General features: G+C 44.8%; 51 protein-coding genes, 2 pseudogenes and 1 CRISPR repeat array (2 of these 54 only partly in view). Of the genes and pseudogenes, 38 read left to right on the top strand and 15 right to left on the bottom strand.

Going from position 1 to position 57,671, the window contains the following annotated elements; genetic code table 11:
- The 11 genes from moaA to ABIA61_RS08900 all read left to right on the top strand — a co-directional run.
- Positions 1-736, top strand: partial view of a GTP 3',8-cyclase MoaA gene (gene moaA / locus ABIA61_RS08950; RefSeq protein ID WP_283652617.1) — the 3' portion only. It extends 278 nt beyond the left edge of the window; only the last 736 of its 1,014 coding nucleotides appear in the window; its start codon lies off the left edge, out of view; its stop codon occupies positions 734-736.
- Positions 737-776: 40 nt separating this feature from the next.
- Complete coding sequence (gene fdhD / locus ABIA61_RS08945; protein WP_404521465.1) at positions 777-1,589, top strand: formate dehydrogenase accessory sulfurtransferase FdhD; 813 nt, start codon at positions 777-779, stop codon at positions 1,587-1,589.
- Positions 1,590-1,619: 30 nt separating this feature from the next.
- Positions 1,620-1,868: a MoaD/ThiS family protein gene (locus ABIA61_RS08940; RefSeq protein ID WP_404521467.1), complete on the top strand. Its 249-nt coding sequence runs from the start codon at positions 1,620-1,622 to the stop codon at positions 1,866-1,868.
- 56 nt (positions 1,869-1,924) lie between these two features.
- Positions 1,925-2,629, top strand: coding sequence for a molybdenum cofactor biosynthesis protein MoaE (locus ABIA61_RS08935; protein WP_404521469.1), 705 nt, complete (start codon positions 1,925-1,927; stop codon positions 2,627-2,629).
- A gap of 7 nt (positions 2,630-2,636) precedes the next feature.
- On the top strand, positions 2,637-3,716 hold the full coding sequence (locus ABIA61_RS08930) for a thiazole biosynthesis adenylyltransferase ThiF (protein ID WP_283656301.1): 1,080 nt from the start codon (positions 2,637-2,639) through the stop codon (positions 3,714-3,716).
- Positions 3,717-3,792: 76 nt separating this feature from the next.
- Entirely contained in the window at positions 3,793-4,599 is an 807-nt protein-coding gene (modA, locus tag ABIA61_RS08925) for a molybdate ABC transporter substrate-binding protein (RefSeq protein ID WP_283652614.1), read from the top strand.
- 27 nt (positions 4,600-4,626) lie between these two features.
- A complete protein-coding gene (modB, locus tag ABIA61_RS08920; protein ID WP_404521473.1) occupies positions 4,627-5,292 on the top strand; it encodes a molybdate ABC transporter permease subunit in 666 nt (221 codons plus the stop codon).
- Positions 5,293-5,693: 401 nt separating this feature from the next.
- Complete coding sequence (locus ABIA61_RS08915) at positions 5,694-7,226, top strand: right-handed parallel beta-helix repeat-containing protein (RefSeq protein ID WP_283652612.1); 1,533 nt, start codon at positions 5,694-5,696, stop codon at positions 7,224-7,226.
- A gap of 298 nt (positions 7,227-7,524) precedes the next feature.
- Positions 7,525-8,727 carry a macrolide family glycosyltransferase gene (locus ABIA61_RS08910; protein WP_404580586.1) on the top strand — a complete coding sequence of 401 codons (1,203 nt, stop codon included), beginning with the start codon at positions 7,525-7,527 and terminating at the stop codon, positions 8,725-8,727.
- A 237-nt stretch (positions 8,728-8,964) separates the two neighbouring features.
- On the top strand, positions 8,965-9,507 hold the full coding sequence (locus ABIA61_RS08905) for a GNAT family N-acetyltransferase (RefSeq protein ID WP_283652610.1): 543 nt from the start codon (positions 8,965-8,967) through the stop codon (positions 9,505-9,507).
- Positions 9,508-10,307: 800 nt separating this feature from the next.
- Complete coding sequence (locus ABIA61_RS08900) at positions 10,308-10,655, top strand: Na-translocating system protein MpsC family protein (RefSeq protein ID WP_044647337.1); 348 nt, start codon at positions 10,308-10,310, stop codon at positions 10,653-10,655.
- Positions 10,656-10,672: 17 nt separating this feature from the next.
- Here ABIA61_RS08900 and ABIA61_RS08895 read toward each other — a convergent pair whose 3' ends face one another.
- Entirely contained in the window at positions 10,673-11,101 is a 429-nt protein-coding gene (locus ABIA61_RS08895) for a DUF4395 domain-containing protein (RefSeq protein WP_404580585.1), read from the bottom strand.
- Between the two features lie 164 nt (positions 11,102-11,265).
- Here ABIA61_RS08895 and ABIA61_RS08890 point away from each other — a divergent pair, with 164 nt between their 5' ends.
- Entirely contained in the window at positions 11,266-11,946 is a 681-nt protein-coding gene (locus ABIA61_RS08890) for a hypothetical protein (protein ID WP_404580584.1), read from the top strand.
- A gap of 210 nt (positions 11,947-12,156) precedes the next feature.
- Here the strand turns inward: ABIA61_RS08890 and ABIA61_RS08885 are convergent, their stop codons facing one another.
- Complete coding sequence (locus ABIA61_RS08885; protein ID WP_404580583.1) at positions 12,157-12,873, bottom strand: hypothetical protein; 717 nt, start codon at positions 12,871-12,873, stop codon at positions 12,157-12,159.
- Positions 12,874-13,828: 955 nt separating this feature from the next.
- Here ABIA61_RS08885 and ABIA61_RS26635 point away from each other — a divergent pair.
- A complete protein-coding gene (locus ABIA61_RS26635) occupies positions 13,829-13,993 on the top strand; it encodes a hypothetical protein (RefSeq protein ID WP_483874939.1) in 165 nt (54 codons plus the stop codon).
- Between the two features lie 309 nt (positions 13,994-14,302).
- Here ABIA61_RS26635 and ABIA61_RS08880 read toward each other — a convergent pair whose 3' ends face one another.
- Positions 14,303-14,518 carry a helix-turn-helix domain-containing protein gene (locus tag ABIA61_RS08880; RefSeq protein WP_404580651.1) on the bottom strand — a complete coding sequence of 72 codons (216 nt, stop codon included), beginning with the start codon at positions 14,516-14,518 and terminating at the stop codon, positions 14,303-14,305.
- 172 nt (positions 14,519-14,690) lie between these two features.
- Between ABIA61_RS08880 and ABIA61_RS08875 the strand changes: the two genes are divergently transcribed.
- The 4 genes from ABIA61_RS08875 to ABIA61_RS08860 all read left to right on the top strand — a co-directional run bounded on the left by ABIA61_RS08875 (position 14,691) and on the right by ABIA61_RS08860 (position 16,096).
- Positions 14,691-14,897 carry a hypothetical protein gene (locus tag ABIA61_RS08875; RefSeq protein ID WP_404580582.1) on the top strand — a complete coding sequence of 69 codons (207 nt, stop codon included), beginning with the start codon at positions 14,691-14,693 and terminating at the stop codon, positions 14,895-14,897.
- An 84-nt stretch (positions 14,898-14,981) separates the two neighbouring features.
- Positions 14,982-15,341, top strand: coding sequence for a hypothetical protein (locus tag ABIA61_RS08870; protein WP_404580581.1), 360 nt, complete (start codon positions 14,982-14,984; stop codon positions 15,339-15,341).
- An 84-nt stretch (positions 15,342-15,425) separates the two neighbouring features.
- Positions 15,426-15,539, top strand: coding sequence for a putative holin-like toxin (locus ABIA61_RS08865; protein WP_223264084.1), 114 nt, complete (start codon positions 15,426-15,428; stop codon positions 15,537-15,539).
- Between the two features lie 281 nt (positions 15,540-15,820).
- Entirely contained in the window at positions 15,821-16,096 is a 276-nt protein-coding gene (locus ABIA61_RS08860; protein WP_404580580.1) for a hypothetical protein, read from the top strand.
- 37 nt (positions 16,097-16,133) lie between these two features.
- On the opposite strand, the gene ABIA61_RS08855 is transcribed toward ABIA61_RS08860, so the two are convergent.
- Complete coding sequence (locus tag ABIA61_RS08855) at positions 16,134-16,622, bottom strand: hypothetical protein (protein ID WP_404580579.1); 489 nt, start codon at positions 16,620-16,622, stop codon at positions 16,134-16,136.
- Between the two features lie 369 nt (positions 16,623-16,991).
- A CRISPR array of direct repeats spans positions 16,992-18,086; the repeat unit is 32 nt; unit sequence GTCGCACTCTATATGAGTGCGTGGATTGAAAT.
- A gap of 420 nt (positions 18,087-18,506) precedes the next feature.
- Here ABIA61_RS08855 and ABIA61_RS08850 point away from each other — a divergent pair.
- The 4 genes from ABIA61_RS08850 (at position 18,507) to ABIA61_RS08835 (ending at position 27,533) form a co-directional block, all read left to right on the top strand.
- Positions 18,507-19,979 carry a hypothetical protein gene (locus ABIA61_RS08850; RefSeq protein ID WP_404580578.1) on the top strand — a complete coding sequence of 491 codons (1,473 nt, stop codon included), beginning with the start codon at positions 18,507-18,509 and terminating at the stop codon, positions 19,977-19,979.
- Between the two features lie 223 nt (positions 19,980-20,202).
- The gene (locus tag ABIA61_RS08845) at positions 20,203-21,669 is read left to right on the top strand and encodes a peptidase associated/transthyretin-like domain-containing protein (RefSeq protein ID WP_283657172.1); all 1,467 of its coding nucleotides are present in this window, start codon (positions 20,203-20,205) and stop codon (positions 21,667-21,669) included.
- A gap of 146 nt (positions 21,670-21,815) precedes the next feature.
- On the top strand, positions 21,816-22,694 hold the full coding sequence (locus ABIA61_RS08840; protein ID WP_404580577.1) for a hypothetical protein: 879 nt from the start codon (positions 21,816-21,818) through the stop codon (positions 22,692-22,694).
- Between the two features lie 243 nt (positions 22,695-22,937).
- Complete coding sequence (locus ABIA61_RS08835) at positions 22,938-27,533, top strand: fibronectin type III domain-containing protein (protein ID WP_404580576.1); 4,596 nt, start codon at positions 22,938-22,940, stop codon at positions 27,531-27,533.
- A 79-nt stretch (positions 27,534-27,612) separates the two neighbouring features.
- On the opposite strand, the gene ABIA61_RS08830 is transcribed toward ABIA61_RS08835, so the two are convergent.
- A complete protein-coding gene (locus tag ABIA61_RS08830) occupies positions 27,613-28,122 on the bottom strand; it encodes a discoidin domain-containing protein (RefSeq protein WP_283652596.1) in 510 nt (169 codons plus the stop codon).
- Between the two features lie 426 nt (positions 28,123-28,548).
- Positions 28,549-28,680: pseudogene (locus ABIA61_RS08825) on the bottom strand (sigma factor-like helix-turn-helix DNA-binding protein); the annotation flags it as partial.
- A 284-nt stretch (positions 28,681-28,964) separates the two neighbouring features.
- On the opposite strand from ABIA61_RS08825, the gene ABIA61_RS08820 reads away from it, so the two are divergent.
- A complete protein-coding gene (locus tag ABIA61_RS08820; protein ID WP_283652595.1) occupies positions 28,965-29,594 on the top strand; it encodes a TetR/AcrR family transcriptional regulator in 630 nt (209 codons plus the stop codon).
- Positions 29,591-30,565 (top strand): alpha/beta hydrolase, encoded by a 975-nt coding sequence (locus ABIA61_RS08815; RefSeq protein ID WP_404580575.1) that lies wholly within the window; start codon positions 29,591-29,593, stop codon positions 30,563-30,565. The genes ABIA61_RS08820 and ABIA61_RS08815 overlap by 4 nt, the downstream gene beginning before the upstream one ends.
- Before the next feature lie 163 nt (positions 30,566-30,728).
- Here the strand turns inward: ABIA61_RS08815 and sigK are convergent, their stop codons facing one another.
- Complete coding sequence (sigK, locus tag ABIA61_RS08810; protein WP_014282571.1) at positions 30,729-31,430, bottom strand: RNA polymerase sporulation sigma factor SigK; 702 nt, start codon at positions 31,428-31,430, stop codon at positions 30,729-30,731.
- Between the two features lie 466 nt (positions 31,431-31,896).
- Between sigK and ABIA61_RS08805 the strand changes: the two genes are divergently transcribed.
- Positions 31,897-32,367: a 2-thiouracil desulfurase family protein gene (locus ABIA61_RS08805; RefSeq protein WP_404580573.1), complete on the top strand. Its 471-nt coding sequence runs from the start codon at positions 31,897-31,899 to the stop codon at positions 32,365-32,367.
- A 384-nt stretch (positions 32,368-32,751) separates the two neighbouring features.
- On the opposite strand, the gene ABIA61_RS08800 is transcribed toward ABIA61_RS08805, so the two are convergent.
- The 3 genes from ABIA61_RS08800 to ABIA61_RS08790 form a co-directional block, all read right to left on the bottom strand.
- Positions 32,752-33,087, bottom strand: coding sequence for an antibiotic biosynthesis monooxygenase (locus ABIA61_RS08800; RefSeq protein WP_404521488.1), 336 nt, complete (start codon positions 33,085-33,087; stop codon positions 32,752-32,754).
- Between the two features lie 54 nt (positions 33,088-33,141).
- Entirely contained in the window at positions 33,142-33,723 is a 582-nt protein-coding gene (locus ABIA61_RS08795) for a TetR/AcrR family transcriptional regulator (RefSeq protein ID WP_283652592.1), read from the bottom strand.
- A gap of 92 nt (positions 33,724-33,815) precedes the next feature.
- A complete protein-coding gene (locus ABIA61_RS08790; protein ID WP_404580572.1) occupies positions 33,816-34,826 on the bottom strand; it encodes a fumarylacetoacetate hydrolase family protein in 1,011 nt (336 codons plus the stop codon).
- 161 nt (positions 34,827-34,987) lie between these two features.
- On the opposite strand from ABIA61_RS08790, the gene ABIA61_RS08785 reads away from it, so the two are divergent.
- Complete coding sequence (locus ABIA61_RS08785; RefSeq protein WP_283652590.1) at positions 34,988-36,010, top strand: MBL fold metallo-hydrolase; 1,023 nt, start codon at positions 34,988-34,990, stop codon at positions 36,008-36,010.
- Positions 36,011-36,178: 168 nt separating this feature from the next.
- Here ABIA61_RS08785 and ABIA61_RS08780 read toward each other — a convergent pair.
- Together ABIA61_RS08780 and ABIA61_RS08775 are read right to left on the bottom strand one after the other, a co-directional pair.
- Positions 36,179-36,471, bottom strand: a pseudogene (locus ABIA61_RS08780) (transposase); the annotation flags it as partial.
- Positions 36,472-37,482: 1,011 nt separating this feature from the next.
- The gene (locus ABIA61_RS08775) at positions 37,483-38,232 is read right to left on the bottom strand and encodes a YdcF family protein (protein WP_283652589.1); all 750 of its coding nucleotides are present in this window, start codon (positions 38,230-38,232) and stop codon (positions 37,483-37,485) included.
- Positions 38,233-38,421: 189 nt separating this feature from the next.
- Here ABIA61_RS08775 and ABIA61_RS08770 point away from each other — a divergent pair, with 189 nt between their 5' ends.
- The 4 genes from ABIA61_RS08770 to ABIA61_RS08755 all read left to right on the top strand — a co-directional run bounded on the left by ABIA61_RS08770 (position 38,422) and on the right by ABIA61_RS08755 (position 43,315).
- Complete coding sequence (locus ABIA61_RS08770; RefSeq protein WP_283652588.1) at positions 38,422-39,309, top strand: DMT family transporter; 888 nt, start codon at positions 38,422-38,424, stop codon at positions 39,307-39,309.
- A gap of 341 nt (positions 39,310-39,650) precedes the next feature.
- Positions 39,651-40,646 (top strand): ABC transporter permease, encoded by a 996-nt coding sequence (locus ABIA61_RS08765; RefSeq protein ID WP_044645144.1) that lies wholly within the window; start codon positions 39,651-39,653, stop codon positions 40,644-40,646.
- A gap of 18 nt (positions 40,647-40,664) precedes the next feature.
- Positions 40,665-41,558 (top strand): carbohydrate ABC transporter permease, encoded by an 894-nt coding sequence (locus ABIA61_RS08760; protein ID WP_134913395.1) that lies wholly within the window; start codon positions 40,665-40,667, stop codon positions 41,556-41,558.
- Between the two features lie 215 nt (positions 41,559-41,773).
- Complete coding sequence (locus tag ABIA61_RS08755; RefSeq protein ID WP_404580571.1) at positions 41,774-43,315, top strand: extracellular solute-binding protein; 1,542 nt, start codon at positions 41,774-41,776, stop codon at positions 43,313-43,315.
- Positions 43,316-43,525: 210 nt separating this feature from the next.
- Here the strand turns inward: ABIA61_RS08755 and ABIA61_RS08750 are convergent, their stop codons facing one another.
- Both ABIA61_RS08750 and exlX read right to left on the bottom strand, forming a co-directional pair.
- The gene (locus tag ABIA61_RS08750; RefSeq protein WP_283652586.1) at positions 43,526-45,787 is read right to left on the bottom strand and encodes an AraC family transcriptional regulator; all 2,262 of its coding nucleotides are present in this window, start codon (positions 45,785-45,787) and stop codon (positions 43,526-43,528) included.
- A gap of 275 nt (positions 45,788-46,062) precedes the next feature.
- Positions 46,063-46,776 carry an expansin ExlX gene (gene exlX, locus ABIA61_RS08745; protein WP_283652585.1) on the bottom strand — a complete coding sequence of 238 codons (714 nt, stop codon included), beginning with the start codon at positions 46,774-46,776 and terminating at the stop codon, positions 46,063-46,065.
- Between the two features lie 280 nt (positions 46,777-47,056).
- Here exlX and ABIA61_RS08740 point away from each other — a divergent pair, with 280 nt between their 5' ends.
- Both ABIA61_RS08740 and ABIA61_RS08735 read left to right on the top strand, forming a co-directional pair.
- A complete protein-coding gene (locus ABIA61_RS08740; protein ID WP_283652584.1) occupies positions 47,057-48,208 on the top strand; it encodes an iron-containing alcohol dehydrogenase in 1,152 nt (383 codons plus the stop codon).
- Positions 48,209-48,365: 157 nt separating this feature from the next.
- The gene (locus tag ABIA61_RS08735) at positions 48,366-49,082 is read left to right on the top strand and encodes a metal-dependent hydrolase (RefSeq protein WP_283652583.1); all 717 of its coding nucleotides are present in this window, start codon (positions 48,366-48,368) and stop codon (positions 49,080-49,082) included.
- A gap of 99 nt (positions 49,083-49,181) precedes the next feature.
- Here ABIA61_RS08735 and ABIA61_RS08730 read toward each other — a convergent pair whose 3' ends face one another.
- The gene (locus ABIA61_RS08730; RefSeq protein WP_283652582.1) at positions 49,182-50,261 is read right to left on the bottom strand and encodes a M42 family metallopeptidase; all 1,080 of its coding nucleotides are present in this window, start codon (positions 50,259-50,261) and stop codon (positions 49,182-49,184) included.
- Between the two features lie 185 nt (positions 50,262-50,446).
- Between ABIA61_RS08730 and spoVAC the strand changes: the two genes are divergently transcribed.
- The 7 genes from spoVAC to ABIA61_RS08695 all read left to right on the top strand — a co-directional run.
- Complete coding sequence (gene spoVAC, locus ABIA61_RS08725; RefSeq protein ID WP_283656300.1) at positions 50,447-50,953, top strand: stage V sporulation protein AC; 507 nt, start codon at positions 50,447-50,449, stop codon at positions 50,951-50,953.
- Positions 50,950-51,972: a stage V sporulation protein AD gene (gene spoVAD, locus ABIA61_RS08720; protein ID WP_283652581.1), complete on the top strand. Its 1,023-nt coding sequence runs from the start codon at positions 50,950-50,952 to the stop codon at positions 51,970-51,972. The genes spoVAC and spoVAD overlap by 4 nt, the downstream gene beginning before the upstream one ends.
- Positions 51,969-52,319, top strand: coding sequence for a stage V sporulation protein AE (gene spoVAE, locus ABIA61_RS08715; RefSeq protein ID WP_014282555.1), 351 nt, complete (start codon positions 51,969-51,971; stop codon positions 52,317-52,319). Before spoVAD ends, spoVAE begins: the two co-directional genes overlap by 4 nt.
- Positions 52,320-52,557: 238 nt before the next feature.
- Complete coding sequence (locus ABIA61_RS08710; protein WP_283652580.1) at positions 52,558-53,517, top strand: AAA family ATPase; 960 nt, start codon at positions 52,558-52,560, stop codon at positions 53,515-53,517.
- Positions 53,518-53,520: 3 nt separating this feature from the next.
- Positions 53,521-54,768, top strand: a complete 1,248-nt coding sequence (locus tag ABIA61_RS08705) for a DUF58 domain-containing protein (RefSeq protein ID WP_283652579.1) — start codon at positions 53,521-53,523, stop codon at positions 54,766-54,768.
- Entirely contained in the window at positions 54,765-56,957 is a 2,193-nt protein-coding gene (locus tag ABIA61_RS08700; RefSeq protein ID WP_404518706.1) for a transglutaminase TgpA family protein, read from the top strand. The genes ABIA61_RS08705 and ABIA61_RS08700 overlap by 4 nt, the downstream gene beginning before the upstream one ends.
- A 207-nt stretch (positions 56,958-57,164) precedes the next feature.
- Positions 57,165-57,671, top strand: partial view of a YqeG family HAD IIIA-type phosphatase gene (locus tag ABIA61_RS08695; protein ID WP_044645131.1) — the 5' portion only. Its footprint extends 24 nt past the window's final position; 507 of the gene's 531 nt are visible here — the first part of the coding sequence; its start codon is at positions 57,165-57,167; its stop codon lies beyond the right edge, outside the window.

Raw genomic sequence — 57,671 nt, 5'->3', positions numbered from 1 at the left:
CGAAGGAGTTGAAGATATTGCTATGACGACGAACGGCGTATTTCTTCCTAAATATGCAGCAACGCTTCGAGAGGCAGGATTGAAGAGAGTGACAGTCAGTCTGGATTCGCTCGATGATGATCGCTTCCGCCGGATGAACGGAGGAAGAAGCAGCGTGCAAGCTGTGCTGGATGGTATTGATGCGGCAGCACAAGCGGGGATGCAGGTAAAAATAAATATGGTCGTGCAAAAGGGCTTCAACGATCAGGATATTGTGCCCATGGCCGACTATTTTCAAAAGAAAAAGCATATTTTGCGGTTTGTTGAGTTTATGGATGTAGGTAACACCAATGGCTGGAAATTGGACCAGGTCGTCTCCAAGCAGCAGATCATCGAAACCATTCATAAGCAAATGCCGCTGGAGCCTGTCCCGCCCCATTACAAAGGCGAGGTAGCGACGCGTTACAGGTATCAGGACGGCGAAGGAGAAATTGGTATTATTTCGTCGGTTACGGATGCCTTTTGCTCCACATGTACACGGGCGAGAATTTCCGCTGAAGGCTCCTTGTATACTTGCTTATTTGCTTCTCAAGGGTATGAGCTGCGGGGGATGCTACGTTCTGAACAGTCCGATGATGAGATAAGAGCTTACATTGAGCGGGTTTGGAGAGGACGTACAGACCGCTATTCGGAGGAACGGCTGAATCATACGCAGCAATTCGCATCCAAAATTGAAATGTCACACATCGGCGGGTGAACCGAAACGCCAGCCTGCCCAAAACAAGGGAGTGGAGCACATGGAAAAGCCAGCTGAGATCAAACGCCAGATTCTCCGTTATCGTGACGGTCAGATCAAGCGTGATGAGGACACTGTGGTGACGGAGCATCCGGTGACGATCAAAATCAATCAGCAGGAATTTGCCACCATGGTTTGTACACCGGAGTATGTGGAGGATATGGCAGTAGGCTTTTTGGCCTCGGAAGGTGTCATTCAACAGTATGATGATATCGAAGATATTTGGGTTCAGGAAAAAGAAGGCTTTGTTCATATCAAAACCCGGCGGATGAATGAGTTCTATCAAAACTTTCATTCCAAACGGTACATTACCTCCTGCTGTGGGAAAAGCAGACAGGGCTTCTACTTTATGAATGATGCCAAAGTGGCAAAAAGAATGAACGACACTCATGTCATGCTGTCTTTTGACGACTGCTTCCGCCTGATGAATTTGATGCAAAACTCGGCGCACACGTTTCAGGAGACTGGGGGCGTTCATAATGCCGCACTGTGTGACAAGGACGGAATCATTCTGTCGAGAATGGATATCGGCCGACACAATGCGCTGGATAAAATCTATGGATATTGCCTCAAGCATGATATTGTATTACAAGATAAAATCATTGTATTCAGTGGGCGGATTTCGTCTGAAATTTTGTTGAAGGTCGCCAAGATTGGCTGTGAAGTGGTGCTGTCCAAGTCGGCTCCGACAGAGCTTGCGCTTGAATTGGCTGAGGATTTGGGCATTACTACGGTAGGCTTTATACGAAGTCATTCTCTGAATGTGTATACGCATCCCCAGCGGATTGAGGAACTGGTTGAATCTAAAATATAATGTGAACATTTTTGGGGGTGAACATGTTAAGTGAAATATCATATTCAAGTATTTGCAGGCCTTGCGGAACAGATGGGAGGGCCCATCATCACAGTACCCACCGATCAGGAAACGATGACTATTGCCGCGTTAAAAGACCTGCTATCCGAGCGCTTCCCTGAAGTAGCTGCGCAGTTGCGGGGTTCTTTTGTTGCCAGAAACCAGGCCTATGCCGCACCGGAGGATCTGGTGAGTATATATGACGAAATTGCGATCATCCCCCCGGTTTCAGGAGGGTAAATTCGATACAGGCTAAGCGAGTTCGATAGGATAGGTGCAAAGGGGGTCAAATGGTTATGCAATACCGTATTCAACTATTCGCGGGTATGGCAGAGCAGCTTGGTCAATCCGGGATCACGCTGGAGTTTCCGCAGGAAACGGTGACCATTGCAGATATTCGAAAAAAGCTGAATGAACAATATTCGGAAGCGGCTTCACAGCTTCAAGGTTCTTTTTTTACGAATAATAAAAAACTGGCTTCTCCAGAGGAACTCATCCGTCCTTCAGATACAATCACGCTTCTTCAGTCGGCACCAGGGATGGAAACGGTCGTTTCAGCATGCGGCTTATTTGCGATCACGTACGATCCGATTGATGCCGATGAGGTGACCTTGAAGGTGCAGGACCCATCCCATGGGGCTTCCCTGACCTTTAATGGAACGACTCGGGAATATACCCAAGGTCAGCGTACTGTGTTGCTGGAATATGAGGCGTATGTCCCGATGGCGATGAACAAGATGAAGCAGATTGGTGACGAGATTGCAGAGCGTTGGCCGTCTACACGTACGGCGATTACACATCGGCTTGGTACGGTGAGGATTGGAGAGACGAGCGTTGTGATTGCTGTTTCTGCTGCACACCGCGATACTTGCTACGAAGCCAGCCGCCATGCGATTGAACGCTTGAAGCAAATCGTGCCGATCTGGAAAAAGGAAGTGTGGGAGGACGGCTCGGAATGGAAGGGGCATCAGCTAGGAGGTTGGAACCCTAATGGGGCGTAAATCAACGATGTCTGAAATGAAGAAGGATCAGAACATGGACGCCGATGCAGAAGCGCAGACGCAGGCGTCTCATGCCCGATATTCGAGACAAGAGCTGTTTACGAAAATTGGGCCAGCAGGACAGCAAAATATTCGCAGCAAGCACGTGCTTATCATTGGGGCTGGAGCACTGGGTACCGCCAATGCGGACATGCTGGTGCGAGCGGGCATCGGACGACTGACGCTGGTGGATCGCGATTATGTAGATTGGAGTAATCTACAACGCCAACAGCTCTATGATGAAGCGGACGCTCGTGATCATATGCCGAAGGCGGTGGCAGCGCAGAAGCGATTGCAGCAAGTCAATTCAGACGTGGACATTCGTGCACTAATTCGGGACGTATCGCTGGAAGAAATCGACGATATTGCAGCAGGTGTGGACCTCATCGTAGATGCTACTGACAACTTTGATACACGTCTGCTCATTAACGATTACGCGGTCAAGCACCAAATTCCTTGGATTTACGGGGCTTGTGTGGGTAGCTACGGGACGACCTTTACCATCGTGCCGGGACAGACACCGTGCCTGCATTGCCTGCTCGGAACCGTACCTCTTGGCGGCGCAACCTGCGACACGGCGGGTGTGATTAGCCCAGCTGTGCAGATGGTGGCAGCCTACCAAAGCGCCGAAGCACTGAAGCTGCTCACCGGGGACGACTCAGCGCTGCAAGGCAAGCTGATTTCCTTTGATCTGTGGAACAATCAGCATCAGGCGATCCAGATCAGCGCGATGAAGAAAGCCGACTGCCCAACGTGTGGCGAGCATCCGGTGTATCCTTTTTTACAATCGGAGCATCAATCCAAGTCGGCTGTTTTGTGCGGACGTGATACGGTTCAAATCCGCCCGGCCTCCGGTGCTGTGCGCGATCTGAATGAAGCGGCGCGTCTATTGTCACGTCAGGGAGGCAAGGTTGAGCATAATCCATATCTGGTATCCGTAGTGATTGGAGCGCATCGGCTGGTTCTATTTCAGGATGGACGCGTTCTGATCCATGGCACCAAGGATATCGCCGAGGCGAGATCTATTGTTCACAAATATTTGGGCTGACCCAATAGAGTTGAACCGTTATGAGGTGTACATCGTTATACCCATTTCGGAATTTATAGGACAGGGGAAGAGTAAGTTGAAAATGAAATTCGGGTACATATTCACGTTGGTTGGATTGTTGGCATGGGTGCTGGTTGGTTGCTCGTCTTCGGCTGCTGTACAGCCGACACAGTCTGCGCCAAAAACAGAGATCATCGTATCTGCCGCAGCGAGCCTTCAAGATAGTCTGAATACACTCAAGGACCAGTATGAAAAGCAGCATACGGATATCAAACTTACCTTTAACTATGCTTCATCCGGCACATTGCAAAAACAAATTGAGCAAGGCGCACCCGCTGACGTATTTATTTCGGCAGGTATGAAGCAAATGAAGGCATTGACCGATGCTTCATTGGTGGAAAAGGATAGCGTACTGCTCCAAAATAAACTGGTTGTAGTCGTTCCGCAGGATAAGGCCAAAAGCATTACACTCCATGATCTGACAAGCCCATCCTTCTTGAAAGTAGCTGTTGGGGAGCCAACTACCGTTCCTGCTGGACAGTATTCCAAAGAAGCGCTGACGAAGGCCGGACTATGGGACAAGCTGGAGCCTAAGCTGGTATTCGCCAAGGACGTAAGACAGGTATTAAACTATGTGGAAACAGGCAACGCCGATGCGGGACTTGTCTACCTGACGGATGCCAAATCATCCGATAAAGCAGTCGTTGCGCTGGAAGTACCTGAGGAATTGCATGCTCCGATTCTCTATCCGGAAGGTATTGTAAAAGCAACGAAACACAGCAAGGAAGCTGGTGAGTTTCTCGATTTTCTGCGTACGGATGAAGCGATGAGCGTATTCAGTAAGGACGGATTTTCAGCTCCTACAGAAAAGACAGGGAAATAGCATCTATATATAAAGGAGGGGGTCCCGTTGGATTGGTCAGCTTTTCTTCCTCCGGTTATCGTATCCGTCAAAGTCGCAGTCGTCGCCAGCATCTTTGTATTTCTGTTAGCTACCGTGGTGGCTCGGATGATGGCGAACTGCAAGCTGCGGAGGGGAATCAGCATGATCGAGACGGTCTTACTTCTTCCGCTTGTTTTGCCTCCCACAGTCGTTGGCTTTATTCTGCTTATCTTGCTGGGGAGGAAAAGCTGGATCGGAACAGCCTTCGAAAGCCTGTTCCAGCAGACGATTGTATTTACGTGGGGAGCTGCGGTGGTGGCTGCTGTAATTGTGGCTTTTCCACTGGCTTATCGGACGATCAAGGCAGGCTTTGAAGCCGTCGATCCCGAGGTAGAGCATGCTGCACGTGCACAAGGCGCCAACGAATGGCAAGTATTTCGCTACATTACGATGCCTCTCGCCTACCGCCCACTCATCTCGGGATACATTCTCGGATTTGCCCGGGGATTAGGAGAATTTGGCGCTACGCTGATGCTTGCGGGTAATATTCCCGAACAGACCCAAACCCTGTCTACGGCGATTTACACCGCATCCGAGGCCGGGAATATGACACTCTCCTGGAGCTGGGTAGCCGTCATCATTCTGTTCTCTTTTATCATGTTGATGCTTTCAAACCGATTGGTGAAGGATTAGCCCGCTATGGAGTATGGAACATGACATACGCAGTCTGCCGATTAAGGTAGGCTGTGTTTTATTTGTCTTGAGAAAATAAAGTCTTTGTGTCCAGTGGGTTCCGTCATGATTGTGAGGCCGAGGATTTGGCAACACCGCCGTCCCAGGGTACCCGTCAGCATAGGGTGGTATCGGTCGGCATGGAGCATCAGATCACCGGCGGCCAGGGGAAAATCGCAGGCAGGCCGGCGCAGCGAGGAAATGCTGCGATTCGCCAATGCCTGCGGGGCGCTGTCGACGCCTTGGCATCGGAGGCACCGGGAGTCTGCCGACTGTGGAGGCCGTCCTCCGTTTGCAAGCGGGACAGGCTTAGTGGATTTGTGGTATAATTTACAATAATAAACAAAGGGAGATGAAGAATTATGAAGAAACTCGGGGAAATTTTTCTGGCATTAGCCATAGTTTTGGGGCTTGGTCTAGCGGTCGGAAATGTGCAGCCTCCCTCCGTCTCCGCGGCCGGTACAGAATATTATGTGGCCACGAGCGGCAGCGACTCCAACGCCGGAACGAGCGACGCGCCGTGGAAGACGCTGCAGCACGCGGCCGACGTGGCTCCTGCGGGCAGCAAGGTTTACGTCCGGGGCGGCATGTACAATCAGAAGCTGAAGATTACCCGCTCCGGCTCCGCTTCGCAGGGTCCCATTGTGTTCACCAACTATGGGACCGAGACCGCCACCATTGACGGCACCGGACTTTCGGTCAACGGGATCCAAGGGCTGATCGAACTGGCCGATGTCGATTACGTTACCGTTCAGGGGTTTGAAATCCGCAATTTTACCACTGCTTCCAAGAACGCGGTGCCTGTAGGTATTTATGTCCACGGTTCGGGCGGCTTCATTAATCTGTCCAACAACAAAATCCATGACATCAAAAACACGGTCACCCCGACCGGCAAAGATCGGCTGGGCCGGGACGCCCACGGCATCGCTGTTTATGGCACGAAAGCTCCGGCTTCGATTCACGACCTTACGATCAGCGGCAATGAGCTTTACAATCTTGTGCTGGGTTCGAGTGAATCGCTCGTTTTAAACGGCAACGTGGATGGTTTTGCGGTGACCGACAACCTCATTCACAATAATGACAACATCGGGATCGATCTGATTGGCTTTGAGGGAACCGCGCCGAATACCGCTTACGATCAGGCGCGAAACGGGTTGGTGAAGGGCAACCGGGTGTACAATAATTCTTCCAATAATAACCTATCTTACAAGAAAGACGACAACTCGGCCGGCGGCATTTATGTGGATGGCGGCAAGGACAGCATTATCGAGCAGAACTACAGCTACAACAACGACATCGGCATCGAAATTGCCTCCGAGCATGCCGGCAAAGCCACCAGCAATATTACGGTCCGCAGCAACGTGATATATAACAACCGGCTGACCGGCATCGCCATGGGCGGTTACGATGATGAGCGCGGCTCGACGGTTAACTGCAAGATCGTGAACAACACGCTGTACAAGAACGATACGCTTGGCGGCGGAAGCGGCCAGCTATTCGTTCAGTACGATACGCAAAACAACGTGATCAAGAACAATATTTTCGTGGCCAGCTCCACGGATGTGCTGATCTACAATGAATACACCAACAATTCCGGCAATGTTGTGGATTATAATTTATATTTCGCTCCGGGCGGCAGCTCGGAAGCCAACTGGACGTGGAAAAATAAAGAATACACGGGTTTCTCCGCTTATAAAAAGGGAACCGGCAACGATGCACATTCCTTGTTCATCGACCCCAAATTTGTGAATGCTGCAGGAGGCGATTTCCATCTTCAGTCTTCGTCTCCGGCAATCGATGCCGGGGACACGGACCGTGCCATCATCGGAACGCTGGATATTGACGGAAAACCAAGAGTACAGGGAGCCGCTGTGAACATCGGCGCCTACGAATAAGCCTTATATTTAATGACAAACATTGCGTACCGAAACTATGCGGTGCGCACTGTTTGTACGTTTTTACAATGTTCCTTGCATAGAATCAAAAAATACCGGATCATGTGTCGTGATATTCTTAAGTGAGTAGTCAGACTTTTGCTGGAACAGAAGTGTTCTCAGATTCGCCTTTTCCTCTAGATTTTCAAGTATTGTACTATGATAAACTTGATTCCATTAATTGATTCGAGCAATCGTAGGGACAGTGCCCCTTACTCTTACACAATTTAGAGAACAGTATACCTAAGGAGTGGTAGAAATGGCCCGTGTTTTATTTATTAATGGTGGATCAGAGGGACATATCAATCCAACTATTGGAGTTGTGCAAGAGCTTATTTCGCGTGGAGAAGAGGTAGTGTACTTTTCTATAGAAGCTTCTCGGGAGCGTATTGAGAAGACAGGAGCTTCAGTACGAACATTTGACGATCAAAAATTTATAAAAGCCTTTATCTCAGGTGGAAGAGATTATTTACTCGAAAGAATCAACGGTCTTTTACTTACGGCAGATATAGTCATACCAAGTGTTCTTGAACAGATCAAAGGAGAGCATTTTGATTACATCATCCATGATTCCATGTTTGGTTGTGGACGTTTACTTGCTCAAATTCTTAAGCTTCCTGCAATCAACTCCTGTACTTCTTTTGCGCAGACAAAAGTATCATTCGATAAAATGTTGGATCAATTTTCTATACAAGTCCCTACAGAAATAGTTAAACCTATAAATGATAAATTTCAAAGCCTAACGGTAATGGTGAAGGAAAAATATGATGTGGAGATCCATTCTCCTTACGAAGTGTTTTGTAATCCTGCACCACTTACAATCGTTTATACAACCAGGGAGTTTCAACCTTATGGAGAAGCATTCGACCAAACTTATAAATTTGTAGGTCCATCCATCTCTTCACGATTAACTCAAGAATACTTCGACTTTACTGCAATCAAGGGGAACAACCCCATTTACATTTCACTGGGTACAGTCTTTAACCAAGCAATTGATTTCTATAAGCTTTGTTTTGAGGCATTGGGGAACACGGATCATACTATTGTCATGTCTATTGGGAATAAAACCCAAATTTCTGATTTAGGGGAAATTCCTAAAAACTTCATCGTAAAAAATTATGTTCCACAAACTGATGTACTACAATACACTAAATTATTTATTACACATGGTGGAATGAACAGTACCAATGAAGGTCTCTATTACGGAGTTCCGCTAATTGTTATCCCACAAAGCGCGGATCAGCCGATCATTGCGGGGCAAGTCGCCAATATCGGAGCAGGCATTAAATTACAAATGCAAAGCTTGACTGCAAATCAACTACGTGAAGCCGTAGATCATGTGTTAAGTCTCTCATCTTTCAAGTACTCTGTCGCAAATATTAGGGAATCCTTTCAAAAATCAGGTGGGTATCATCAAGCTGTTGATGAGATTTTCGAATTTAAAAGTCAATATCATATCTAAATGAATCCATTTCATAATACCCTCAGTAGCTTTAATAAAGAGTACATATAGATCAAAATGGTTTAGTTTGTCTATATGTAGTGTACATTTCGTTGGCTTATCATTTATGAAATTGATTCAAATATAAAATTTTATAATAAAAAATGATGCTGATATACACCGCTCATCAAACCAATTTCCGAATCTTCATCCTGTGATATAATTCTCTCAATATCATAGTTTGGAAGGATGGTGCAGATGTCGGAGCAGCAAGTATACGTCCGGTTCTCTGAAGAGGCGGACGTCGCAGAATTGACAGCAATGTACAAGCGCAATCGGGAGTTCTTTGATAAGTTTTCGCCAAACAACCTAGAGGAGCACTATACAGAGGAGCACCAACTTCAGAAGATTATTAAGAGCAAGGCCGACATGATGGAGGATCGGAGATATTCCTTCGTGGTATGCCACAAGGAGGACGACCGGATTATAGGTAGCATAGATCTATCTTTTGTGGTGAGGGGACCGCTTCAGAGCTGTATGATCGGATACAGCCTAGACCAAGCTTATAACGGCAAGGGCTATACGACGGAGGCGGTGAAGCAGGTGGTTCGCTACGCTTTCGATGAGCTAAAGTTTCATCGGATCGTCGGGGAAGCCTCTCCTCGGAATCCAGGATCAATCCGTGTGCTTGAGAAGGCTGGCTTTCACAAAGAAGGCATCTCTCGAAGCAACGTAAAGATCAACGGAGAGTGGGAGGATCATCAGGTTCTGGCGATTATAAATCCGTCAGAGGATATCTAGTTTCCCAAAGTGATAATAAACGATGATTTATGGCTCAACAAACGGGATACGCTAGTTGATTGTTTAAAACCTCTCATTAGGAGCAATATTGATTAAATGCTCATATTGTGAGGTTTTATTTTATTTGGGGATTATTTTGTCTCGACAAACTCTTCTTTAACTTTGAATGATTCCATAAATGGATCTTCCCCATAAAGCTTGTATAAATGCTGCACATGAGCTATGCCCCAATCACCCATCGCTTACAAGATGAGGGTTCATTTTCTTCCCATATTCTGTGATGGGAAATTCGCCTTTTGGAGGGATTTGAGTCTTAAGTTCTCATTCATTAATGGTCCCTGTTAGAGCAAAAATAAAAAGAGTAACAAATTAAACAGTCCAGGGGTTACATGAGAGAGATATATTTATTATTTGTGGAAATTCCAAATGCTTTGCCGAAAATGTATTTGCAGTAGACAACCAAATTGAACGTATTGAAGATAGCGAACAAAAAATTACAATCCAATTATCAGATGAGGTGAAACAACGTAGAAGCTTGTGGTTAAGCTATAATTCAAGATTTGACGAGCTTCACACGATATCGTTAGAGTGTATAAAAAGGAGTTGTTTTCGATACGATGAGGATGCTAGATGAATATTAGGTTTCATCGGCTTCAGGTAACTTTTTTATCAATACGAAAAATAGGTAACAAAGTATGTTCCAAAAATCACTTTTCTTCAATCTCTGTTTTATATGAGAGGAATCGGTTATGATGGAAATAGTAACAAGGATTTTAGTAGATTTAGGAGAGCGGTGCGATATGAGAAAGGAAACGGGTTTTAACGAAATTATTCGAAAAGTACGTAAAGAGCTATTTGGAAAAGGCCCGGAACGCATACATACAACCTTTGTAGATAACATGGCCATCACGATGCTGTACGGTAATTTAACCCCTTCTGAAAAGTTTCTGGCACAAGAGGTTGCCGGGAAAGAGATGGTGCATGCAGCCCGAACCAAAATGGTTCAAAAAATCTATCCCGTACAGTTCAACAAAGAACTGGAGGATTACATGGATTCCCGACTGCTGCACCTCTTTTCGGATATTAAGGTGGAGGAAGATATAGCCATCTCTGTTTTTGTATTTGAGGATACGATTGTTGCAAAATAGGATGAAGGGGAGACAATCTATACGTGGTTTCTTCTCCGATATTGATATTGGGACCATTGATAGAGAATAAAACATCCGACACAAAAGCCCAGAATAGCCACCAATGCCGCAACCAGCACCATCGCCGAGAACACATAAGCGACAATACTCCATTGGAACGTAAATCCTGCCAGAGCCACCAGCAGAAAAAAGACGGCAAGGAGTTGATTAAATCTTTGCTGTCCCCGGTCTTCCTGCACATATGAGGAAGGGCTTTTCTTTAAAAACAGCTTGGCTACCCGCATCACCGGATTGAAGTTGAAAAGCACACCGAGCAACCCCGCAACCAGCGGAATAGCTAACACCCCATACGCCCCTGTAATCCAGGTAAAGACCACAGACAGCACAATCACCCATTGATTAGTCCTGACCAACGGACGGGGAATCGAGGCAGGAACTTGACTCATATATATCATCCTTTTCATATCGGAATAAAATAAATAACTGAGATTATTATAACGTAATGCTTGGGGAATAGATAGCTGAAAAATGGTTTGTATGATCATTACTATAGACCCATTACTAAAGACATGGTAGAGTTTTGGTATATATTCGGTAAAGGGGTCAGTTTATGAAAAAGGTATTTTTATGTTTATGCGTAGCAGGAGTCGTTCTATCGGGCTGTACTACTTCCAAGAGCGGTATCACAAGTACAGAGAGTGCTACAAGTTCAAATGCATCAGGAGGCTCTGCCAGTTCAACTGTACATGAGACGGTAGCGACTGAAAATAAGGGATATCAAGGTAAAATTTCATTTCGCAACGTAGGCTGGGGGATGAGTAAAGAGCAAGTAAAAGCATCTGAAGATATGAAGGTTGAGGAAGAAGATCAAGAGTCGATTGCCTATTATTCCAAGATATTGGGACTGGAAAGCGGACTCATGTACTTTTTTGTGGATGATCAATTGGTTCGTGCAGGTTATTTAGTTACAGAGAAACATACGAATAAGAATGATTATATTGAAAATTATAATGACTTAAAAAAGAGCCTAACGGAGAAATACGGCAAGCCTAGCAGTGATGATACCCTTTGGAAGGGAGATTTATACAAAGATACGCCAACTCAATGGGGAATGGCTGTAGCGACAGGTGAATTGCATTATCAGGCAGCATGGGAGACGGAAGACACAGAAATTTTGCTTGATTTACACGGTGATAATTTCGAACCCGCCCTGAGTCTACTGTATGACAGCAAGGAACTACAGCATTTGAGTGAGCAGCAACAGGATCAGGAATTGAAAAAGAATTTATAACAGAACAAGGCATGGGTTTCACCAACCCCATAGTCGAAAAAAAGCTTGCAGTCATTGACTGCAAGCTTCATTACATCATACAGTTTATTGATAAGTATGAGTCCCAATTATGTGTCCACAGCTAATATTTACAATTGCATCCCATTACTCAATCCAGAAGTCAAATCTGTAGACGGATTGTAATTATGAAAAATACAACAAATTATTATATTAATATGTTTGTAATTGTGAGCTTGCTGAACTGTTGTTAACATATAAAAACAATTTGTATGTAGAGCTAAAGTAACCATTTATTTTAACCCAAGTAAATGTCAGGGTTGCACGAGCGGGTCTTGAAGCAGTCTGTTTAGGTTGATCAACCACTAAACTGTCTCCACTTGAGTATCCCGCAATTATATCAATATAAGGATCATAAGCGTCTGATATATAGCTATACCCACCTTGGACTAATGTGTAATCAGCAAAAAATCTTGCTTTAACGTAAGAGGTTTCTTCTCTTACTGTTGCATTTGTAAATGTTCTATAACCAGATCCTCCTGAGGCATATCCCCCTGAAACATCATTTGGAGTAATAACATTTCCTTCCTTTATCTTCGCATTTGTAAGATCTATTGTTGACTGAATTACGGAACCATCAGGAAATGTGGTTCTTTGTATTTTCAAACCATCCGATGATTCTATTTCATTTGTAATACCAGTACCTTTTTTTTCTGGATTGTCAGAGTCAGGGAGTTCCCCTGCCTTAATCTTTTCTATTAAACTTTGTTGTACTTCTTTAGATAGACCCAAATCATTTAAATGATCAGATATCTTATCTAAATCCTGACTTGAAAATGTAACAGAAGGGGTCTCACTTGCAAAACTAACGGGCGCTACTGAAAGTAAAAGAGAAGCGGACAATATTGCAGATGCTACAACTTTTTTCATGTTCTTCCTCCTATAATATGGTATGATGCTATTGAAGATTAACATATTGTGTCTATATATGTCAAATATAATTAAAATTGGAGGTATATTCTATGATTAATGAATTATTTCTTCATGAAATGTCTATACTTTTTCTCTTAGGAAGTGAAATACTGCTCTTCATTTTTGCGCTTATATTTATCATTAACATTTTTAAAAAAAACAAAGCAATGCATCGTTTGGAGGAGATTTTAACAGAAACAACCCAACTAACAAAATCGAAGTAAGGAGAGGATTCTAATAGGGACCTGGACTATATCTGTAACCATGATCTACTGGTTCTGCTTTATTCATATTTTTATATGTTCATGTGCGTTGATCTACCTTTTTAAAATAAGAAAAACAAATAAATTATTCCATAGAAAAATAGAATTGCTCAGTAAGCATTTAGAAAAACTAAAAGAGCAGCTTGACAAAAAGTATTAAGTTGCCAGAGAGTAATTTTGAATGAAATCAAGTTGGGTCCAGATGGGCGTTGCTCCCTATATTGGAATGTGAATTTTAACTCAGCTTGAGCGTTATACCCGCATCCGCAAGTTCGTCGTTTCTTAGAGGGCGATGTATGGTAAGATAATTAGACTTGTAATTTGGTGCGAACCCCAGGCGCACATGAAATCCCCGGGACATTCGCACCCCGCGCCAGATAAGGAATTCAGCGATTTTGAGGTGTAGTTTTTAACATTTATTGGTGAGTTGAAAAGAGATTCGCGAAAAAGCGTTTACAAATCCTTGCTGGGTAATGGTTTATAACGCGTGCTGTCGCTCCTTATGTAGGAGCGTGGATTGAAATTGCTGAACCACTTTTTGCGGGATGATTAATTTGAAGTCGCTCCTTATGTAGGAGCGTGGATTGAAATTTGCTGTCCGGTGAGGGCATCTTTGATAACAAATGTCGCTCCTTATGTAGGAGCGTGGATTGAAATACAACATCGTCCACGACTGCAACTACAACCGCAGCCAAGTCGCTCCTTATGTAGGAGCGTGGATTGAAATTCGTTATGATATCGAAGGGACATACTGGCTGCTGTTGGTCGCTCCTTATGTAGAGCGTAGATTGAAATTCATCAACAATAAATCCTGATTTTTTTGTAAATGTTGCCGTACCTTATATAGCAGCATGAATTGAAAACGCGTATTTCTCATACCACAGATGAGCACAGCTATGACGTTCCTCATTTTTCTTTGAAACATAAAAAAGGTTTGCCTTAGAACTTGGCAAGCCTTATTTATGTTGGTTAAAATGCTAATGAAATCATCTTGATGAACTAACTTTTTTATAGACGTGGAACTGTTCGGACCACCGCCCAAAAAAAGCTGAATACCAAAAAAAAGAAGCCCGTTTTAACACAGACTCCTGAATGTATTCCCACGCTAACATGCACAAACCACGCTATTCTGTTTCTTCAAACTGCATTAACACGGAAATGTCCCTGATCTCCAAAGCATGGGCGATCTTTTCAAGCATAAGCAAGTTTACTTCTTGTCTTCCATTTTTACAAAGCTGCGAGATTCTTGCTTGATTAACACCTGATTTTTTCGAAAGTTGCATTTGCGTCATATTGCGCTCTTTTAACACTTCTTTGAGCCTTATATTTAATTTTAGCAAGAAAAAGAAACCTCCTAAAAACTTATTAACATTATTCATTTATGCGAATAATATAATGTTTGTACAATTTATTCGCTAATGCGAATATTATACCAACCCAAAGGGATGTAACGAACATACCCTTAGCTTTGCTATTGCTATTTTACCAGAATTTCAATGGAGGATGATACCTATGACTGAAAAACGGAAAGCGAATGTGCAAGCGATCAAGGATATTGTACGCATGAATCAGGTGTGGGAGCAGGAAAAGGGAGAGCAAGGAGCGGCAGAGCTACACTATTATCATATTGTGGATGCACTTCATCGGAAATGGCAAACCATCGGTGTCGATGTTTCGGACGCGATTCAGGTTTTTGAAAGTGGGCATAACGATGCATGAACACGGATTATTGAGCCAGCTCCTTGGAACCCTAATTTAACCACTAATGATTTAATTCACCTGCTCCAAATCAGTCCCGAAGCTGTGCAGATTCGTCATGCTATGCAAGTCATACTGAATACCGTTGAAAGACGCAATGCGTTCATCCGTCGTATCATGAATGTGAATGATCAGGCAATCCAGCATCTGCTCTATCTGATGAAAGACGAATACCTGCGTTATGAGCAACTCCCAGATGAAACCTTTATGGCGATGTATGCTATGAATCCGGTCGAAGCCTTATCTGTATATTTTCTGGAATCCGTAGATGTGCATATGTACTGGGAATGGTGTGATGCTGGCGGTACAGGCGAACAGGCCATGCAGTATAAGCATGAGGACCCTCACATGACGCTGATTCAAGCGATTGAAAGAGTAGAAGAGGAAATGTATGTCCGTACATAATAACCCATAGGTGTAGTTGCTACGCTGACGACAAAATGGCTTGGGTGGGTAGTTGGCTAGTCTCCTGCAAAGGATGTGAGGGCTGTGGAGGTTAAAGATGCTTTGACATTAATGATGATGTTCGGTACGCTGCTGGTTGCGTTGATCGGATTAATTGTCACCATCTTAATCGCATTGAACCAACACAACAGAAAGTAGACGGCCCACTTATAGCGAATTTCAAACCCGTTTGTTACAATTCAATGAAATGGGTATAGACCATACATCATAGAGGAGGACATATATATAAGATGGATATTCAACAAAAGAAAAAAGAGTTGGAGAGAAAATATAGCGGGCAACTATGAAACTACCAATCCCGCAAAGCGTTTTTTCTGAAATATAACAATATTTATCCTTATTCCTCTTTTGAAGATGCCAAAGAGTCTGTAGAAGAACTCACCCGCGATTTTGAGGAAAAGAAATCCAGCGGTTGGGGATTGAGTTTTCCTGAAGTCAACGGTATATTGGATGATATCGCATTTCAGTCCGAAGAGGCCCAAAGCTATATAAAGGAATATGGTGAATCTATCGAAGAGTTGCTCCAGTTCGAGCAGACCAATCTGCTGCATGTGCCTAAACGTCCCAATGGTGAGACTTTTACCTATATCGGTTCTTTCACGGGATATTATTTTCAAGCGTTTGGGGCGGATTCCGTCTATTTATTTTATGACAGAGAATTAAGGAAAGCGGTTATTTGCTTCGAATATTCGTAGGTATATAGGAAAACTCCCAAGAAGGGAGTTTTAAATCTTAATTCTTATTGATAGTCACATCATGCTCTTTGGCAAGTGCGTTTAGCTTTTCAGCAAAATCTCTGGATAAATTGTTACCCTCGCTGAGTTTGGTATTACTATCATTGATTAAAGCCATATCCTGCTTTTCAAACGCATCTACCATCGAAATGAGTGCTTCTTTTTGGGTGCTAATCGCCTTGATGTAGATTTCGTGGACAGCTCGCACTTCAGGAGTTTCTGTCTTTATAGCTTCTGCTTTATCAAGATACTTGGTGTATCCAGGGATAATATCGTTTCTTAAAGTGTTATATAGTGTTTCATCGTCTGTATATTTATCTCCGGTCACGGATTCATATTTGGCAGTTACTGTTTTTTCATCTTGTGCCAAGGGAAGGATTCCATCATTCACATAAGTAATTAAATCTTTTTTAATAGGATCGGTTGAGCATGCTGCCAAAATAGAAAAACAACATAATACTAACATAAATACGCTTAACTTCTTCATCTGTATTCCCCTTTTTTTTATGTATGTTTATGGATAATTGGATGTGACTTGTAGTCAAAAAGAACTATCCATATCTTTTATTATATCGTATAAATAAGGGAATTGCAGGGTTTTTATGGTAAAATAGTGTCGAAACTAAGTTGATTGATCTGCTCACTAAAAATAGGGTACCATATAGAAGCCGATTCGGTGCGAACCCCAAGCGCACATGAAAATCCCGGGTCCTTCGCACCTCGAAACTTGTCGAAAAGTATTGGAATGGCTATTTATCCTTAAAAGTCAATAGTAGATCCAAGCTTATTGAGCATCAGTTTTTACGATAATGTGTGGAATTGATATCGTTAGGGTATGAATTACTGCATTTTCGCTGTCGCACTCTATATGAGTGCGTGGATTGAAATTTGAAATTTGCTACTGAAATCATCTTACTGCAGTCGCACTCTATATGAGTGCGTGGATTGAAATTTTAACTCCGGTATCACTCTATCAGGCGTCTTTCCGTCGCACTCTATATGAGTGCGTGGATTGAAATGCGAGCTTATTCGTAGATTCCAGCGCGATTACAGTCGCACTCTATATGAGTGCGTGGATTGAAATGCTCTCGAATACTTCTCGGAAGCTAAAAATCCGGGGTCGCACTCTATATGAGTGCGTGGATTGAAATATGGCTGACGTTAAATTAACGCTTAATCTCCGCCAGGTCGCACTCTATATGAGTGCGTGGATTGAAATGGAGCTGGCGGCGCGTCTTGCGCTGTTGGCTAACGGAGTCGCACTCTATATGAGTGCGTGGATTGAAATGACGTATACGAAACTTCCTGCCCGCAGCGTCCTGCCAGTCGCACTCTATATGAGTGCGTGGATTGAAATGAAAACGCTGAGAACAATGCCTATTTAATCGCCAAGTCGCACTCTATATGAGTGCGTGGATTGAAATTATTGCAACGCGAATGATCCTGAATGGAATGACCGTCGCACTCTATATGAGTGCGTGGATTGAAATAACCTCATGAGCCATCTAGCCACCTATCTCCTTAGTCGCACTCTATATGAGTGCGTGGATTGAAATTCATCATAAGTTTTTGTAATCAGGCTATTGAATAGTCGCACTCTATATGAGTGCGTGGATTGAAATTTTGATCGCATCGGCTGCGCATGCATCCAGATGAGTCGCACTCTATATGAGTGCGTGGATTGAAATTTCTTGCGCGGTATCCGTCACAGGCAAAGGCGTTGTGTCGCACTCTATATGAGTGCGTGGATTGAAATCGTTTCGGAAAACATGTGTTCTGGATATAATAAAGTCGCACTCTATATGAGTGCGTGGATTGAAATTAAGTGGTATACGTCTAGTTGGGTTCGCTTTGAGTCGCACTCTATATGAGTGCGTGGATTGAAATATCACAGAAGATGAAGCCGATCAGATTTGCACGTCGCACTCTATATGAGTGCGTGGATTGAAATAAGGAGGGTGCTTGAGTATGAAACTAACCAAACAAGTCGCACTCTATATGAGTGCGAGATTGAAGCAAAGCTCACAATAACTTTTTACGTGTTTTGCGAAAGGTACATTATGTGCGCTCAAGGTGTGCGCCCAAGTTTTTTTAGCTTGAAACTCAAAAAAAGGCTCCCTTTTAATTAGGGTAGCCTTCTTCGTCGTGATTTTTAGGATAAAAAAGTAGACAGGGATTTTCAGTGCTCTGCCTCAGGCATAGTTCCAAAGCGGTGACAAAATTATCACGGATTACAAATAAGAATATTTGAAGAAGTATCTTCCATTAGAACCAGAATTGCTTTATGATAGAGATAGACAGCATAGAAGTTTTCCAGATGTATCTGGGGAATAGCGGAAATTTAGTAAAACATTCGAGAGGGGATTTTAGTATGAACAGGTTCAGAAAGGCAACTTCGGTGTTGCTAAGCACAGTGCTCCTGCTTTCTTTCGGGATGACTGCGAACGCGAGTCAAAGCACAGAGGGTAAAACGGAACAAGCGATTAAAGCGGAGTCCAATTTTCAGCTAACAACTGAAAAAGAAAGCGTCATTAAAGATTTAACACGAGCAGACAAGCCCGCAAGCATTACAGATTCGGTGTATGCCATTACGGAAAATATCAACTTGCAAACACTACAGAAATCTGTTTTGAAAAAGAAAGTTACCCCTTCGCTGAAAGCAAGTCCAAAGTCAGCATCAGCGAATGCCACAGCTACAGCGTCCTCCGCTACATATTCCGGTACGATTACGGAAGAGGGAGGTACACAGTTTTTATATCCAATCTACTTGCAGCCCGGTGAATTGTTGCAGGCTCAATTGGACGGACCGTTTTCAGCACAGCTTGACTATGACCTGTACTTATATGAGTTTGATATGACGACAGGTGACATTAATCCCAATGCCATTGACAATTCCATCTACGGTACTTATTTTAACAATTATGAACAAGGGTCTGCATCACTTCCCGAAAATGTAGGAGCCCGCAACACGACTGGATCTGAAAAGGCTTATGCGATTGCAGTCCATGCCAAGAAGGGGTCAAGTATTAATGATCTTTTCTATCTGACTGTGGCTACAAGCTCCAAATATGATGCATATGAGCCGGATGAAAGCGCTTTTCATGCTTATAATTTTACAATTAACAACGGAGGTTCTTCAATTAACTCACGCTCCATCCATTCCGGTATAGATAACGATTGGTATCAAATCACGATCCCTGCAGGTCGTAATTATGATGCTGTAAATGTAAGGCTGGATAGTACCTCGGAGAGCTATGGCTATAAAGCGGAAGTTTATGGGGTGCTCACTGGCAACCAAATGGTGCTTCTCCCGCAAACGAATCACAACGTTTCCCTGAATACGGGAACCTACTATGTGCGAGTGTACACTACAAGTCAGTATTCAGCCGACCATTTGTATACACTAACCATGAAACCGGTACTCAAGGCTGGTAAAATCGAAATTACGAGCTTTAACTCCAATGGCTATTATGACTATCCAACTTACTCATACGGTCGTCATTATCGTATTAACGGAGGCAGCAACCTGATCGTGAATGGTGTCGTTAAAACAACGGATGGTCAACTGGTTCCTAATGCGCCTGTCACTGTCGCTTGGCTGGATCAGAACTGGAGCGAGGGCAGCGGTAACCGTACCAGAACGGCTTCTACGTATACGAACGATTACGGGAGATTCAGTGTGACTCTTTCCCTTCCACAATCTACAGGAAGAAATGTAGAATATTTGAGTGACATTGGTTCTACACACTATTATGATCTTACAGGGGTAGCGGCTCAGGTCGACGGCACCTCGATTAGTGCAACGGATATAATTTATCTTTTTGCTTACAGTATTAGAAATTAATCATTTTTTAACGTAGTAGAGTAATATATAAGAGTCGCTTTTTTTCGCAATGGCTTGCTGAGGCTTTCCATTTTCGAAAAAGGCGGCTCTTTATGTTTTTTTGCACAGTATCTTCCATTAGAACTAGAAGTGTTTTATGATAGAGCCATACAGCCTAGAAGTTACCCTGGTTTATCCGGGGAATAGCGGGAATTCCTTAAACCATTTGAGAGGGGATTTCAGTATGAAGAGGTTCAAAAAGGCTATTGCAGTTATGCTAAGCACGATGCTCCTGTTTGCTTTCGGGTTGACTGCGAACGCGAGTCAAGGCACAGAGGGGGTATCGGACCAAGCAATTAAGGCGGAGTCCGATGTTCAGCTAACAACTGTAAATGAAAGCGTCATTAAGCAGCTAACGCGGGCAGACAAGCCGGACAGTATTACTTCTTCGGTGTATGCAATGAAGGAAGATCTCAACTTCAAGACACCGGAGACACCCTCATTGAAAAAAGAAACTGTTCCTTCTCTGAAAGCAAGCCCAGCGGCAGCCACAGCTTCTTCTGCTACGTATTCCGGTACGATTACGGAAGAGGGAGGTACACAATTTTTATATCCGATCTACTTGCAACCTGGAGAATTGTTGCAGGCTCAGCTGGATGGTCCATTTTCAGCACAGCTTGACTATGATTTATACTTATACGAGTTTGATATGACGACAGGGGACATCAACCCCAATCCAATAGACGCTTCTACCTACGGCACTTATTTTAACAATTATGAACAGGGGGCTGCATCACTTCCCGAAAACGTAGGAGCGCGCAACGCTATAGGATCCGAAAAGGCTTATGCGATTGCAGTTCATGCCAAGAAGGGCTCTAGCATTAATGCTCCTTTCTATCTAACTGTCGATACAAGTTCCAGCTACGATGCATATGAGCCGGATGAGAGCGCTTTTCATGCTTATAACTTTACCTTTAGTACGGGTGGATCCTCCCTTAACTCACGTTCCATCCATTCAGGCATTGATAACGACTGGTATCAAATCACGATCCCTGCGAGCCGCAATTATGATGCATTAAATGTAAAGCTGGATAGTACCTCGGAAAGCTACGGTTACAAAGCGGAAGTTTATGGAGCTCTCAGCGGCAACCAGATGGTGCTTCTCCCGCAAACGAATCACAATGTTACTTTAAATACTGGAACCTACTATGTACGAGTATACACAACCAATCAATATTCAGCTGACCATTTGTATACACTAACACTTAAACCGGTACTTCGGGCTGGAAAAATTGTAATTAACGGTTACGACTCTTCTAAAAATGGCCCTAATGACTACCCAACCTATTCTTATGGTCGTCATTACCGTGTTACTGGAACTAGTGATTTTACTGTGAAGGGTGTCGTTACTACAACTGATAATTATCCTGTTGCAAATGCGCCTGTTGATATGACATGGTTGAATCAGAACTGGACTGAAGGCAGCGGCAATCGCACTCGTACAGGCACAGCTTATACGGATCAGAATGGGGCCTTTAGTGTTACCGTTTCCCTGCCACATTCAACTGGAAGTATTGCGGAATACCTGTCTGGAGCAATCAGTTTTACACACTATTTTGATCTCTCAGGGGTAGCTGCTCAGGTTAGGGGTACTTCGATTATAGACACAGATATTGTATATCACTTCGCTTACAGTATTTATGGCGGTTGATTAACTGCTTTAATATGTGTTCATTTTTTAGGACAAAGCATATATTCATTCCATATGTGCTTTGTCCGATATATATAGAAACAGGGTCACATTACATTATACATACGACTTAGAGTGCCTGTTACCAAATGACAGGAGGAAATGAAATGAATTTTGAGCCCCTTAGAATGCAACGAGCCGTTATTAACACTAGTAGCTTGCGGATAAATCCGGCAGCAAAGCAGGCCCAATCCCCCCAGCTTTATGAAGGAAAACGCTCCGAATTGGTTATTCAAGACTCCGTAGAGATTAGCGAAACCGGTAGGCAACTTTCTGAAGGAGCTATTGTATCACAGTCTGCTAAGTATTTCGGTACAACCCAGATCAACGATTCATTAAACCGGGTTTTAAAAGGTCAGCCAGAAGAAGTGTCCAATGCGGTGTACAGTATGATTGAATCCAATTTTATCGTCAATGGTACAGTAACAGATGAGAGCCAGCGAACCGTGCTACTGGAGATGGGAGTTTCCCAATCCAAGTATATTGCAGACCACTATATGGAAGGTGACAAGGCCAAAGAGTTTTTGGAAACCATGAACCAGATAGCTGCTATTGCTTTGACACGATCAATTGATCCAGAGACCGGAGATATTAGTTACACGACTCCAATAGACCGTCCGCTAGGTGCCCCTGAGGATTACGTCAAAATGTCGGAATTAATGAAGCAGGCTGACCCCCAAAAGTATACTGCATTCATCAATGACATTAAAGGTGGAGGGAATGGACTGAGTCAGCTGATAGATTTTGCACAAAAGGTTCCTCAAAACCCCAAATGGATTGAGAAATATAAGGAACGTACAGGAGAGATTGCGGAGTTGCTAAATAACACGCGAATAGAGAACCGGTTTGACAAGGCTGATACGACTTCAGCTTCCGCATTTATGAACAGTATGCAAAATATTCTTAAGGAATCTTCCGCTATGCAGGACTCTTACAGTCAGAACTTGCGCGGCTTTTTTCGGAACTTGGGCGTTCACGTTAATTAAGGCTTCAAGGCTGATCCCGAGATGTGGGATAATGTGGAATACAAGCATTTATGAATTTTAAATGATGTCGTGCTGTTTACATTACGTTTAGAACGAAGTATAATAACTTCAAAACATACTCGTTACTTTGAGGAAGCACCTCAAACTTAGGCTTAACCGCCTTCGTTTGGGGTGCTTTTTCTATTTTAGCCGAAACGAGTTTGTGAAACTCTTTGAAAATAAAATAAAGCAAGGGAGAAATGTATGTATCCAAAAAATAAGCGAAAGGTAAGGAAGTATAGCAAGTGGGCATATGGATTTTTAGCTGTAATGATCATGTTAACTGCCTTTCCTATATTTCCAGATAGGGTATCAGCTGCTACCCAAGAGATCATCGGTGGACCTTTTTGCCAAAATAATTTACCTGGTGGGGGTGACAGTTGGGGGTTATGGTCAGGAAATGGGATAGGAGCAACTGAAGTTTATAATGGTACGGGTTCAGCAAGATATAAGTGTGAGGGTGTGGTGCAGCCGACAGAACGTTTTGTTGATATTGGAAGATCTATTAAGACATCGGATTATAAGATTTTTGTTTATATCGAAGGGTCTTACCATACTGATATATTTGTATCTAATGCAGCAGCGGGTAACAGTTGGCAGCCTAATGGAACGAATTTATATACATGGACCGATGTCACAAAATTTTATGCCAGTAGCTCTTATCAAGGGAAATGGGTAGAGATCACAGACTCTATTACGTTAAAAGATATTCGGTATTTTAGAGCTATGGGTACTAACCAGCAGACTGGTAATGAAATATCCAAGTTTGGAGTCCGTGTCATCCCCAAATCAGATCTGATGCCTAAATTACCCCAGATTAATGCAGGGGCTGAGGGCCAAGCAAGTACGGGGTGGACCAAAGGACCTGTAACGGTTTGGATCAATGGAGACGTGGCACCTGAAGGGCTAAAATACTATGAATACAGCCTAAATGGTGGAGCATTTCAACAGTACACAGGACCCTTTACTGTATATGATCATGGTGTAAATACAATCTATGCCCGGACTGTAGACGTGAACAACCAGTACAGTGGTCTTTCTTCCGGGAATGTCAGGATAGACAAAATGCCGCCGACGCCACCGATCATAAGTGCAACGGGCAACAGTAATGACTATACCATTACATTGCAGCCAGGAGCGGACGATTATTCTGGGCTGGCCCATACACAATTTCGCGTGACGGGCGTTGTCAATCAAGGTTGGCAAGATTATGGTGGAGCATTCCATGTTAATCAAGATGGCAAAAGCACGGTTTATGCCCGTTCCATAGACAATGTAGGTAATGTGAGCCAAGAAGTAAGCAAGGAAGTCACTATTGATAAAAAGGGACCGAATGCTCCTGCTATCCGAGCTAGCGAGGTGGGTCCAACGATCAACAATGTGAATATTGCCATTGATTCAGGAAGTGATCCTGTAAATGGAATCAAGATGACGCAGTATCGTTTGAGTTCAGCAGGGGAGTGGCAGACATATAATGGCGTTTTTACACTAAATGCGGAAGGGCTGTACGAACTATCAGCACGAACGATCAATAATCTGGACGTGCCTAGTCCAATCGTGACTCAATCGGTCATGATTGATCGAACCAGGCCAACGCCCCCGGAGGTTACGTTTTCCGAGGTGACGATGCCCACCCGATACACCAATAAGCCGGTACAATTTGCTATTTCGGGTGGAACGGATATTTCAGCAGTGCATTACGAATATCAAATGGGCTCTGGCCATTATGTTCCTGGTTCATCGGGAGTATTAAATAGCTCTGGCATCGTAAAAGTGACTGCTCAAGCTGTGGATGCGGCTGGAAATCGGAGTGATCCGGTGTTCGCAACATCTTATGTTGATTTGGAACCCCCGATGATCCAGCTGACACCGGATTCGCGTGAATGGAAGGATACGAGCATTCAAGTGGGGATACGATATACTGACCAGCATTCGGGGATCGAACCACCCACGATGCAGTATAAAATCACGAACAGCCCTGATGTACCCGAACATTGGGATGCAACTGCTGATACAGGAATTCAGTTGAACCTTTCAAAGGAAGGTGAATGGTATGTTCATGCCAAGGTTAAAGATCAGGCGGGTAACATTTCTGAAACGGTCAGCAGAGCACTTCGCATTCAGAAGCAGCCTCAGCCAGCTGAGCTTTCTGCGTCATCCGTACGAAATACAGAGGTCGATCTGCAATGGACTCTTCCATCGGGCCTTGATGATGGTTACGTCTATACCATCCGGAATTTAACGACGAATGAGATTTGGGATGTTACGCATCCGACAAATTCTTTTACAGACAAAGGGCTACAGGGAGGGTGTCAATACGAATATGAAGTGCGTTCCAGTAATCACGTGGGAGGCAATGCTTATTCCAATCGAGTTCGTGTGTTAACGTTACCTGATGCCCCGGATCAGATCCGATTACGAACCATTTCTCGTACTTCAGCACAAATCATGGCTGATTTTACGCCAGTGCTTTCAGCTGACAACTATAAGATTACAGCAACGGATGTTAGTACGGGGGAAGTCATATTTAAGGATACTGTTACACAGGATGTGTATAATCCAATTACGGGGATGAAATCGGGAGAATTTTACGATGTTTCTGTATCAGCTATAAACGCCGCCGGAGAGGGTGCGGCCAAGCATGTGTCTTTTTTAAGCCTGCCAGATAGCCCGAGCGGATTCCAAAATGTAACCGTGAAGGACGATGGAATCGACTTGAAATGGAATCGTGTAATCACGGCGACATACTATGCTCTGGAGCGGGACAAAGCATCTGTTTATAAGGATGTGTATACTGAATTCGCTGATCACGGACTTCAGGCAGGAACGGAGTATGATTATTCCATTTCCGCTGAAAATGCAACCGGCTTTGGAGATTATGCTCATTTGAGGGTCATCACATTACCTGATCGGGTAACTACGCTGGCGAGTGTGGTGAATGATGTATATTCTGTCAGTGTGGATTGGCAAGATGTGCAGGGGGCTGACGGATACATCTTGAATGTTAATGATGAGCCAGATGTGCGGATTTCCCGGGGAAGCCATGCCTATACTTTTGATGGATTGCCCGCAGGTAGGACTGCAAATATTCGAATCCGAGCCTACAATCGAAGTGGTATAGGCGGAGATACGACTATCAACGCATTAACGCTACCTTCATCGGTTGTACGACTTGTGGCAGTAGATATTCGGGAACATGATGCTGCCATTGTTTGGGACCCAGTCGATGGGGCGACCAAATATAAAGTAACAATCAATAGCCAGGATTATTACAGCACGGAACCACGTGTAGTCGTATCCGGATTAGAAGGTGGGAAAAAATACGATGTTCAGGTGAGCAGCGGTAATAGTAGTGGGTTCAGTCAGCCTGTGCGGGAAGAGCTGCTTACGCTTCCATCTCAAGTGCAAAACGTCAAAGTCACAGAGCTAGGGAATGGCCAGATTTTGCTGAACTGGGATGAAGCCAAAAATGCTTATCAATATGCTGTAATTCGGAAAGATACTGGTGAAATCGTGGATACCAAGGATACTAGTATCAAGCTTTCAGGTATCCAACCTGGTACGATGTATTCGTTCGGCATTCAAGCTGTCAATACAACGGGCGCAGGTGAGTGGACTCCATTTACGTATCGTGCGCTCCCAGGCCAAATACCAGATCATGAGCTGACATTTAAAGATGTAACAGATACCGATCTGGTAGTTACGTGGAAAGAAGCTCCTGGTGCGGATACCTACCATGTGTACCAAAATGGTCTGCTTATCGGCGATACGGTCAAGCCCCATTTTAAAGTAGACGGATTGGATAGCTCTATGGTGTATCGTATTACCGTTAAACCGGTTAACACAAGCGGTGAAGGTAAACAGACAGAAGGCGAGGTAGAAACGTTACCGTCTCCAGAATTTGCGTTTTCGAAAACGGAGACGACTAATAGCGAGTTTATGATCCACTGGGAATCAGAACACAAAAATGATATTTTCGTGCTCACCAGTGAAGGACAAACAGAATTATATCGTGGTAAGGATCGAAGCTTTATTTGGAGTCAACTTAAAGAGAAACAATCGTATGCAGTTCAGCTTTGGGCAGAAAACAGCCAAGGAAAGCGTACCATTGCAAAACAAGCGAACGGTAAAACAACGGGGAGTACTGAAGCCTCAGCCTCAGGCGTTGGAGCAGGAGGTGGGGGGATTGTTAAGCCGATACGGCCCGATGTAGAGGAGTTGACTGAAACAGCAATCATTCAAGCACCTTCAGTCGAAACGAAGCCCAATCGCTTTAGTGACATTGAACGGGCATTTAATAAAGATAAGATTAATGCCCTTGCAGATTTGGGGGTAGTGAAGGGTATGACCCAAACCCTTTTTGAGCCGAGCAGACCTGTAACACGTATGGAGTTCACTTCGATGCTCGTCCGTTCCCTGAAATTACCGCTCGAAACGGATATGGCTTTAAGCTTCGAGGATATCAATCCATCAGCGTGGTATGTTGATCTATTGAAAACAGCGATTAAAGATCAGGTCGCTCGTGGATTTAGTAACAAGGTATTTGCTCCAGATCGCGTTATTAACCGGGAGCAGGCGGCTAAAATGGTGAACAACGTTATCAAGGCTACGCCACAACAAGAAAGCAATATCTACTCAGATGCCTCTCAAATTGTGGAATGGGCCAGAGAAGATGTACTTGGTCTAACCGAAATTAATTTAGTACAAGGATATCCAGATGGAAGCTTCCGTGCAAAACAGGAAATCACACGCGCCGAAGCGGCTGAAATGATTTATAACATGATTCAAAAAATTCAATAAAAAGAAGGGGGTGGCATTAGCCAGCCCCTCTTTTGTATATGTGCATATAGGAATTGATGCAGTATGCTCACATTGATTTTTATTCCGCAATAGCGGGATTTAAATTGGAATTTCTGTAGGCTGGAACGCCATTGATTGAAGCGGTTCTTAACTGAATATATCGTACACCATAATAGGTTGTTGTATTATTCAGGCCAGATGAAAGTACAGTTATTTTATAATATTGAAAAGGAATCTCATTGCTAAATTGATAAGTCGTTTTTGCAGTAGTTGGCACTGCTTCTACTGCACCTAATCTAAACCAGTTTTCTCCGTCGTTAGAACCATGAAGAGAAAACGTTAGGATAAAAGCTTTAAAGGTTGGCTGAGCCAAGAGGATATCATTAATCGTTTTGCCTTCATCTAATTTGAATACAATTTCTCCACCTCTACCGCTCAAGCTGCTTTCCCAAGAAAGATTATTATCAATTAAAATATTTTTTGGAAAAGTATTTTTGGTATCACCATTAGTTGAAACATTTTCTTCTGCTATAACGACAGGATCAATTGAAAAAGAATAATCGTTTGGATTCTGACTAAATTTTGTCATGTTGGATTTCCTCCATTAGTTAAATTATTTAATATTGTTGAAATTATAATTTATATTTATATGAACCTATCAATAAATATATTACCTAATATTAAAATACATATTGCGACTGCCAGAAAAAACACACCAATACTCATCAACAGGTAGAGATTGTCGTCTACATAGCTTCAAATGGACGGAAGTAAACCCGGGTTAGATATAGCACTGGATTGCCTCAATTCGCAAATGAGCGCAAGGCTGTATATACAGTTATTGCTAGAATGCTGTTGATGACGACACATACAGTATAAGCAACCCCCGCGTATTCCTAACATTAAGATGGAACAACTGTTCAAATGTTTTTATGATAGAGTTTAAGCGATATAATTACGAAAAAGGCCCCTATTGGGACCCTAAAGCAGTTCATATATTTGCGCTTAACATGTTTTACCCCTTCTGCTTGTAAAATTCATGGTACAGCTTCATTAATGCACGCTTCTCAATGCGGGACACATACGAACGCGAAATCCCCAGCTCTCTGGCAATTTCCCGCTGTGTACGTTCTTCACCTCCGGCGGCCTTGATCAATCCGATGGTACCGATGGATATGAGGTCCTCCAAATCTTCATGGTTTATCAAATTTAAGGAAGGCGGAACGTGTACTCATCCAAAATAACCTGATAAAAATAAGCCGGAGGCGCATGTTGGGCAGCACTCCGGCTTATTTTTATATGTTGAGGTTCATCCTGCTCGTAAGTAAGATAAATTCACTCTTGCTATAAGTCGTAATTTAAGATACATTATTAATTAAATAAATGATCATTTAATTAATTAAAGTTTAGCTTAAAGAAAGGGGAATACATTTGGCAAGACCCATCAATGAAGAAAAAAGACTGGAGCGGCGTAAACGTATCCTTGAAGAAGCTGTTGTCCTGTTCGCAGAAAGTGGATATTCTAATACCACAACGGCTATCATTGCGCAGAGTGTGGGAGTGACTCCTGGAACCATTTTTCAATATTTCCCTAGCAAAGAAGCTTTATACTACGCCGCTGTCCTTGAGCCGCTTGCTGATATTCAGGCGAAATCGCTTGCTTGTCTACAACAAGAGGGGACGCCGGGCGTATTGATTAAGAACATGGTGGCAGAACAATTCAACCACATCTACTTATATACAAATGAATTGCGGCTTGTTCAATCTGTCTTAGGACAACGAATAAGATTCCCTGAACTTACACAGAAAGTCCTTGAAAGTACAAAGGTAATGACAGATGCGATCGAATGCGTCTATGCCAAGGGACAGTTAATGGGAGAATTCAACAAAAGCTTTTCTCCAGCAATGATCTCTCGTGCCTATATCTCTTTCTTTAATGGAGTGGGCTTAACTCTTGGAGAAAGTATTATTCATCATCCCGAGTGGGAAAATCTGAAGGGGCATGCCTTGTATTTGTTCGCACCCATACAACCTAAAGATAAACTGGAGGAGTCTGAATGAGTCAAACATCATTACAACCTGATCTGACATTTAACGTTCGTGTGAAAAAACGAAAGAAAATTTTATGGAGCCTAGGGATCGTGCTTTTGCTTGTGATGGCTCTTGTATTTTTTATATCTTATAAAGTAGTAGACACCTTGTTGCACCATCCTAGAGACACTAACGTCAGCTACGAATTGAATATCGATAAAACTCCCTACGAAGAGGTCGAGTTCAAGAGTTTGAAAAATGATAATACGATTAGAGGTTCCTTCTTCCCTGCAAGTGGTCTTTCTGGTAAAGCAAATAATAAGACGATTATTGTCGTCCATGGATATACGAGCAATCGTTTAGTCAAAGGGCGGACCCAAAAGTTAGTAGAGCATTTCGTTCCGAAAGGCTACAATGTATTGGCATTTGACCTCAGCTCGCAAGGTAAATCCGATGGTAATTTGATTACACTGGGTCTCAATGAAAAATACGACTTGCTGGGAGCTGTAGACTATTTAAAATCCAGAAACCATACGGGTGATAACATTGGAGTGATCGGCTTTTCAATGGGTGCTGCTACTTCTTTGCTAGCCGCAAGTGAAAGTGATGACATCAAAGCTGTAATTGCGGATAGTCCTTTTCGTAATGCTGGTCTATTTCTGAGAGAGGGTTTGCCCTTCTTTTCAGGTTTACCTGCGTTTCCATTCAGTTATACATCGACATGGATGGCAAATTGGGCCTTTAAGGTTGATCTTGATTCCATATCTCCTATGGATGCGGTAAAAAAGATGCAAGACAAGCCAGTTATGCTCATTCATGGTACTGGAGATCAGCAAATTAGTTATAAAAATACAGAAATTATTTACGAGTCCTTAAAAGATAACCCAAAAGCAGAAGTATGGTACCCGCAAAATACGGAGCACATCGATGCCATCAACCATTACCCCTCTGAATATTTCAAAAGAGTAGATCGCTTTCTGGATGAGTATGTAGGAAAATAAATTCAATCCAAGAGAGCAACTAGCGGAGGAGCTTGTCCTGACGAAGTAAAATATCCAATAATACAAGCATTTTTAGCCTGTAGTGTAGAAAACCACTACAGGCTTTTATTTGCGTTTTAAAAGAAAATACATAGCAAAATTGTTATTATTGAAGCGGAACCCATTACCCCTTCTGTTTGTAAAATTCATGGTACAGCTTCATTAACGCTCGCTTCTCAATGCGGGATACATACGAACGCGAAATACCCAGTTCTCTGGCAATTTCCCGTTGTGTACGTTCTTCCCCCCCGGCTTCCAGGCCAAATCGACCAATAACCACTTCTTTTTCACGCTCATCCAAAATATCCAGGTTACGATAGATTTTACTCTTCTCTATTTTGAGCTGTACCTTATCCACAATATCGTCCGCCTCGGTGCCGAGGATATCAATTAAAGTAATTTCGTTACCTTCCTTGTCGGTCCCTATAGGATCATGGAGAGATACGTCTTTACGTGTTTTTTTCAATGAGCGAAGATGCATTAAAATTTCGTTTTCAATACAACGGGCCGCAAACGTTGCCAGCTTAGTGCCTTTCCCGGTCTGAAAGCTTTCAATGGCCTTGATCAGACCGATGGTGCCGATGGATATCAGGTCCTCCAAATCTTCACCGGTGTTATCAAACTTTTTCACAATATGAGCCACTAATCGGAGGTTGTGTTCAATTAGTGTGTTGCGGGATTGCGCGTTGCCTTCGGCAAACAGCTTCAGGTGTCGGGCTTCCTCTTTCTCAGTCAATGGCTGCGGAAAGGCGTTGTTTTTCACGTAAGAGACGAGTAGCGTCAATTCCTTGATGAACAGAGCGATAGCGCTAAATAGTCCGGGCACGGTTGACACCTCCTGAGGTAGTTGCGAACTTACCGGTTTATGGTACCTTACCGGGCTTGTGATCTGTTTATTGTATGTGGGCAGGTGCCCATCCGTGCCTGTACTCCGAAAACTGCTCCGCAACAATTTATGGGGATAGAAAGTAAGATTTTCACACACCTCCACATTTCAAATCGTATTCTATAGACAAATAACAGAATATGGAGGTGTGCAATGATAAGAGGGCTTATTGTTTTTTTTGCTGGCTGCCATTTTATCCGTACAAAGTGTTTATGCAGAACCTGTAGTGAACACACAGAGGGCAGCAGCTTCGCTTTTTTCATTTTTAATGTCATACGGTAGAAGAAGCACCCTGATTGATATGGAAGAAGGAAGTTTTATTTTTCGTACGATGACTCTATGAGAAAATTTGATTATACTTAAATGACTTAAGTTGTGAAAAGCAACGGACATGAGGTGGAAGCAGATGATTTTGGTAAGTTCTTGTTTGGCAGGGATGAAGGTGCGGTATAACGGGACGGATAGCTTGGACGTACATATTCAGAAGTTGGTAGAGGAAAAGAAGGCTATGACCATCTGTCCTGAACTGTTGGGGGGCTTTATGACGCCGAGACCGCCTGCTGAAATTGTGGACGGGACGGGGGAGGATGTACTGAACGGTAAAGCCAAGGTGGTTGAGTCCTCGGGCAACGATGTCAGTGAGATGTACGTTAAAGGTGCATACGAAGCTTTGAACATAGCTAAGGAGATTAACGCTACACTTATTGTTTTAAAAGAAAACAGTCCATCCTGCGGATCAGCCGCCATTTATAACGGGTCATTTGAAAACCGGAAAATAGCGGGGAATGGCGTGACCTCGGCTTTGCTGAAAAAGGAAGGCTTCAAGGTGATATCGGAGGAACAAATATCGGAAATTTTCCTGCATGAGGATATGTAGTGGATTCGGAGACATGAAAGTAGGATAAAATACAGATTTTGAACTCTCACAGTACTCATGAAAGAAAGACTCATGGTGTCAGGAGAAAATAAAGTATTAGACTGGCTCCAACAAAAAAGACAGCGGCAGCCTTAGACCAGAAAATATAGTCTTAGACTACCGCTGTTTTATTAAACTAGCGTGTCCCGTTAGTTCAATAACATCCACAGAATTATAGCATGGTAAGAACTAATTAACGTATCACAATAATGGCTGCAATAGAAAGAGTGGGTATGGGAGACTACAAAATATAGTTTACAGACTCTGTTTCAGTCCTTTCTTTAAAACGAGAAAGAGCAACCTGTTTTTTAGACAAGTCACTCTTTAAATTATTAATTAATCTATCTATTTGTTTGTTAAATTAGTTCTCCACTCATTCGTTGGTGTAAGATAACTAATTATTCTTTCATCGATTAAATCCACAAGTTTATTCTCATATGTTTTTCTATAAGGTTTAGGAAGTTCTTCTTTTAGCCAACTTTCCTTTGTTCCTTTCCAGATTTCAAAAAGAGTAACCTCATTTGAATTATCAATATCATCTGAAAGAACGGCACTTACAAAAGCTGGTTCATGTTCCATCACTCTCATATTAGCAGATAATAGTTCTTTGAATTCTTCCTTTTTTTCACTTTTAATTTTAAATCTTATATAGAGTATTACGTTTTCTTTATTATTACTCATAAATATCCTCCAACTTAATAAGTTTAAACTTATCATTAAATAAATCAACAAAGCTTATGACTGAGACAAAATTCCTTTAACAAACAATGAGACACTGTGCTTGTAGAACTCTTCCTCGGTGACGAGTTGGGACTGATATTGCCGGTGAATCAGCTCGCTCATCTGAAATCCGTAGCACATCGAGAGAAAAGACATGGCGGCAAGACGCTCATCCTGTCTGGCTATAACTTTTTTCTTCTGCAGGCGTTCAAAATATTCAACCAGCAAGGAGTGCAGCTTCACCGGCGGATCGGCCAGCACTCTGTCCAATTCGGGTAGCATTCCTTTGTCGCGGATGCCAATCAAAATGATGTCCGCATTTTTATGGAAAAACAAACGGTACTGCTGACTTACATTCAGCAGATCGACTTCCGGATTATCGGTCGCGCCCTCTTTTAACAGCTTCTCAAATTGCGGGATATCCGAATGTCTTTCAATGATGGCTTCCAATATGCCTTGCTTGCTTCCAAATTGCCGGAAAATCGTAGATTCATTGACTTTAGCTTCCGTTGCAATGGCTTTGGTGCTTACTCCCCGATAGCCCTTCTTTTTGATGAGCCGTGTCGCGGCTTCAATGATTCTGTCTGATGTTTGCATTGTATTTCTCCTTTTGCATATGTTAAACCTATTCTACTACAAGTTTTGCATATGCAGCAGGGTCGGGGTTCATCATTTTCATAAACGTTTATTTAAGGCAAATCGCTTCTTTTTTCCCAGCGGCTTGGTTCCGTAATCTTGACATGATCAGGCACCAATTGCGTGAGCGTGCCTAATTTATCAAATGTAATCTGGATTCGGTCAGAGGGTAACAGCCATTGTTCGGTCTCGATTGCGCAGCAATCCGGTATCGTCCCCATTCCTATAATCGTGCCCGGGAGCGGCGTGAAAACTTTGAGAACCTCCTCCATCACTTTTGCAGGGTGTGCAGAATACTCGGATGTGCTTCCCTTCCAGTGCAGTCTCTCCCCGATGCGTACATCCACATCCAGTACCAGCGGGTTGTCGATTTCATCCGGCGTAACCAGAAATGGTCCTATTCCTTTGCTGCGATCAAAATCTTTGCAGCGCGTCGGTCCGATCAGCGCCTGGAAATCCGGCCACTGCACATCGCGGACAGTACTGTCGTTAAAAATAACATAACCTGCAATGCAGTTCCCCTTCCCTGTAACAAAGGCCAGCTCCGGCTCGATATCCAGGTAGGAAGAGTACGAAGGCCAATGAATCGTATCCCCATCGCCAATTAATGCATTATGGTTACACTTGTAATAACTGAAAGTTACTTTATTCGGATCTTTCTGGAATTTTTCAGCAATTTTTCGTTTAAGCTCTTCTCTTTCCGGCCCTGTATATTCTCTTTGCAACAGATTTACGCCAGCATTTCTCAGATGTCTTGGCGTCAGCCCGAAATCGATAAGCGCAGCCGGATTCGGAACCGGCGGCAGCAGTTTTACCGCTGCAATCGGGCAGATTTCATTTTCATTGAATTGATGCGACTGTTCAACAGCATATTGCATCAATTCCTTAGCGGCATCATAACTTGCCGGCAAATAATGAAGATAGCTGTCTATACTTTCAAGACTGTCAATGAATGTTCCCTGCTTTTTCATGATTGCGGCAAAAGACACGACAAATTTCTCGTTAATTACAAGCCCAAACAAAGGTTCCTGGGATGTCTTGGCTTGAAAGGTTACTAGCTTCATGTTGCAGCTCCTCCATCCATGTAGTGTGATGTTGTTCTGTTACTATCATATAGCATAGAACAAATGCATGCAAGTACTTGCTTGCATTTGTTCTATGCTATATGATAAAGACATAGTCAGTATGCCTTACCCCAAAAACATATACGCAAAGGAGAATTTTTATGAAGTATGGACGTATTATCCAAAAACCTCGCGTTAAATTTTTTGAAGTCGCAGATGGCGTCTTTGCCGGTATTTCGCCGTATCGCGGGATCAGTTGGGCCAATGCCGGGTTCATCAACAAGGGTGAAGGGCTGGTGTATGACACATTCTTCGATTTGTTCCATGCACGGGAAATGCGGAAGGCTTTTATGGAAGTAAGCAACGGCGGCTCTCCCGCATATGTGGTGAACTCGCACTATAACAGCGACCATGCCTGGGGAAACAAAGTGTTTGAAGATGCTTGCATTATTATGCACAAGGAAGCGTCCAGAGAGCGTCTCACCGAAAATATCGCCTGGATGGACAGCGTCATTAGAAGAGGAAAGGAGTCTCCGGAATCGACTTCGGGCGAGCGGTTTTTTGCAGCGGAATTTGAAGGATTCGACCTGGAAGGCGTAGAATGGGTGCTCCCGAATATTGAGATAAAGGACGATATCAACATCCGTCTTGGCGATACGGAAGTTATGATTTACAACGTAGCTCCGGCCCACTCTGACAGTGACTTGCTGCTGTGGATGCCAAAAGAAAAAGTGCTGTTCGCCGGCGATGTCGTGTTTAACGGTTGTACGGCATACAGCGAAGAGGGAACCCTCAATTGGGTTAAAGTGCTTGATCGCATTATTGATGAAATTAAACCCGAAATCGTTGTTCCAGGACATGGCGCCATCTGCGGCCTGGACTTCGTGAAGGAGCAGAGAGACTACCTCCTGAATCTGATCAGCGAGTTCAACAAGCATTACAATGACGAAATTGATTCCTTGTCCCTGACCAAGCAAATTGATATTTCCCGCTTTCTTCATTGGATTCAGCCAGAACGCTTGTATGTTACAGTGGATATCCTATTGAAAAGCAAACGAGGGTTACCACCCCTTCCAATTTGGAACGAGGTGCCTGCTAAGCTGGAAGACATGAAAGCTTTTTTGACCGGAAAATATGGCAATCAGATCAAGCCATGGGACCCTATGAGTGTTTGGCAAAAATAGTGCATGCAAGCCGTTATTAAGTGATCGTTGTCAGGGAATGCGGATGAACGATGTGGAAGAAGAGCAAGTACGTATCAGATCATGAGGGCTCAGAGAGTCGATGGTTGCTGTGAACCGATCCTCACCTGATACCGAATGGGCTTCTGAGTCGCTTCGCTGAACAATGAGCTTCTTCACCACGAGTGGCTCAAACTCGACGAGGCGGTCGCGTGGCACGGAGATCTCTTGTTCGCCGTACTCGCTGACCACAGTTTTCTGCTTTTGCCATTCCGGCTGTTTGATGTCTCCTTGGCCTTCACATCGTGCTTCTCATAGCCCAGATGCGTTTCCATTTCCGCCTCCAGCATCTCCTGGATCGTCTCGGCAAACAGGTTCTTCAGCGCATTTTGCGCATCTTGCGCCGTAACCAAATTATTCTCCTTAATGAAGGCCGGCAGTTGCTGTTTCGCCCAAAGTCCCATTTCTTTTGTGGAACAATCATAAAAAAGTTCCGCTGTTCGCATCAGTTTCCAGATGTTAATAGTTTTGAGTGGTTTTGTTTTCTTCAAGTAGCTTCGAATTGCTACCCAATCTGTTCTTTGCAGGGGTCATACTACTTCACAGCCTCTCAAAAAATGAAAAGCCGAGCAATTTGAAGCTAGCGTACGAAAAATAAAAAACGGCCCTGTCGCAAACGATGCGAACAGCGGCCGTTTTTTGAATTGTTCCACGGAATTAAAATCGGCGCTTAGAACCGATTATGAAGAAAAATGGAGATGGACTTATGACTTACTAGTAGAACTCTTCTAAATCGATATAACCAAAATTTGATGTTAAGTGTATTTCTCTTCTTTAAAGGGATTCCAAGACTTTTGGCGGTAGCCACCATCACTAAACTGCCCGTTAGTTTAATAAAAAGAGCAGATTGTAACGCCTGCTCAACAATGCGTGATATTCAACTACCGTGTCCCGTTAGCTCAAATATATCTTGCTTAGAGAGACTCGATTCCCCATTCTTTATATAAGTCGTTAAGCTCATGTGATGTCTTTGTAACAAAACTCTTAACCACATCTTCTTTTAAATAAATTGGGGTAATCTGGGGTTCATTGTCCTTATTGCGTAGCCACTGTAGTTTTATATCTCGGTATTGGCTTACTTCAATTTGAGTTAACAATGGTTCAATACTATAAGCATTTCCTACATAGTGCTTGTTGAGAACGGCTTCAGCCCATTCTTTTCTCCTAATTAAACTTACCTCACACTTAGCTAAGTGTGAAATCCTGCGAATTCATGAGCCTGAGTGAGAAAACTAAATCATATTGAGGGAGCTTAATGAGGCCACGACAGTCTAATACTTTATTTTCTCAGTCTACAATTTTATTTTCTTTGGATTCATGGTAAAATCAAGCGCTTGGTAGCATACAGGTTTATACCTGCGAGCTGCCAAGGCGCTTGTTTGTGATGTGTGCCTATACGCTAGATATACGTCACATTATTTAAGCTTCAAAGCAAGAATCCCCAGATACTCCTTAAGGGCTGTTCCAGTAGTAGCCATGGCTCCAGCAGACGGGGAGAGCTTGGCGGCATATAGTGACAGATGTTCACTTGCCAGATAGTCCGTCGGATAAGGCACAGCCTGCATGCCTGCACGCTGAAATTCCAGCGCCGCACGTGGCAAATGGAAGGCAGAGGTCACCAAAATGGGTTTGGTGAGCTGATGCTGCTTTAAAATTTGGGAGGTATAGAGGGCATTTTGCTGCGTGTTCAGGGAACGGTTTTCGATCAGAATATCCTTTGTGGGAATACCGAGCCCCAGAAGCTGTCTTTGGGCAATATTCGCTTCGTTGCCACTGTCGCCAAATACCTGTCCACCGGAAAACAGAATAGGTAAGCCCGTTGCTTCGTGCAACCGTGCCGCAGTGAGCAGCCGATTGGCGGCTGAACCCAGCAGATTACCTTGTCCGTTGATGTCGGGTGTTCCCTCTGTGGCTCCGCCGCCAAGCACAACGATGACATCGCCTTGAACGGTACGAGGCTGTGGATACTGCTTTTCCAGACTGCTGATTAGCAAATCTCCGGCCAAATTGGTAGAGGAACCATACAGCAGCAGTGTGACAACGAGTAGAATGACAGCAGGTTTACGCGCACGCTTCCACAGCCAGATCACAAGCCCTGCCATCACGAGGATAAACAAACCGGGAGGCAGCACGAAGCTGTATAAAAATTTGATGATATAAATCAAGTGCAGACATCCTCCTATCCTTTAATCTCTATTTTTCTTTTTGGTTTGGTATATTGTAACATAGGCAAATGACTGGATTCCTCTGTTTGGAGTTGTGCTTTCCAATGCATATTTTTTGTTTGATAAAGTTGTCCTATAGGCGTAAAATATAAGGTCCAGTCATTTTTTTCATAGAGGAGCGAAAGCAGCATGGGAGAGTTAACGACAGCCAAGCGGATCATGATGATCGCGCTGTTGGTTGTATTGTGGGGCATATCTTGGCCCATTTATAAAGTAGCGTTGCAGTTTACGCCTCCACTTTTGTTTGCAGGGTTGCGCACGTTGCTGGGAGGTCTGCTGTTAGGAGCGATTTTACTGCCGAGATGGAAACGTATCCGTTGGAAAGAGAACTGGCGGGTCTATGCTATTTCGAGTGTTTTTAACGTGGTACTGTTTTATGGTCTGCAAACGGTAGGGCTGATGTACGTACCGTCTGGCCTGTTTTCTGTGCTGGTGTATCTCCAGCCTGTATTGGTCGGCATTTTTGCATGGATGTGGCTGGGTGAAGCGATGTCCGGGCTTAAGGTGACTGGATTGGTCATCGGATTTTTGGGTGTCGCGGCTGTAAGTGTCGGAGGATTTTCGGGACATGTGGCTGTGGCAGGTGTAGTTATCGCTATTATTACAGCCGTGAGCTGGGCATTGGGTACCGTCTATGTGAAAAAGGTAAACCAGCGCGTGGATTCGCTGTGGCTGGTCGCATTTCAATGCACATTGGGAGGCATCGTGTTGACGGGAGCCGGAACAGTGACGGAAAGCTGGTCAGACATCGTATGGAATGTTCCTTATGTGTCGGGGCTGTTGTTCGGTATCGTGTTGGGCATTTCGCTGTCTTGGTTGCTGTATTTCACACTGGTTAACTCGGGGGATGCGAGCAAAGTCGCGTCTTATACGTTTTTGGTGCCTGTTATCTCGGTGTTTGTCAGCTCCTTGCTGCTGCACGAAACGATTACAGCTTTTCTGCTGATCGGTCTGGTATTAATCGGGCTTAGCATTTATTTGGTGAATCGCAGAGCGAGAGTAAGTCAGCAAGTTTGATCCCGCTTCAAAATGTCAAACGGTTCAGGGAAGATGGCATCAAGTTTATCGGTCAGAACAAAAATGACGGTGAACTGCGTTTCGAGTTACATGATAGTGAAGGGCAACCTCAAACGTTTAATTATGCTTTATAAGTGGGTTTTGGGCGTCTATCAGGCGCCTTATATCACACAATACTTCACAAATATCCGAATTGTTCACTCTTTAGGACACTCCTTTGTTCATGAAGTACGCAAGGCTTCACTTTTCATTTTGAATGCGCTTACATAAAATAGGGTCATACGACGGCGGTACTGCAAAACATGCTGTTGGTAACGTATACAGAGGGGGAGTGACTCACATTGAATCAGCCTGTGCCTAAGAGTTCTGCTATGCTCACGACAGATTCCCGCCTGAACGGGAGGAGGCTGGCGAGCGGCAGGAAAAATGGATTTTTCCATGAACTGATCCGTAATCGGATATTATTTTTAATGCTGCTGCCGACCTTGATCTTTTTCTTCATTAACTCTTACATTCCTATGGTGGGTATCTATTATGCATTTACCCAGTTTGACTTCAATACCAGCTTGTTCGATGCCAAGTTTGTCGGACTTCAGAATTTTCAATTTCTATGGCAATCCGGCACGCTGACGAAATTGACATTGAATACGGTCGGATACAACGCAGCATTTATTTTATTTGGCAACGTGTTAGCGATTGTTCTCGCGATTTTGCTGAATGAGCTGCGGGGGCGTTACTTTAAAAAGATCGCTCAATCTGTGATGTTCCTGCCTTATTTTGTTTCTTTCGTTATTCTAAGCGTTATCGTGTATAACATATTTAATTATGATAACGGCTTTCTGAATACGCTGCTGCTGCAAATCGGCGGTGAACGTGTGGATGTATACAACAAACCGTGGGTATGGATTTTCCTGATTATCCTGTTCTACCTGTGGAAAAATCTCGGCTACAGTATGGTGATTTATTTGGCGGCCATTACAGGCATTAGCGACGAGTACTATGAGGCGGCGAAAATGGACGGGGCCAACATTTTTCAACGGATCTGGTACATTACCGTGCCTATGCTCAAATCGACGTTCGTCGTGCTGCTGCTGTTCGCGCTCGGCAGTATTATGAAGGGACAGTTCGATCTCTTCTATCAATTAATCGGCAACAATGGGGTGCTGTACAATACGACGGATATTTTGGACACGTATGTGTACCGTTCACTGAAAGTAACCTTTGATGTCGGTATGGCTTCGGCGGCAGGCGTGTACCAGTCCTTGTTCGGCTTTATACTGATCATGACTGTGAACTATATTATCCGCAAGCTGAACGACGAATATGCCTTGTTCTAGAAAGGAGGACCCAAACGGATGGCGATCAAAGAGGATGTATACACCCGAATTTTTCAGATTATTTCTTATGCGGTAATCATTATTGCTTCTATTGCTTGTTTGCTACCATTTCTACTTATTATTTCGGCATCATTGACCAGTAATGAGTCGATTATCAGAGATGGATATCATTTTATTCCACAGGAATTTTCGCTGGAAGGATACCGGACGGTGTTCACCTTTCCTGAAGAGGTGCTGAGGGCGTACGGTGTGACCATTTTTACAACTGTAGTAGGTACGACGTTGGGCCTGTTCCTGATGACGATGGCGGGATATGTGCTGGCGCGTAAAGATTTTAAATACCGGAACGCATTCTCGTTCTATATTTACTTTACAACGTTGTTCGGGGGCGGCTTGGTACCCTGGTACATTATGCTGACGAAGTATTTAGGACTGCTCGATACGTATACGGTGCTTATTTTCCCGGGGCTGATGACTCCGTTTCTGATCATTTTGATGAAAAACTTCATTCGTTCGTCCATGCCGGAAGAGCTGTTTGAGTCTGCCAAAATTGACGGTGCAGGTGATTTTAAAATCTACTATCGGATTGTGCTGCCTTTGTCTACGCCGGGCATTGCCACCGTGGGGTTGTTTCTGGCCTTGGCATACTGGAATGACTGGTTCTCGTCTTCACTCTTTATTAATGATCCACATAAATACCAGCTGCAATATTATCTGTATAATGTAATCAACTCGATGCAATTTATCGCGCAAATGGGGGCAGGTACCGGCGTTTCACTCTCCAACGATATGCCGACCGAATCGACCAAAATGGCAATGGCGATCGTGGTCACCGGACCGATTTTACTGCTGTACCCGTTCATTCAGCGTTATTTCGTCAAGGGCTTGACCATTGGTGCTGTTAAAGGCTAAAGTAGACAGTCATCAGCTAAGATGGCATGATGTGCTGACGTTATGCCATTTTGAAAGCATATTTTGTAAGCGTTTTACTTGAGGGGCTAGTAACGTTTGTTTCCTACAAATTTTAAAGGCGAGGCTGAGTACAAGCGAATGATTTTCGTCCACTCTCCAGGCTTTTAAAAGATAGATGGCTTTAAACCAGCAACCACTTCAAAAGGAGGATTCACATGACATTTACAAAGAAAAGAAAGCAACGCATGTCCATCCTGATTGCAGTTATGGTCATCATGGCGCTATTAGCCGGGTGTGGAGGCGGTGGTGGAAACAGCGCACAAAAATCAGATGGAACGGATGACAAATCTCAGAAGGTACAGCTGCAATTTTATATGCTGGGTGATGCTCCGAAGGATCTGCCTGCCGTTGAAGCAGAGATTAATAAATTGGCGGAAAAAGATTTGAATGCCACCGTCAAATTCAACTATACGACGTGGACGGACTGGGATCAGAAGTATAAGCTGCTGCTCTCTTCAGGCCAGCCGATTGATCTGATCTTCACTGCAGATTGGACGCAGTATCAGGCGTATGCCAAGAAAGGTGCATTCCTGCCGCTTGATGATCTGCTGCCGAAGGCCGCACCTGCCTTGCAAAAATTCGTGCCTCAGGAGATGTGGGATGGCGTTAAAATCGGAGGCAAAATCTACACTGTGCCTGGCACATACAAGGAGTATGTAACCAATGGATTTGTATGGCGTGAGGATTTGCGCGAGAAGTACAATCTGCCTAAACCTACGGATATAAAAAGCTACGAGGCTTATATGGATGGTATCCGTCAGCATGAGCCTAATATGAAACCGGTCTCTCTGAACAGCGATATTAAAGGGAACCTGCATGATCGCTATTCCGAATTGGTAACAAAGAGTGTAGGGGCTTTGCCTTATGGCATCGGTATTAAGTATGAAAAACCAACAGAGGTTTATAAATATTGGGGTTCAGATGAGCAAAAAGAAGAGCTGAGCATTTACAAACGCTGGGCCGACAAAGGATTTATTCCTAAAAACGTACTGAACGTAAAAGATACGCTTCAGGATCAGGTGACTTCTGGTAAAGCAGCGAGTATTTTCGGTGACAATCCGACCCGATTTAATGACATGGTGATTAAGCTCAAAGCTTCTCACCCGGACTGGAAGCTGGATTACTATCCGTTCCCGCTGACGACGGGGTTTGCAACTCCAGTGCATCCGATTCATAACGGCTTTGCAATTCCCAAAAGCAGTCCTAACCCTGCACGCGCATTAGCCTTTTATGAAAAGCTTGTCACAGACAAACGTTATAACCTGCTCACGCAATACGGAATTGAAGGCAAAAACTATGAAGTCAAAGACGGTTACTATCAAATGATAGGTACCGGCAGCACGAACGGCTTTTCACGGGAAGGTATGAATAGCTGGGCTTGGCGTAACCCGGAATACATGCTGTTTGATTCAGGCTTTGACCGGGTGAAGAAGATTTTTGCTGAGCTGGATAAAATCCAGAAGCCTGACGTGTTTACCGGTTTTGCAGAGGATTATACGACCTATCAAGCCGAAAAAGCGGCTTTGGAGCAGGTTGAGAAGCAGTATCTGTATCCGCTCCAAGCTGGATTGATTGATAATGTGGATCAAGGATTGCAGACCTTCTTGCAAAAGGCAAGCCAGGCTGGCCTGGAGAAAATCCAGACGGAATATACCAAGCAATGGGAAGCCTACGTGAAGGAAAAGAACATTAAGTAATTGGGCAAGGCAAAGAGATTTTAACAGTTGGGATAAAAAGAAAAAGCAAGTCTCCAGGAAGTTGGAGGCTTGCTTTTTTAGTGTCTATTACAAGGAGTGATAGGTCACGCTAAAATCAGCGGAGACAACAGCGATGGGAGCAACGTTCCGTTCGCGGAGCGGCCGCATACAGTAGCCAGAACTTTTTACGGAAGCATTTTTCAGTCTACCTTATTGCGCATTTGCTTTAGAACGACGAAAATCTGTGGGCGTCACGCCCAAGCTACGCTTGAACATGCGGTGAAAATAAGAGCTGCTCGCAAATCCGGTTTGTTCTGCCACGTCAGCTACCGACCAGTCGGTTTGCTCCAGCAGCTCGCAGGCTTTGCGAATGCGTAGCTGTTGAATGACATCTACGATGGTAGACATGGTTTGTTGCTTGTATAGTCTGCTGACATAGATCGGTGACATATCCAGTTCTTCAGCGATCTGGTTGAGGCAAAAATCCGGATCAGCATAGGCTTGCTCTATTCGCTCATTAATTTGCCGTACTAGCCGCTCTTGTTTCGTGTTTCGTTTTTCCAATAGGTTGGAGCGGACATGATCAAAGACCAATTGATATTGCTCGATAAGCTCCAGGGCCGTCTCCAACTGATCTGCGGACGGCAATTCAGGTATAGATTCGGCAGCAAATCCATTACGCTCACTCATATGCTGAATGGCATGATTCACACTCATCATCAGCCGGGATATGGCCACCTGCACGACGGAAAACGAATATTTTTCCATATGCATCAGCAAGTCCTTGAACATGCCATGAGCATCCTCCGTATGACCAGATAACAGCGTGTCGAGCAATTTTTTCTCCTTATCCGACGCATATACGTAGGCATTTTGAGCATGTGCCTCAATTGTGTTCTGCGCATCAATGATACACCCGTGCCCTTGAAAAAATCGGTGCATGGACGCTTCCTGTACCTGACGGTACAACAGATGCAGCCGTTCCGACTGGCTTGCGATGGCGCTATAGGTTAGCGATACGCTCAGCTTTAAATACTCATGGCAAGCTTCGCGTATTTGGCGCAATAAGGTTTCCAACAGCACGGTATCCGTATGCTCCGCAGGATCAAGAATGTTGAGCAGCAGTAGGACGCTGTCTTCGTCGATATCCACGGCTTCCACCTGGTACGTCTGCCCGCATATTTCAGAAGCAATATTCATCATGGCAAACTTATAGGGCAGCAGGTCAGGACCGCGTTCGCTTTGCCACCGGACATATTCATCTATACGCAGCAGCACCAGCCGATAGTCTTTGTCGAACTGGAATGTGATTCCAAGCTCAAGCAACCGCTCCGGTTCCTCTCCAGCAGGAAGCAATTGAACCCCCCGAATAATATTCTGTAAAATGTTTTGCCGGATCGTATACATGCTGTTTCGTTTCTCTGATTCGAGTGAATTCATATGGACAACGATCTGTCCAATGGGGGTATACAGCATTCTGGACAGCAGCCAGGAGGCCACGAACCCTGCCAATGCAATGACGGCGGCAATGAACAGCATCGCATTACGGATAACACTCGCCATTTTGACAACGCTTTCATATGGGGTGACACTAATATACTGCCAACCCAATCCGTCTTGGGAGGTATAAGAAATGAGTGATCTTTTACTGTGAAAATCTTCTACAAAATATCCTGTTTCCTGTTTTTTGACTCGGGTGTGCAGCCATAGCTGTTCTTTTTCGTTCAATGCTTCGTCTGCCAGTGTCGCGCCGGATAAAAGTCTGCCTTGATCGTCCAAAATATAAGCCGTTCCGCCTGATGCCGGATTCGTCGCCATTTCCTTGTTCATCCAAGTCGCAGATACATTGACGATCACAGCCGAATTCATCGCTTCGTTCGAGTTGATTGCGTCGTAGCATAAATACGTATAGGCGGCGATGTCTGTGCTGGCTTGATCTGCTCCGGCAACGGAGTCTGACGCAGATAGCAAAGGATAGGTGCGTGGAATAGGGGTAAATGGCTTATAATCCTGATAATGATCCAGCACGCGTATAATATCCGTATCAACCAGTTCACTTTTGCTGTATAACCCGTTTTGCCCCCGTGAGGATGCAATGTAGAAGGTGTCGCTTTTCGGATTATACACATAGATGGATTCAATGTACGGCATAGAATTGAGATAATTGTTCAGCTCAGACATGGCAGCGGTTACATCATATACATTGGGTTTGGGGTAATACAACAACTTGGACAGGGTGCTGCTGCGGTACATTTGGAAGGCCAACGATTGGGCGATAGATGTCATGTTAATGACCTCTCTGCTTCTCAGTGCCAGGCTGCTATGATTGGCTTCGAATGCTTGCTCCTTCTCCACCCGAATATAATAAAAATAATACACCGTGGTAGATACCAGCAACGTCAGCGTAATACATAACGTGATACTGATCAGCAATTTGCTATGAAGCTTGTGATGCTTTTTGAAATTGCTCATGTGGGCAGGTCTCCTGTCTATGTGCATATAGCCAAAATACACCCTAATATGTATTCATTATACGTGCCTTCCTGTGAACAGGACAGTGAACAAACTAATTTTTTATGAAAAATAATGACTTTTTCGTAAAAAGGCCAGGAACCCAACACGCAAAATCGCTTGCGTCGGTTCCCAGCCTGGGGATTACATAAAGCCTGTCACGAGTTGGACAGCACATGGGTAGGAAGCACCCATTTGTGCCTGACAGGACTCAAGCTGTGAGAAGATACCTGCAATCAGTCAGGGAATTGCACATTACCTTTGACAATATAGGCATCGCCCGTGCCATTTTCTGCTAGGGCCGGGAGGGTATCGTTCAGCACCACACCGCGAATGTCTGTAATCCGGATTTTAAGAGGCTGGTTCCCTAAGTTTGTACCCAGAAAGTGGTTATAGTCCTGTTTTTCAAGGTTGAGCCACTGTCCGTTCTGTTGGACTTCCAGTTTCAAGACAGGATATTTATGATTGCGTACCTGAATAGCTGCCCACCACCGGCTGCTGCCTTCTTTAATGCGGTAGGAGACGTTTCCAGTAACTGGGGCTTTGACGACTTTCCATGAGATATTGATTTTTCCATCAATTTGATTGCCAATTTGGTTAAAAGCATTCGGGGACAGGTCAAGCGCACCACTTGGGCCTTCAGGATAAATATCGGTTACATAGACTGTTGTTTTCCCTTTGGGGCCTTGGACTTCCAGATATGCTCCTGCCAATGCGGCTTTGATTCCATTATAATTCAGTTGTGTGCGGTTAAGAGCCGTAATTTTTGCATCGGAAGGGATTGGATCAAGCAGCAGTGCTCCTCCAGAGTAGCCAGATCCGGTATAGGTAGCGTACCCCGTGTATGTATCATTCCAAGCAGCAGAAGCGGGGAGAGCGAACAAAACAAGACTTAGCAATGATGCCAGACCAATCGTTTTGAACTTGCGAATCGCAGAACTCTTTTGCATAATTATTTCCTCCTTGTTCATTTAATAGATTCATATAGTAAATATAAACACTATATTACATAATATTTCAAATAGTACAATAGGCTTTTGAGGCAAAAAGAAAATATTGCAAAAGTTTGTCAACATGCTTCTAGGCCTTATTGCATGTTTTTAAAAGAATTGCTGAACTGTGCTTTTTTTCGCAGATGTCTGCTCGATCTGATGGTAGTATCAAGAAGATGCATGATAACAGAGAGCAGAGATGACTGGAGAACGATTAACACAGAGGAGGGGTTTACGTATGGGGAGGAACATCTTTTATGTACCGCCAGTGAATTTGATGGGGATTGGATGTCTTAGAGATCTGGGACCGATGTTGCAAGAGAAAGGATTTATGAAAGCGCTTATCGTGACGGATAAATGGCTGCGTCGAAATGGGATTACCGACCGGGTTATTGCTGTTTTGGAGCAGCATGGAGTTCCATATATCGTGTATGATGGTGTGCAACCTAACCCTACCTGTGACAATGTTCACGAAGGAGTCAAGGTGTTTCAGGATAACGGATGTGATGTTCTCGTCTCGGTAGGTGGTGGGTCACCTCAGGATGCGGCCAAAGCCATTGGCATCATTGTCACCAATGGAGGACATATTTCAGAATATGAAGGCGTTCACAAATCCAAACGCCCGTCCGTTCCTATTGTGGCAGTGAATACAACGGCGGGTACCTCCAGCGAGGTCACCATTAACTATGTCATTACTGATGAGAAGCGTAAGGTCAAAATGGTCATGGTTGATAAAAACAGTCTGGCTTCCATCTCTGTAAATGACCCCGAATTAATGGTGGGTAAGCCAGCCGAATTAACTGCTGCGACAGGTATGGATGCGCTTACTCATGCGATTGAGGCGCTGGTTACCCCGGGAGCTTATCCGGTCACCGATGCCACTGCCCTGGCTGCTGTCGAACTGATATTCCGTTATTTGCCTGATGCTGTGGAGAACGGTCAAAATATTGAGGCTCGGGAAAAGCTTGTGTATGCTGTTTTTCTGGGAGGGCTGGCCTTCAACAATGCGGGGTTGGGATATGTGCATGCGATGGCTCATCAGCTTGGAGGTGTGTATGATCTTCCACATGGGGTGTGTAATGCGATGCTACTGCCCTATGTACAGGAGGCCAATGCGCAGCATGTTCCTCGTAAATTCAGACCTATCGCTCAAGCGATTGGATTCTCGGTCAGAGGGCGAACGGATGAGGAGTGTGCTGAATTTGTCGTGGATGCCATCCGTGGGTTGGCACAGGAGGTCGGAATTCCGAAACGCTTGTCTGAGTTGGGAGTAACGGACCCGGACCTGAATCTGTTAGCCGACAATGCGATGAAGGATGCGTGTGCGCCCAGTAATCCGTTTCAGCCAACCAAAGAGGAAGTTATCGCACTGTTCCAAAAAATACTCTAAGGCGAATTTTTGACCGGGACTTTTGGACGATATCCTTTAAATAGAATAAGCGAACTATTGTTCTCCTTTTGTTTGTCGTATACAATCGAATCATGCTGATTCAAATAGAGTGATGTCGAACTCTGTTGTATGCTGCAACGAAAGGATGTTATGCACCATGATGGGAAGAGCCCATTTGATTATTGGAACCGGGGTCTCCCTGTCGGTATTAGCCTTGAACGGATACGAAGTGACTCCGGCTGCCGTGGCTGCCGCTGTAGTCGGTTCACTGTTGCCGGATATTGACGAGCCTAACTCCATGCTCGTGAGTCGTGCGTTGCCTACCAAAATGCTCAGACTCGTACAGCTTTTGATGATTGGGGCTGCGGGCTGGGTATTTTTCACCCGTATGGCTCCACCGCCGTGGAATCTTGTTCTGGCTTTACTGATGATCAGCGCTTCCTTTATGCCTTCACGATCGATGCGAAAGGTTATTATCTTTTTGATTGGGGTTGGCTTAGCCTGGTATGGGGAAGCATATGCGCCATGGAATTACATTGCCGGGTGCCTGCTGATTATCTGTACGCTTGTCCCTCACCGGGGATTGACGCATACGGTGTACGGAACAGTCGCATGGACTGCGTTGCTGTACGGTACAACCCGTCTGCACGGTGACAGCATATGGCTGGCTGGTGGTTTGGCGTATCTGCTGCATTTGTTGGCAGATTCCTTGACGAATAACGGAATTAAACCTTTGCCACCGCTCAAATGGAAGCTGCGATTTAAGCTGATGAGTACCGGAACGCGCAAAGGGGCGCAGGTGGAGAACATCTGCATTGCCTTGACGGCTGTACTTGTTATTATCGCTTTACTTCGTTATAAGCATTTGATATGAAGCGCTCTATTTTGTAGCTCTATTAAATCAAAAAAACAGTCAAAACATGTATAACGTGTTTTGACTGTTTTTAATAGATTGTACTTTTCTGAGAATACCTTAAGCTCGTTCAATAATCGTATTCAGTGTCGTACGATCCAGGTTTTGTACCAGCTTGACGATCAGTTCTTTGGCTGCATCGTAATCGTCGGTGTGAATAATGGACGAGGAAGTGTGGATGTATCGTCCGCAAATGCCAATGACGGTGGAGGGCACTCCAATTCCGCTTAAATGAACCTGACCTGCATCGGTCCCACCTGTGGAGATGAAATATTGATACTTGATCTTGTGCGTTTCCGCCATATCCTGCACGTATTCCACAATCCCGCGATGTGTAATCATACCCGGATCAAATACCCGTAGCAGCGCGCCTTTACCCAAATGCCCGTAAGCGTTCGGATCACCACCCATATCGTTGGCCGCACTGCAATCCAGTGCAAAGAAAACGTCCGGTTGAATCAGGTTGGCTGCCGTGCGTGCGCCGCGCAATCCCACTTCCTCCTGAACGGTAGCTCCCGCATACAGCGTATTAGGCAGTTTGTCCTTTTCCTTATGTAACGCTTCAAGCAGTTCAATAGCCAAGCCTACACCATAGCGGTTATCCCACGCTTTAGCCATGATTTTTTTCGGATTCGCCAGTGGAGTAAAATCACAAATCGGCGCAATGGCTGTTCCCGGCACGATACCCAGCTCTTGCGCTTCCTGACGGCTGTCCACGCCGATATCCAGATACATATGCTTGATGTCCATGGGCTTGCTACGTTGTGATTCATCCAGCAAATGGGGCGATACTGAGCCAACGACACCAATAATCGGCCCATTCGGAGTCAGCACCTGAAGACGTTGTGACATGATGGCCTGACTCCACCAGCCTCCAACGGGCTGAAAGCGGATCATACCATTTTCCGTAATGCCATTGACGATAAATCCGACTTCATCCAGATGGCCCGCAACCATCACACGCGGTCCGTTCTCTTCACCGCGCAGCACGCCGAAAAGGCTACCCAAACGATCTTGCACGATTTCGTCCGTATAACCGGATATCCGTTCTTTAACCCATGCCCGCAGCTCTCGCTCATGCCCCGGAATGGAAGGAAACTCCGTTAAGGTTTTAAACAGTTCTAATGTTTTTGATTCCATGATGTTATACCTCGCTCCTTATTAATTAACCAGTGGTCGTCATCCATCCAGTATGAATGGATTTGTACGGAATGTCCACGATATCATTTTCCTGACATAACAATTCCCCATAAAGCTAATAATGATAAGGACACAATGAATCCGAACCGCAAAGTGCGGAATTTACAAATAAGGGGTGGTGGATGATGCCAGCTAAATCTGGCCAACGCGGTTTTCGTACCAATACGCCGCCGTTGTCCATAAATGAAAAGGACTACCAGAGTATTTCCAAAAAGCACGAGCCGTCTACAAACGTTTTTGCCAACTGTGTGCGGGCTTTTCTGGTTGGAGGCGGCATCTGTGTGATTGGTCAGGCAATTCAGGAAGCCTTCATGGCAGGGATGCACATTTCGGCCAAGGAGGCGGCACCGCCGACCTCATCCATGATGATCCTGCTGGCAGTCATATTGACCTGCTTCGGGGTGTACGACAAGTTTGCCCAATGGGCGGGAGCAGGAACCGCTGTACCGATTACAGGCTTTGCCAACTCGATGTGTTCGGCTGCACTGGAGCATCGTTCTGAGGGGCTGGTGCTCGGTGTAGGCGCGAATATGTTCAAGCTGGCAGGGTCGGTTATCGTATTCGGGGTGGTGGCAGCGTTCGTTGTAGGTGTCATCTACGCCTTTCTTGGAGTAGGGGGTAACCATCTATGAGAAGACAGGGAGGACAAACCTGGAAGTTTGAATCCAGACCGCGCATCGTTGGAAGTGCAACCGTTGTTGGCCCGGATGAAGGAGAGGGGCCGCTGTCCACGGATTTTGACTACATTTATGACAATCTCGAAATTAACGAAAAAACATGGGAAAAAGCGGAACGCAGATTGTTCGAGCACTCTACTGAGCTAGCGTTAATTAATGCCAATTTGAACAAAGAGGAAGTACAGTTTTTTATCAGTGGTGATCTGATGAATCAAATTATCAGTAGCTCCTTTTCAGCGCGCAAGCTCGCGATTCCTTATTTGGGTGTTTTCGGAGCCTGCTCTACGTCGATGGAAAGTCTGGCCTTAGCCGCGCTTATTGTGGATTCAGAGGCGGGCGACTATGTAATGGCGGGTACGACGAGCCATAACTGTACTGTGGAAAAGCAGTTCCGATATCCTACGGAATACGGAGCACAGAAGCCTCCAACGGCCCAATATACCGTCACCGGCTCAGGCACCGCAGTTGTGGGACATGCCAAGTCAGGTACGGTGGTAGATTGCGCTACCATTGGACGTGTTACGGATATGGGGATTAAAGACCCATTTAACATGGGAGGGGCGATGGCTCCGGCGGCGGCAGATACCTTGTTGTCCCATTTTCGAGATACAGGCCGGGACCCTGGTTATTATGATCTTATTGTAACGGGGGATTTGGCCTCAGTAGGCTTGCCGATTACCAAGGAGCTGCTTAAAAAGCAAAATATTGATGTGAGTCAGACGGAATTTAACGATTGCGGTTTACTTATTTATGACCTGAACAAACAAAAGCAAGTCATTGCAGGCGGCAGTGGTGCCGGATGCTCGGCTGTTGTAACCTACGGGCATTTGTTAAAACGGCTCGAAAAGGGAGAACTTCAGAAGGTACTGGTCGTGGCGACCGGGGCATTGCTGTCTCCTTTGTCGACACAGCAAGGAGAAAGCATTCCATGCATTGCACATGCTGTAGCTTTCGAAGCGGGAGGAAAAGTATGATATATCTATGGGCTTTTTTAGTCGGTGGTGCCATTTGTGTCGTGGGTCAGTTGATGATGGATGTCATTAAAATGACCCCGGCACATACGATGAGTACGTTGGTGGTAGCAGGTGCAATTGCTGATGCCGTTGGGATATACGATCCGCTTATCAAATTTGCCGGAGCGGGTGCGACGATTCCAATTACCAGTTTTGGTAACTCACTCGTACACGGCGCATTAACCGAATTGGAAAAGGACGGATGGCTTGGTGTCATTACAGGGATTTTTAGTGTGACAAGTGCAGGGATTTCCTCGGCGATTATATTCTCTTTTTTGGCAGCTCTGGTTGTACGTCCAAAAGGATAAACTTATATTGTACTTTTAAGCGTTGGTAATCGAATGATGCAAAATGCTGAATTAAATAAGCTTAAAAATTAGCCCTTCGGATCTGAATGACCGGAGGGCTTTTTTATATGTCTGCATACAAAATGCTGCCAAACTGTAGCACTGGCTCGAACATCTGGAAAAGGACTCAAGTATACTCTATGCCCTCCTTCATGTACAATAATAGGAAACATGTTGCTATCTAGGAGGTTTACAGGCTATGCCCGTGCGTCAAGAATCTGTGCAGATTGTATCTGCAATCCGAGCTAATCTGGAATCATGCATATTAGGTAAATCCTTTGAAATAAAATTACTGCTAACGACTATGCTGGCGGGTGGGCACATTCTGATCGAGGACGTTCCGGGTACGGGAAAAACGCAAATGATCAAGGCTCTTGCCAAATCCATGCGCGGTGATTACCGCCGTGTTCAATGTAATCCTGATATTCTCCCCAGTGATATAACAGGGGTTTCCATATTTCATCCACGGGATGAGCGCTTTTATTTTCGTCCGGGTCCTGTAATGACAAATATTTTATTGGCAGACGAAATTAACCGGGCAACGACGAAAACGCAATCGGCTTTGCTGGAAGTGATGGAGGAGCGAAGTGTAACCGTGGATGGAGAAACGCATATGCTGCCTCATCCTTTTATGCTGTGTGCTACGCAAAATCCGATTGATTTTGAAGGGACTTATATGCTGCCGGAAGCGCAGCTTGATCGTTTTATGCTCAAAATCAGTCTCGGCTATCCTGATATGGAGACTGAGCGGAACATGCTGCTTCGTCATCAGGAGGGGCAGCCGGCAGATCGACTGGAGGCGGTAGCGCATATGGAACAGATAGCCGCAATCCAGCAGGAAATCAGAGAAATGTACATGGACGAGGCAGTTACGTCCTATTTACTTGATATCGTACGTGCGACCAGAGAGCATTCATCGGTACTGCTGGGAGCCAGCCCGCGGGCGGCGCTTGCTTTTGTGATGGCCACCAAGGCGTACGCTTTTCTGGAAAATCGTGATTACGTGCTTCCTGACGATGTGAAAATATTGGCACCTTATGTGCTGGCGCATCGTTTACTGCTTCGTCCCGAGGCGCGTCTCGACAGCTCCAACGCCCAGTCTGTACTTCAGGCTGTCCTTCGGCAGGTGAACGTACCCGTGCGAATGGAGCGTCCGTAGGGAATGAAGAAAGTCAAAAGGAAGCGCAGGCTCCTCCGGCTGTCAGGCCGCATCTGGCTTCTGATGGCCATATGGGTGGTATGTCTGCTATATCTGTTGTTTCAGGGTGGCAAGACGTCAGTCATGCTATTGTCCATGGTTACGCTGTTAGTCATTTATTTATGGATCGTCGGGTTGAGCGGGGTACGCCGTGTTCAGGGTTCAAGGCAGCTTTCGCAAGGCTCAGAGTTCGGGGAGCTACTGCATGCGGGAGATCAGGTGCATGTAAAGCTGAGCTTGAGACTTCCTGGCTTTCTTCCACTGCCGTATATCATTGTTCGTGAGGTGCTCAAGCGTCATACAGGTGAATCCTGGTCGTTTGAGGACAGTGTTATCCCCAGCATGAAAGGAAGCGGACAGCTTGCCTTCCAGACCCCTGCGTTGGAGCGGGGAAGCTATTATTTTGCGCAAACGGAGTGTGTGAGCGAGGATATCTTCGGCCTGTTGGAGCATAAAGGCATGTTAAACGCACCCGGTGAATTTCGGGTACTGCCCCGCACGGTATTCATTCCCTATTGGCAGTTAAATGACCGTCGCTCGCGGATGTCCGGGCCACAGACCGTCCAGACTCGAACACGCCGCGAAACGACACAAATTAACGGAGTGCGGGACTATGTATATGGGGACCGTTTTTCACGTATCCATTGGAATGCGACCGCACGTACAGGAAGCTGGAAATCCAAGGAATTTGAGCATGAGACGGTTCCGAAAACGATGCTTGTACTGGACATACACACGAAACATTATGTAAATGCCGATCAGTTTGAACTGGCCGTATCCTCAATCGCTTCATTGCTGGAATATGGCGGACGGGAGCGGATGGGAGTAGGTCTTTGTACGGCAGGGGAAACAGGCACTGTCTTTCAGCCCAGTGAGCAGATGATGGAACGGCAACGGATGATGCATCATTTGGTAGACATACACACCACTTCTCAAGGCAGTCTTATGGCCGCTGTAGAAAGCGGTGTTCGGCAATTTCCACAAGGCTGCTATTTTGTGCTGATTAGTCCGTTGAAGGATCATCAGGCGTTGGAGCTTCTTCGCTGGGTCGATACCCGGGGGATGACCCCGTGCCACGTTTATATCGGAGAAGGCTCAAGTGAGGGACAGGCAGAAGAATGGATGAGCATGCTTCGTACAAGAGGCATTCAGGGTTATCATGTTCCGAGTCTTGAAGAGCTTCCAGCTGTAATGGGGGGAGGGACGCTATGAAGAACTGGCTACAATCGCTGAAGGGCTCCTGGGCTGCGGCTTTTACATTTTTATGGATTATTATTATTGCCATGCAATGGGTGTCCTTTGCTTCAGTGCTGTGGCTTGAAGAGACAAGAACGCTTGTATTGGCGACGGTTACGATGCTGGCTCTGGTGAAAATTTTGCTGCCGCTTCGGCCTTGGATTGAATTTATCGTCAAAGCGGCGACGTTATTTTTTATTTTGTACCGGACGCTCGTGTCCTACTCGATTATTATTCCTTTCGGGGGTTTTGCAAACCGTCTGGATCAATTTATATCGAATATGTCTCCGTATATCTGGTTTTCACTGATCGCTTGGCTTGTTATTGAGATGTTACCACTCATCGTTACGACGAAGCAGCGCATTCTGGTTTTTGTGGGTATTAATATTGCCGCGCTGGCAGTGCTTGATTCGTTCACGCCAACCGTGCTGTGGGAAGAAGTCGCATGGATGGTCTTTGCGGGTATGGGTTGGCTGGTGACTCAGCATTTGCAGTATTTTCGGCAGCACTATCCTCAAGGCTGGAAACACATTCGCCGTTACCCGTACAAAATTGCAGCCAATATTGCGGTCATTTTTGCTTTGATTATTATGGCTGGCGTGAATATGCCAGAGATAGAGCCGACCTTAACGGATCCATATACGGCTTGGACCCAGCGAAATAGCTCATCTACCGTTGGTATTAACAATGGAGCCGGGGCTATGAATCAGCGGATGAGTACAGCATCGGGCTATAGTCGGCAGGATAATCGACTGGGTGGGGGGTTTAATTTTGACTACTCTCCCGTAATGACCATCACGACGAACCAGCGAAGCTACTGGCGGGGCGAGACGAAGCGAACGTATTCCGGTACGGGCTGGAGTGATGCAGACAACGACGACCAAACGCTGAATGATGTGCCAATGACGGCAGAGCTGGAAAATACACAAGAAACACTGCATTCGACCGAGCAGGTCGTTCAGACCATTACGATGCAAAATGATCAGAGCTATCCGGTTTTGTTCGGCGCGTATTCGGTACATCGTGTTCAATCGGTGGACAGAGACTCGCGGGCAGACGGATTGCGTTGGAAACCGGAACAGGCAGAACTGCTTTGGAATTCATCCTCCAGAAGAACTGCTTATCCGAAAACGTATACTCTGGTGTCACATGTACCTGTAATCCCGGAGAAAGAGCTGCGCAAGAAAACGTTTAATGAGCTGTATGGAAAGAACAAGCAGGAAGCCTATTTGCAAATCCCGAATGAGCTGCCGAAGCGAGTGCGTGATTTGGCTCAAAATGTAACGTCATCGGCGAAGACACCTTATGAAAAGGTCGGACTGCTACAGCAATATTTACAGCGAAATTATGCATATACAAACAATCCGGATCTTTCTCGCAAAAGAAGCAAGGATTTTGTGGATGCCTTTCTGTTTGAGATTCGGGAAGGCTATTGCGATTATTATTCCACTTCGATGGTTATGATGGCCCGCTCCGTTGGTGTTCCGGCACGGTGGGTCAAAGGATATGCACCTGGTCAGCAAACATTTTCGGATGATGCAACGACCAGCGATGGTAACGAAAATATGTCTTCCTATTCCGTTACCAACGCGGATGCTCATTCCTGGGCCGAAGTGTATCTGGGTGAATACGGCTGGGTTCCTGTAGAAGCCACGCCGGGCTTTGATATGCCGTTGCTTACGGAGCAGGAGGATTCGAAAACGCCTGATACTCCAGAAGTGAAAGATCAGCCTGAGCCTGAACAGTCTGCGCAGACATCGCAGGCCAATTCGGAGGAAGGCACGAAGATTCATCCTGTAATCATAGCGGCGGCAGTGGCTGTTATCGTACTGTGGGGCGCTTATATCGTATGGCGTAATCGGGCAGATATTCATTTTTATCTGCTGCGTCTGCGTAAAGGAAAGCCGTTGACCCCGGACGAAAAGGTGATCGTCGAAACCGAGCGCTGGCTCCGTTACATGCGGAGTAAGGGGTTTGCACGTACTAGCCACGAGACGCTGAGGGAATCGGTCGGCAGATGGTCAGTTGAATCACCGGAACGCGCTTCAATTCTGCATCTGCTGCTGGAGCTGTTTGAACAAGCGCGCTACAGTCCTTCCTCGGTAACTGCCGAGGATTGGCACAAGGTCCGCCAGCAAGCGGCCCTGTTGCATAAGAAGGGTTAGTCCGGAAGGCAAACTGAATGAAACGAAAGAAAAACCGTGTCGGATCAGAAGGACGAAGGCTAAACCGTTTTTTACTCGGCTCGAAAGCTGCCGATTTATAATCTTCATCACATGCTCTGTAAAAAGCTGTCCGTTTGTTGCGGATAGCTTTTTACTAACCCCTATTAATATGGTATAGTTTGTCGTATGAAACTGAGGTGACCGACGTTGTTTGAAATGCTGATGCCCAAATTACGGGTAAATACCGTCTTTGATATTGATCTTGAAGGCTTGTATGCTCAAGGATATCGCGGCATTATTACGGATTTGGATAATACGCTGGTTGGTGCAAAAGCGCCGAATGCGACTCCCGAGCTGGTGGCCTGGTTTGAGAAGGTCAAACAGGCGGGTTTTAAGCTTGTCATCGTGTCCAACAATAATATGGGACGTGTATCTGTGTTCGCTACGCCTTTGGACATTGAATTTATACATGCCGCACGGAAGCCCTCCAACTCGTCCTTCCGCAGAGCCATCCGTATGATGGGACTTACCCCGGAAGAGACTATAATGGTCGGGGACCAAATGTTGACGGATGTATTGGGTGGCAACCGACTGGGATTGCACACGGTGCTGGTGCTGCCAATATCCATCCATGATGAAGGAATCATGACCCGCTTTAATCGGCGGTTGGAGCGAATCGCGCTCACAAGGTTACGTAAGAAAGGCTTATGGCTT

The organism is Paenibacillus sp. RC21 (genome assembly GCF_044907935.1).
In the GTDB taxonomy this organism is placed as follows: Bacteria; Bacillota; Bacilli; order Paenibacillales; family Paenibacillaceae; genus Paenibacillus; species Paenibacillus terrae_A.
Note: the sequence above shows the minus strand (reverse complement) of the source record. Positions and strands in the feature narration are given on the sequence as shown.

Bases quoted from the DNA above. Each gene is read 5' to 3' on its own strand.
- ABIA61_RS08705 (WP_283652579.1), top strand. From the start codon at position 53,521: ATGAAGAAAGTCAAAAGGAAGCGCAGGCTCCTCCGGCTGTCAGGCCGC.
- ABIA61_RS08805 (WP_404580573.1), top strand. From the start codon at position 31,897: ATGATTTTGGTAAGTTCTTGTTTGGCAGGGATGAAGGTGCGGTATAAC.
- ABIA61_RS08935 (WP_404521469.1), top strand. From the start codon at position 1,925: ATGCAATACCGTATTCAACTATTCGCGGGTATGGCAGAGCAGCTTGGT.
- ABIA61_RS08915 (WP_283652612.1), top strand. From the start codon at position 5,694: ATGAAGAAACTCGGGGAAATTTTTCTGGCATTAGCCATAGTTTTGGGG.
- ABIA61_RS08895 (WP_404580585.1), bottom strand. From the start codon at position 11,101: ATGAGTCAAGTTCCTGCCTCGATTCCCCGTCCGTTGGTCAGGACTAAT.
- ABIA61_RS08875 (WP_404580582.1), top strand. From the start codon at position 14,691: ATGACTGAAAAACGGAAAGCGAATGTGCAAGCGATCAAGGATATTGTA.
- ABIA61_RS08800 (WP_404521488.1), bottom strand. From the start codon at position 33,087: ATGAGTAATAATAAAGAAAACGTAATACTCTATATAAGATTTAAAATT.
- ABIA61_RS08930 (WP_283656301.1), top strand. From the start codon at position 2,637: ATGTCTGAAATGAAGAAGGATCAGAACATGGACGCCGATGCAGAAGCG.
- ABIA61_RS08730 (WP_283652582.1), bottom strand. From the start codon at position 50,261: ATGGAATCAAAAACATTAGAACTGTTTAAAACCTTAACGGAGTTTCCT.
- ABIA61_RS08815 (WP_404580575.1), top strand. From the start codon at position 29,591: ATGAGTCAAACATCATTACAACCTGATCTGACATTTAACGTTCGTGTG.
- ABIA61_RS08740 (WP_283652584.1), top strand. From the start codon at position 47,057: ATGGGGAGGAACATCTTTTATGTACCGCCAGTGAATTTGATGGGGATT.
- ABIA61_RS08710 (WP_283652580.1), top strand. From the start codon at position 52,558: ATGCCCGTGCGTCAAGAATCTGTGCAGATTGTATCTGCAATCCGAGCT.
- ABIA61_RS08790 (WP_404580572.1), bottom strand. From the start codon at position 34,826: ATGAAGCTAGTAACCTTTCAAGCCAAGACATCCCAGGAACCTTTGTTT.
- ABIA61_RS08750 (WP_283652586.1), bottom strand. From the start codon at position 45,787: ATGAGCAATTTCAAAAAGCATCACAAGCTTCATAGCAAATTGCTGATC.
- ABIA61_RS08830 (WP_283652596.1), bottom strand. From the start codon at position 28,122: ATGACAAAATTTAGTCAGAATCCAAACGATTATTCTTTTTCAATTGAT.
- ABIA61_RS08835 (WP_404580576.1), top strand. From the start codon at position 22,938: ATGTATCCAAAAAATAAGCGAAAGGTAAGGAAGTATAGCAAGTGGGCA.
- fdhD (WP_404521465.1), top strand. From the start codon at position 777: ATGGAAAAGCCAGCTGAGATCAAACGCCAGATTCTCCGTTATCGTGAC.
- exlX (WP_283652585.1), bottom strand. From the start codon at position 46,776: ATGCAAAAGAGTTCTGCGATTCGCAAGTTCAAAACGATTGGTCTGGCA.
- ABIA61_RS08910 (WP_404580586.1), top strand. From the start codon at position 7,525: ATGGCCCGTGTTTTATTTATTAATGGTGGATCAGAGGGACATATCAAT.
- ABIA61_RS08795 (WP_283652592.1), bottom strand. From the start codon at position 33,723: ATGCAAACATCAGACAGAATCATTGAAGCCGCGACACGGCTCATCAAA.
- ABIA61_RS08850 (WP_404580578.1), top strand. From the start codon at position 18,507: ATGAACAGGTTCAGAAAGGCAACTTCGGTGTTGCTAAGCACAGTGCTC.
- ABIA61_RS08700 (WP_404518706.1), top strand. From the start codon at position 54,765: ATGAAGAACTGGCTACAATCGCTGAAGGGCTCCTGGGCTGCGGCTTTT.
- ABIA61_RS08785 (WP_283652590.1), top strand. From the start codon at position 34,988: ATGAAGTATGGACGTATTATCCAAAAACCTCGCGTTAAATTTTTTGAA.
- ABIA61_RS08735 (WP_283652583.1), top strand. From the start codon at position 48,366: ATGATGGGAAGAGCCCATTTGATTATTGGAACCGGGGTCTCCCTGTCG.
- spoVAC (WP_283656300.1), top strand. From the start codon at position 50,447: ATGCCAGCTAAATCTGGCCAACGCGGTTTTCGTACCAATACGCCGCCG.
- spoVAD (WP_283652581.1), top strand. From the start codon at position 50,950: ATGAGAAGACAGGGAGGACAAACCTGGAAGTTTGAATCCAGACCGCGC.
- ABIA61_RS08890 (WP_404580584.1), top strand. From the start codon at position 11,266: ATGAAAAAGGTATTTTTATGTTTATGCGTAGCAGGAGTCGTTCTATCG.
- ABIA61_RS08760 (WP_134913395.1), top strand. From the start codon at position 40,665: ATGGCGATCAAAGAGGATGTATACACCCGAATTTTTCAGATTATTTCT.
- ABIA61_RS08885 (WP_404580583.1), bottom strand. From the start codon at position 12,873: ATGAAAAAAGTTGTAGCATCTGCAATATTGTCCGCTTCTCTTTTACTT.
- ABIA61_RS08845 (WP_283657172.1), top strand. From the start codon at position 20,203: ATGAAGAGGTTCAAAAAGGCTATTGCAGTTATGCTAAGCACGATGCTC.
- ABIA61_RS08770 (WP_283652588.1), top strand. From the start codon at position 38,422: ATGGGAGAGTTAACGACAGCCAAGCGGATCATGATGATCGCGCTGTTG.
- ABIA61_RS08900 (WP_044647337.1), top strand. From the start codon at position 10,308: ATGAGAAAGGAAACGGGTTTTAACGAAATTATTCGAAAAGTACGTAAA.
- spoVAE (WP_014282555.1), top strand. From the start codon at position 51,969: ATGATATATCTATGGGCTTTTTTAGTCGGTGGTGCCATTTGTGTCGTG.
- ABIA61_RS08840 (WP_404580577.1), top strand. From the start codon at position 21,816: ATGAATTTTGAGCCCCTTAGAATGCAACGAGCCGTTATTAACACTAGT.
- ABIA61_RS08855 (WP_404580579.1), bottom strand. From the start codon at position 16,622: ATGAAGAAGTTAAGCGTATTTATGTTAGTATTATGTTGTTTTTCTATT.
- ABIA61_RS08905 (WP_283652610.1), top strand. From the start codon at position 8,965: ATGTCGGAGCAGCAAGTATACGTCCGGTTCTCTGAAGAGGCGGACGTC.
- ABIA61_RS08755 (WP_404580571.1), top strand. From the start codon at position 41,774: ATGACATTTACAAAGAAAAGAAAGCAACGCATGTCCATCCTGATTGCA.